This is a genomic window from Streptomyces sp. NPDC059010 (assembly GCF_042740355.1).
GTDB lineage: Bacteria > Actinomycetota > Actinomycetes > Streptomycetales > Streptomycetaceae > Streptomyces.
In genome coordinates this window covers 1-57,331 of sequence record NZ_JBHYJA010000009.1, presented here as the reverse complement: position 1 = coordinate 57,331, position 57,331 = coordinate 1, and the positions used below count along the sequence as shown (strand labels likewise).

Genomic DNA, 57,331 nt, shown 5'->3' with positions numbered 1-57,331 from the left:
CGGGACGGGGCCGCCCGCGGCCGCGAGGACGGGGACGCGTCCGGCGGTCGTCTCCACGGCGACCCGCGTGGCCCGTTCGATCTCCTCGGGCGTCAGCGCGTGGAACTCACCCGTGCCGCAGGCGACGAACACACCGCCCGCGCCCGCGGCGACACCGGACTCGATGTGCTGAGCGAGCCGTTCCTCGTCCGGCGAACCGTCCGAGCCGAACGGCGTGACCGGGAAGAACAGCACTCCTTGGAACTTCATGTTCTCTCTCGTGGGGGGGTCGGGGTCAGCCCTTGGTGGCCCCGGCGGCGATGCCGGTGACCAGCGAGCGCTGGAGGAGCAGATAGACGATCAGGCTGGGTATCAGGGCGATGACCGCACCGGCCAGCACCACCCCCGAGCCGACCTCGGGGTCGGTGCGCAGGATGGACAGGGCGACGGTGACCGTGTAGTCGGTGGGGTCCTTGGCGGCGATCAGGGGCAGCAGATACTGGTCCCAGATCATGATGAAGCCGAGCACGCCGGCCACGCCGAGCGCCGGCCTGCACAGCGGCAGCACGATCTGCCCCAGCATCCGCAGTTCGCCGACGCCGTCGAGGCGGGCGGCCTCCTCGATCTCGGCGGGGATGTCCCGCATGAACTCGGTCAGCATCATCACCGAGAAGCCCCAGGCGCCCAGCGGCAGGATCACGCCCCAGACCGTGCCCTTGAGGTCCAGATGGACCACCGGGACGTCGCCGAGGACCAGCGACAGGGGGATCGCGATGACCTCCTCGGGCAGCATCAGCGTCATCATGAACAGCATCATGACCAGCGCCTGGCCGCGGAACCGGTGCCGGGCCAGCGCATACGCGGCGAGGGTGCACACCACGAGCTGGAGCAGCAGCCCGCCGCCCGCGATGAGCAGCGAGTTGCCGAGGTAGTCCCAGATGCCGCGCTCGCCCGCCACCTTGAAGTTCAGCAGTGTGCTGTCGTGCGGCAGGAACGACAGCGAGGAGCCGCTGGGGTTGGTGGTGAAGGCGCCCGAGAAGATGGACAGGAACGGCGCCGCGAAGACGGCCAGGGCGATCAGACAGAGCAGGATGCGCAGGGTCCAGGCGAGACCCGGCCTGTCGTTCCAGCCGAGGGCGGTGTCGAAGCGGGCCGGGGTGGTCCGCTCCGCCTTGGTGCTCCGTCCGGCCGGGGTGTCAGGGGCAGCCGGCCGGACGGGGTCGATGACGGGGGCGCTCATCGCGCTTCTCCCCTCTTGCGGAGGTGGTTGACCGTGACGGTGAGCAGCAGCGTCACGCAGAGCAGCACGACCGAGGCCGCGGAGGCGCCGCCGATGTCGTTGCGGGTGAAGCCCAGGGTGTAGGCGCGGGTCATCCAGACGTCGGTGGACCCGGCGGGACCGCCGCCGGTGAGGACGTAGACCTCGGTGAACACACGCAGTCCACGGATCGTGGCGAGCGTGAGCACGATCATCAGCGCCGGACGGATCGCGGGCAGGGTGATGTGGCGCAGCCGCTGCCACAGCGACACGCCGTCCATGGCCGCCGCCTCGTACAGCGAGCGGTCCACGCCCGCGAGACCGGCGAGCAGGATCACCATGTTGTACGGGGCCCAGATCCAGATGCCCATCGCCATGGTCGAGTACAGCGCGAGGTCCGGGTTGTCGAGGAACTGGACGGGCCCGAGCCCGAGGAGGTGCAGGCCGCTGTTCAGGAGGCCGTCGGAGGTCGGGTAGTACATCAGCCGCCACAGCTCGCCTACGACCGCGGTCGCGGTGACCGCGGGCAGGAAGACCGCGGTACGCAGGATCTTCAGCGAGCGGGCCTGGCCCTCCAGGAGCAGCGCGAGGACGAAGCCGAGCAGGATCGCGCCGACCGACTGGCCGATGCCGAGGACCAGGGTGTGCCCGATGGCGTCCTGGAAGCGGTGGTCGGTGAGAACCCTGGTGTAGTTCTCGATCCCGATCCACTGGTCGCCCAGGAAGGGCCGCACGTCGAAGAAGCTGAGCCAGATGCCCTTGGCCATCGGCCAGAACTTGAAGACGAGGGCGAGCAGCAGTCCGGGAGCGAGGAACAGCCAGGGGATGACGGCCTTCTTCACGAAGGCTCTGCTGTCGAGGGCCCCGCGTGCCGGGGGCGTGGTCACATTGGCGGTCATTTCAGCAGGTCCTGGTCCTTGAGGTCACCGGCGAGGGTGTCGTCGAGCTCCGCCAGCTGGGAGCGGACGTCACCGCCGCAGTACGTGAAGATCGAGTTCAGCGCGTCGGCGGTGTCCTGCTTGATCGGCGCGAAGTCCGGCGCGTTCGGGAACTGCCGGGAGGCGTCCTCGTACGCCTTCTGTACGACACTCCAGCGGGCGTCGTCGCGGACCCCGGCCGCGTCCAGCGTGGAGTTCACGGGGATGCGGACGACGGGCTGGTGGCCGTCGACGCCGGCCATGGCGATCTTCTGGCCCTCCGGCGAGACCAGGAACGCGGCCAGCGCCAGCTCCTGCCTGTCCTTGCCGGTCCTGGCGCCGAGGTAGATGTTCTCGCCGTCGGCCAGCACATCGCCGCCGGCCGGTCCGGCGGGGGCCGGGACGACCTCGTACTTGTCCTTGCCGAGGGTGCCGTCGAAGGTGGTGATGTTGTACGGGCCGGTCATGTACATCCCGGCGTTGCCGTCCTGGAAGTTGGTGGCCGTGGAGGTGACGGCGGTGACCGCGCCGGGCTGGACGACCCCCTTCTCGCCGCAGAAGAGGTTGTCCTTCATCCAGGTCACGGCGTGCACCGCGGCGGGCGAGTCCATGGCCGGGATGTACTTGCCGTCGCCGTCCGACTTGATGATCTCGGCGCCGCCCTGCCACAGGAAGCTCGCGCCCCACCAGGCCGCGTAGCCGTTCTGGGCGCCGGCCGGCGCGACGATGCCGTAGGTGTCGGCCCTGCCGTCGCCGTCCGGGTCCTCGGTGGCGAAGGCCTTGGCGACGGAGAGCATCTCCTGCCAGGTCGTCGGTGCCTTGAGACCGAGCTTGCGCAGCCAGTCCGTGCGGATCATCAGGGTCTGGGCCTGACGGGAGTACGGGATGCCGTAGTGCTTGCCGTCGATGCCGACGGTGGACGCCCAGGACTTGTCGGTGATCCGGTCGCCGCCCGCGACCGAGGCGGGGTCGATCGGCTTGAGCAGGCCCTGACTCTGGTAACTGCCCATCAGCGCGGTGTCGTTGATCATGACGTCCGGCAGTTCCTTGGTGGACGCCCGGCTCTGCAGCTGCTGGTCGAAGTTGATGACCGGCTGGTAGTCGATCCTGATGCCGGTCTTCCTGGTGAACGCGGCGAAGACCCGGTCGTAGGTGGCGGCGGCGTCCGGATTGCTCCGGGTCCACACCTCCAGCGTGTTCGGGTCGTCGCTGCCCGCACTGCCGGAACCGGAGCCGCACGCGGCCGTTCCGAACGCGAGCGCCGTGGCGACGAGCAGGGCGGCGGCCGGGCGGCGACATCGTCGGTGATCCCGCATGGACACACTCCGTTGGATCTGGAGTTCATATGCGTGAACCCGTTTCACGCATCTAAATGATCGGCCAAGCTACGAATCGTTTCAGTCCCATGTCAAGACATGGTGGTGAGATTGACGGTGAGGCCGGCGGTGGGATTTCACCGACCCCGCAACGGGTGACCGGTGGGGGTGGGTTCTCGTCACTCGTGGAAAACCAGCCACGGCGCGGTGTGTACGACTCGGGGAGATCGCACACTCGTGCGACCAGTCGAATGGCGTGTTGGTAAGCGCTTCCATCGCGGGTCGCGGCTCCAGCGGCGCGTCGCGCGGACCCCGTGTGCAGAATCCGTGAACCAGCTGCCCGGGGCGCGCAGGTGGGATGTGCGGATGCAGAGAGGGGCCCTTCACCAAACCCCCTCCCGGGGTGGCCTGAAGGCGCCTTGCTCGGCCAACTTCGAACGCAGCAAGGTGTGTTGAGCACTTGAGCATCAGGAGTCACAAGCGCGTTGCTTGAGCCGTGCGGCCGATCGCCCACGGTGATGACGGGGGAACTGGTGCGGTGCACGTAGACGGTGTCGCCCTTGTGGGTGGCGTTTTCGTGCCCCGGTCGGGAATGCCTCCCTCTGCCATCTCTTGGTGCCTTTGTCCGGTACCCGAGACAGGGAGTAGGAGGGGGAATGCCGATGAGCGCGGTCAGCGCCGCAAAGCCGACGTATCCCGGTGTCTACGTAGAAGAGCTTCCCAGCAGCACCCGCACGATCTCGACCCTGACCACGTCCGTGACCGCCTTTGTGGGTCACACCCGACGGGGTCCGCTCAACGAGCCGGTACGCGTCACCAGCTTCGCGGAGTTCGAGCGCCGCTTCGGCGGCCTCAGCGCGCAGAGCGCCGTCGGCTACGCGGTCCATCAGTTCTTCGGCAACGGCGGCACCGTCGCGGTGATCGTCCGGGTCGCCAAGGCCGGCAGCGGCAAGGCCGCCTGTGTCACCCTCAAGTCGACCGAGGGCCACAGCGAGGGCCCGGTCCTCGAAGTGCACGCCAAGGAGCCCGGCGTCTGGGGCAACGGCCTGCGCGTCGCCGTCGACCACGACACCCCGCGCCCCGACGAGACCTTCAACCTCAGGGTCTACGACGCCAAGGGCGACGCCCGCGAGAGCTTCACCGGCCTGTCCATGGACCCCGCGAACGGCCGCTACGCGCAGACCGTGATCAACGCGGGCTCGAAGCTGATCCGCGTCGAGGTCGTCGGCGAGGGCCGCCCCGACCCGTCCGGCACCGTCTCCAAGCCGTTCGGCGACGAACTGCCGAACCTGGAAGTCGACCTGACCGTCAAGATCGGTGAGGTGGAGCGCGAGTTCAAGCTCTACGACCCCGACTGCGACGGCGAAGCCCCGTGCAGCGTCGCCGAGCTGGCGCTGCTCCTGGAGCGCAAGCTGCGCGCCCTGCCCGACGCGCCCGGCAAGCACGCCTTCGCCGGCGTCGAGGTCACCGCCTTCGGCCGCCGTATCCAGGTCGTCGCCGGCTCCACCGACCCCGAGGACGTCGTCCGCTTCCTCGGCGAGTGCGCCAACGACCTCGGTCTGGAGGCCTCCGTCAACCCGCCGGTCTTCCCGCTGGAGGGCGGCGAGGACGGCGAGGCACCCGGCCCGCGCGACCTCATCGGCTCCGAGGGCGACAAGTCCGGCATCCAGGCGCTGCGCGGCGTCGCCGACGTCAACCTGCTGGCGCTGCCCGAACTCGCGGCGTACGAGAAGACCGAGGACGCCCTCACCGTCATCTCGGCCGCCCAGCGGCTGTGCGCCGAGCGGCGGATCTTCCTGCTGGTCGACGCGCCGAGCACCTGGGTCAGCGTCGACACCGCACGCGCCGGGCTCGCCGCCTTCGACGCCGTGCGCGGCAACCACGCGGGCCTGTACTTCCCGCACCTCCAGCTCACCGACCCGCTCACGGGCAGGCTGCGCTCCTTCCCGCCGTCCGGCGCGATCGCCGGCGTCATCGCCCGGACCGACTCCGAGCGCGGCGTGTGGAAGGCCCCGGCCGGCACCGAGGCGCGGCTCGCGGGCGTGCACTCGCTCACCGTCAACCTCACCGACCGTGAGGCCGGACTGCTCAACCCGCTCGGCGTCAACTGCCTGCGCACCTTCCCGGTCACCGGCCCGGTCGTCTGGGGTGCCCGCACGCTGGAGGGCTCGGACGCGCTCGACAGCGAGTGGAAGTACGTCCCCGTACGGCGGCTCGCCCTCCATGTGGAGGAGAGCCTCCAGCGCGGCCTGCAGTGGGTCGTGTTCGAGCCCAACGACGAGAACCTGTGGCAGCAGATCCGGCTCGCCGCCTCCTCGTATCTGCACACGCTGTTCCGTCAGGGCGCCTTCAAGGGCGGCACCCCGCGCGAGGCGTACTTCGTCAAGTGCGACAGCGACACGACGACCGCCGAGGACATCGAGAACGGCATCGTCAACGTCCTCGTCGGCATCGCACCGGTCCGGCCGGCGGAGTTCGTGATCGTCAAAATCCAGCAGACGTCCGGGCAGTTCGCGCTCTAGGCGCGGGGAATCGTGGAGAACTGAAGGAATCCGATGGCTGAGTTCACGGTCAACGCGCATCGCTTCGACCCCTACAAGAACTTCAAGTTCCTGGTCCTGTGGGACGGTCGGACGGTCGCGGGCATCAGCAAGATCAGTCCACTGAAGCGGACGACGGAAGTCGTCAAGCACCGGCACGGGGGCGACCCGTCATCGCCCCGCAAGTCGCCGGGCCGCTCCGAGTTCGAGGGCATCACCCTGGAGCGCGGCGTCACCCACGACCCCGAGTTCGACCGCTGGGCCAACAAGGTCTGGCAGGTCGGCGCGGGCCTCGGTTCCGAGGTGTCCCTCGCCGACTTCCGCAAGGACATAGTGATCCAGGTCCTCAACGAGGCCGGCCAGGTCGCCGTATCCCACAAGCTGTACCGGACCTGGCCCAGCGAGTACCAGGTCCTCGGCGAGCTCGACGCCAACGCCAACGCGGTCGCCATCCAGTCCCTGAAGCTCGAATGCGAGGGCTGGGAGCGGGACTACGAGGTGCCCGAGCCCGAGGAGCCGTCGTTCCTCAACCCGGCGTGATGTAGGACCGGTTGAGGGAAGCGGGGGGAGACGATGGCGATCACCGGGGCGGCCGAACTGCTGGCCACCTGGGAGGCGGGCCTCGCCGAGGCACCGTCCGGGCGCGCGCTGCTGCTGCACCGCACGGCGCGCCCGGACGTCGACGGCGCGGCCCTGCCGGTGCTGCCGGTGGGGGAGCGCGAGTCCGACCTGTTCGCGCTGCGCCGCGCCCTGTTCGGGGAGCGGATGCAGGTGCGGCTGGGGTGCTCGGCCTGCGGGGAGGACATGGAGTTCGACCTGGACGCCGGGGAGTTCGCTCGGTCGCTGGGCGGGCGGGGCGGTTCGGTTGAACCGGTGGATCCGACGGCCGGGGGCGACTCGTCCGCCGGGTCAGTCGGGTCGGCTGGCGCCGCCAGGTCCGTCCGGTCCGCCGGGTCCGTCGTGCGGGTCCAGCAGGGCGGCTGGGACGTCGAGTTCCGGCTGCCCGGTGTCGCCGATCTGACGGCGGCCGCCCGGGCCGCCGACCCGCGTATGGCCCTGCTCGCCCGCTGCCTGGTGTCGGCGACGCGCGAGGGGGCCGCCGTCGGCGCCGGTGACCTGCCCGTGCCGGTCCAGCGCCGGATCGCCGAGGCCGTCGAGGCCGCCGACCCGGGGGCCGACGTGACGCTCAACATCGCCTGCCCCGAGTGCGGTGCGGCCACCCGGGCCGAGCTCGACATCGCCTCCTACCTGTGGACCGAACTGGACGCCTGGGCAAGGGACCTGCTGCTCGACGTCCATCTGCTCGCCACCTCGTACGGCTGGAGCGAGCCGGAGATCCTGGCGCTCAGCCCGCTGCGGCGCCGCTACTACCTGGAGCTGTGTGCGGATGTCTGACACCGACGGGGCACCGGTGCCCGACTTCCTCGACCGGCTGATCGCCCGGCACGCCCCGGCTACCGGCGGTCCTCGCCCGGACGTGGTGCGGGTACGCCCGCGGCTGCCCGGCCCGTTCGAACGGGTGGAGGCGGTACGGGCCACGGCGGCCGAACCGGACGACGGCACCGACCTGTTGTGGCCGTCCACCACGCCCTCCGACACCCGGCGGACGGTGGCACCGCGCCCTGCACAGCCCGCCGCCCGGCTGCACACGGAACGCGAGCGGACGGTCGTACACACCGAGCACACCCCGGCCGACCCGGCACCGCGGCCCGCCCCGAGGGCCCTGCCCGACGCGCCGCTGCTGCGCCCCGTCGCGCCGGTCACCACGGGCCCGCGCCCGGCGCCCGACGCCGCACAGCGTGCGGTGAGCCGGGGCCGTCCGGAGCGGGGCTCCCCCCAGAGCGCGGCGTCCGTGCCCATCCCCCCGGGTGCGGACGCCGCTACCCCCGCCGCCGTGTCATCCCCCCTGCGGCCCAGCGCCGCCGACACGGCGGCGGCCCGGGACGCCGTACGACAGGCCGCGGCCCGGCGGCCCGGGAAGGCGCCCGAGCAGGTGGTCCAGGTGCAGATCGGGCGGCTGGAGGTGACGGCGGGACCGGCGCCGTCGGGCGGCGGCAGGCAGCGCACGTCCACCACGGGCCGTTCCGGGGCGACCTTGAGCCTGGCGGAGTACCTGGCGCGAGGGCGGGAGTGACATGACGGACCGAGGAACCGAGGAACCGACTTCATGAGCAACGCACTCGCCATCGCCCATGTCACCCAGGCCCTCGCCCTGCTGCTGGAATCCAATGTGGGCCCGGAGTTCGGCGAGGCCGTCAAGGTCGAACCGCGCAAGCCGCCGGCTGAACCGCCGGACCAGCCCACCATCAACGTGTTCCTGTACCAGGTCACGCCCAACACGGCGATGCGGGGCAACGACCTGCCGACCCGTGCCTCGGACGGCACGCTGATCAAGCGCCCGGCCGCCGCGCTGGACCTGCACTACCTGATCAGCGCGTACGGCGACGAGACGGAACTGGTCGGGCAGCGGCTGGTCGGCGCCGTCGTACGCACCCTGCACGAGATCCCGATCCTGCCGAAGGACGTCATCGAACAGGCAGGTGAGAAGCCGTATCTGACGGGCAGTGACCTGGCGGAGGCGGCACAGCGCGTGCGGTTCTCGCCGACGGTGATGGACATCGACGAGACGTCGAAGCTGTGGGGGATGCTCTACCAGACGCCGTACTCGCTGTCGGTGGTCTACCAGGCGTCCCTGATCTTCATCGACGGTCGCGAGACCCCCGTACCGGCGAAACCCGTGGAGCGGCCGGAGGTACGGGTGCTGCCGTTCGGAGCGCCGGGGGCGCCGGTTCCGCCGATAGTCGGTGACGATGCGTCAACCAGCGGTGAGGGAAGCGACGTTGAGGTCGGCGGGGCCGCTCAGCAGTCTGTCGCCAGGACGCCGGTGAAGACCCCGGCCAAGACACCGGCGAAAGCGGCGGCTGCCAAGGCGCCCGCGAAATCGCCCGCGAAGCCACCTGCCAAAGCCCCGGCACGTGGCCGGAAGGCGGCCCAGGCGAGCAAGTCGACGAAGCCGGGCGGAATCAAGCCCGGCACGGAGACGGACGGCGGAGCCGAAAGCACCGAGAACTGAGGGGCGGCATGGGAACGACGGGGGCAGGTGAGGACATGGGGACGAACGAGCGGAGCACGGCGGGTACTTCCGCGGCGACCGACGCACACGGCACAGGCGTGACGCTGACCGCGGAGATCCGGCGTGTCCTGTCCCGCATCGACGCCCACGCGGCAGGCGTCGGACCGGCCGACGGCGGTGGAGGCGCCTCGCAGCCCGACGCAGCGTCCGGCGCCCCCGGCTCCGCGAGCCCGGCCCCCCTGGCCGCCCCGGGCACCGCCCCCCTCGACGCCCTCGTCGGCTGCTTCGGCCTCACCGCCTTCGAACGCGACGTCATCCTCCTCACGGCCGCCGACGAGCTGGACCCCACGACAGCGGCCCGTTGCGCCGCGGCCGGCGGTGACCCGCAGCGGGCGTACCCGACCTTCTCCCTCGCCCTGGCCGCCCTCGCCGAACCGCACTGGAGCGCGCTCACGCCCGTGGCGCCGCTGCGCCGCTGGCGGATCGTCGAGCTGGACGACGAGTCCCGGCTGACGACCTCCCGACTGCGCCTGGACGAGCGGATCCTGCACTTCCTGCTGGGCTCGCCCTACCTGGACGCCCGTCTGCACGGCCGTCTGCGCCGCACGCCGGTGCCGGAGCAGTTGCCGCCGTCGTACGACGTGGCCGCGAGCCGGGCCGCCGAGGGCTGGACGACGGGGGCGAGCCCGGACGCGCCGCTGCTCGTCGAGGTGACCGGCGGTGATCTGCGCAGCCGGGCCGACATCGCCGCCGCGGCGGCCGCGCGGTCGGGGCTGGGGCTGTATGCCATGGGCGCCGAGGACGTACCGACGGACCCCGCCGAACGTGACCGGCTCGCCCGGCTGTGGCAGCGCGAGGCGATCCTGCTGCCCGCCGCGCTGCTGGTGGAGGTCGGCGACCTGGACCGCGACCAGCGGGCGGCGACGGACGCGTTCCTGGCCGGGGCGGCCGTACCGGTCGTCGTGTCGAGCGAGGACCCGCTGCGCACCGAGCGCGCACACGGCGCACGGGTGGTGGTGCCGCGTCTCGACGACGAGGAGCAGGTCGACCTGTGGGCGCAGGCGTTCCACCCGGTCGCCGACCTGGACGACGGCGAACTGCGCTCCCTGGTCGCGCAGTTCCAGCTCCCGCCGCACGTCGTACGCTCCGCCGCCACGACGGTACGCCGCCGGCTGCCGTACGAGGACGAGCTGGACGCCGCTCAACTCGCCTGGCGGGCCGGGCTTGAGGAGGCCCGCGTCGGCATGGACGAGCTGGGCCGCCGGATCGAGCCGGAGGCCGGCTGGGACGACCTGGTGCTGCACGAGCGGCAGTTGAACGTGCTGCGCGAGATCGTCGCGCACGTACGGCAGCGGGCCACCGTCCACCAGGAGTGGGGCTTCGCCGGCACGCTGCGCCGCGGCCTCGGCGTCACCGCGATGTTCGCGGGCGGCTCCGGCACCGGCAAGACGCTGGCCGCCGAGGTCATGGCCAAGGAGCTCGGCCTCGACCTGTTCGTCATCGACCTCTCGCAGGTCGTCAGCAAGTACATCGGCGAGACCGAGAAGAATCTGCGCCGTGTCTTCGACGCCGCAGAACGCGGCGGCGCGCTGCTGCTGTTCGACGAGGCCGACGCCCTCTTCGGCAAGCGCAGCGAGGTCAAGGACAGCCACGACCGGTACGCCAACCTGGAGGTCAGCTACCTGCTGATGCGGATGGAGGCCTACCGGGGCCTCGCCATCCTCACCACCAACATGAAGAAGGCCCTCGACACCGCCTTCATGCGCCGTATCCGCTTCGTCGTCGACTTCCCCTTCCCGGCCGAGCACGAGCGTGCCGAGATCTGGCGCCGGGTGCTGCCGTCACGGGCCCCGCTCAAGGGCATCGACCCCGGCCTCCTCGCCCAGCTCACCGTCGCGGGCGGCTCGATCCGCAACATCGCGCTGTCCGGGGCCTTCCTCGCGGCCGAGGAGGGTGACCGCCTCCAGATGCGGCACATGCTCGCGGCGGCTCGCACGGAGTATCTGAAGCTGGAGCGTTCCCTGACGCCGACGGAGGTCCGCGGATGGGTGTGAACACGAACGCTCGCGATGAGGCCCCCCGCGAGATCCGCGTGGAGATCGGCGAACTGGCCCTGCAGGGCTTCCGGGTCGACCCCGAACGGGTCTCCGCCGCGTTCGAACAGGAACTGTCGCGTCTGGTCCGCGCGCACGGCGTCCCGCTGGCCGCCGACGGCGCCCTCACCGTGGACGCGCTCACGGGCCTCCCGCCGCTGCCCGCCGGACTGTCCGCCCGCCGCCTCGGCCAGGAACTGGCCCGTGTCGTGCACGAGGGGCTCAGTGGCCACGGGGAGGCGACACGATGAGCAACTCCCAGTCTCAGGACGCCCGTTCGGAGCAGTCGGCCGAACAGCGCCGTCGCAAGCGCAGGGAACGCGCCGCCCAGTCCCGCACCCCGGAACCCAAGGACATCGTCAGCGGCGCCGGCCAGCCCCTCGACCCCGGCGTGCGCCGGGAGCTGGAGGAACAGCTCGGCCACGACCTCAGCCGGGTACGCCTGCACACCGACCGCGACGCCGGACAGCTGACCGACCTCCTCGGCGCGGACGCGGTCGCGGTCGGCCAGGACATCTTCTTCCGCGCGGGCGCCTTCAAACCGGGCACCGACGAGGGCCGCCGCCTCCTCGCCCACGAGCTCCTGCACACCGTCCAGAACCCGCACGGCCTCGGCACCCTGCGCGCCGGACGCGAGCTGGGCGCGGTCAGCCTGCCGCAGCAGGCGATCGAGCGGGAGGCGGAGGCGGGGGCGCAGGACCTCGTACGCGACCCGGAGGCCGGACCGGAGACGGCGCACGTCGAGCAGGACCAGGCCACCCCCGGCTGGCTGCGCTACGCCACCGTCGACGCCGACCGCAACCGCACCGAGGCCATGGACCCGGCGACCCTGGTCGACCGGGTGGCCAACTCCGTCGTACGTTCCCTGCGCGGCGACCCCGAGGACCTCTCCCAGCGCACCCGCAAGCAACTCGCCCGACTGCCGGAGGAGTTGCTGGACGGCGTCCTCGTCCGGCTGGAGAACCGGCTGCTCGCCCCCGAGCACGACCGGGTGCTCGACCTGGTCGACGAGGTCGAGGCGTACGACGACCATGCCGAGGCCCCGGAACGCAGCGCGCACGACGCCCCGGAGATCGAGCCGGACCTGGCGGAACAGGTGCGTACCGAGCGCGAGAACGAGCGGCGGGACGCGGAGGAGCGCGAGGCGGAGGAAGAGCGCCCCGCGCTCGCGCCCGGGCCGGAGAAGGAGCGGGCCGACGAGGAGGGCGCGGCCGGCAGCACTCCGCAGAACGGTGGTACGCCGGAGCACGGGACGACTCCGCAGGGCGGCGGGGCGCCGCGCGGGACGGAGCCGGAGGCGGGGACGGGGTCGTCCGGTGCGGGATCCGCCGGGGCCGGGGCCTCCCGGGCGTCCGGGGGAGGGGCCGGAGAGGCGGCGTCGTCCGCCGCGCCTGCGGCCCAGAAGGAGCAGTCCTCGGGGTCCACGGCGTCCTCGGCTTCCGGTGGGAAGGCGGCGGGCGGGCAGCAGGGCGGCGAGAAGAAGTCCCACGACGCGGGTGGCGGCAAGGAGAAGGCCGGTAAGGAGGAAGCCGGCAAGGAGGCCGCCGAGCAGGAGCAGGCGCCCGCCGCGAGCAAGGAGGAGTCCGCGGCGAAGAACCGGCCGGGCGCGGCCGAGGCGATGGCGGCGGGCCGGCAGCTCAAGCAGCAGGACAAGCGGGGCCAGGAGAAGCCCAAGGGTTCACCGGCCGCCTCCGGCAAGGACACCCAGCTGGCGGGCAAGTTCAGCACGCTGGAGGGGAAGCGCAACCAGGACGTCGAGGGCCTGGAGGAGGAGACCGAGGACGACTCCGTCGGCTCCGGCGGCGACTCTGAGGTCGACGTCGGCGGCGAGGAGCCGAGCGCCTGGGACATCAAGCTCCAGCCCGAGGACTTCCTGCCGAAGCAGGACCTCGACGTGTCCGGCGTACCGACGGCGGACGACCTGGACCCGTCCTCGTCCGCCACCCCGGCGGTCCCGTCCTTCCCCGCTCCACCGCCCACCAGGGCCGACGAGGTACAGGCACAGCGGGACGCGGAGGACGTCGAGGACGAGGCGGCGGAGCCCGAGCCCGAAGAGGCTCTCGCGGAGGAGGCGGAGTCGTCGTCGGCACCCGAGACCGAGGGCGGGCCGCAGAGCGACGGCGGGTTCGGCGGCCTCGCCCTGGAGAAGGCCGCGGCGCCGCTCACGCCGGGCGCGGCGACCCGGGACCCGAAGGCGGGCGACGACCCGAAGGTGGGGGCGGTCGCGGCGCAGACGACCGTGCAGGAGGCGCCGGGCAAGTCGGACGGGAAGTCCGAGGACGGCGGCGCGGCCAAGGAGCCGGCGGCCAAGGAGGAGAAGGGTACGGCGGCGGCCGGTGACAAGGCCGGGGCGGCGCCGGAGAAGGAGTCCCAGCAGGCGGCGGGCGGCAGGTCCGCGCAGGCCGAAGCCGGGGGCAAGGAGAGCGCGCAGGAGTCGGGGGGCGGCGCCGGTTCGGCGGCTGCCGGTTCACAGAAGCCGGAGGGCTTGCAGGACACGGGCGCGGCGGCGGGCGGAGCGGCCGGACAGACAGGGCAGGCCGGACAGACCGGTCCGGGCGGTCCGGGTGCGTCCGGTGGGACGTCCGCCGGTGGCACGGCCGGTGGCGCGGGTGCGTCGGAGACGGCAGCGTCGGGCGGTACGGCACAGGAGAGCGCGCCCGAGTCCGGTGCACGTACGGAGGCCCCGGCGACGCGTACGGAGACCCCGGCCGCGGCACCCAAGTCGGCGCCTGCCGCTCAGGAGTCCACCCCCGCGTCCGCGCCGCAGTCCGCCCCTAAGGCGGCCCCCGAGGCGAAGGACGCGCCGGAGACGGCACCGGCACCCAAGGCGGCACCGTCCCGCGGATCGTCGGGCGGTGGCGGTGGCGGTGGCGGTGGCGGTGGTGGCGGTGGCGGTGGTGGGGCGCCCGCCCCGGCCCGCGGAAAGGGCAAGAAGGACTCCGCCCCGGCTCCGAACCTCTCGGGCGTCTCCCCGGAGGCGGGCCTGTCCACCGCCTCGAAGCTCAAGCCGCACAAGGCACTTCAGGCCATGGGCTCAGTGGGCGGCGCCGTGGACCGTACGGTCGGCGACGAACACAAGACGCTCGCCTCCGCACCGCCCTCCATGCAGCGCCCGGCGGGCGCGCCCCAGACCCTGGAGGGCAAGCCGAACACGGACGCCCCGGCCGCGTACTCGCAGGATCCGGCCGCCGAGGCGCAGTCGCCGGACCAGGAGAACGCCGAGGTCACCGGCGAGAAGGAGCCCGAGGGCCAGATCGAGGCGGAGAAGGCCGAGGAGCCCGGCGGCTGGGACACCTTCAAGATGGCCCTGGGCTTCATCGGCGGCAAGATCGTGAACGGGGTCGCGAGTCTCTTCGGCGCCGACGAACCCGTCGTCGATCCACAGGAGTTGGCCGCGAAGTTCGCCGGCCTGCCCACGAAGGACGAGGCGCTCAAGAAGGCCCAGGCGGGCAACGCGCCGGGCGTCGAGATGCAGGGCGGCGCCGAGCAGGCGTCCGGCGAACAGGGCGGCCACGTCGACGCCAAGGGCCAGGAGACCCTCGGGACGGCCCAGGACGACGCCGGTCGCGGGATGGGCGAGGACCAGGTCTACCCGAACGCTCCCAAGGAGCAGATGTCCGCGAAGGTGCCGGGCCGGGGTGGCGGCGGCGAGGGAGTCGCCGTCGAGGGCGGGGGCGCGACCGGTGCCGTACCGCCGGAGGCGGCGTCCGAAGTCGCGGAGCACGAGCGCGGGCCGCAGTTCCAGGCCGCGTTCAGCGAGGGCCAGAAGGGCGTGTCCGAGGGCCGTCAGGCCAAGGACCGTGACTTCCGCGACTCGCAGGCGAAGCACAAGCAGCAGGTCGACGCCGAGATCAAGACCAATACCGAAACCCAGACGGGCGAGCGCGAGAAGGCGATGGCCGATGTCACCGCCCAGCGCGAGGACTGGCGTTCGGAGCAGGACAAGGAGCTCAAGAGCCTCGGCGACAAGAAGACGGACCGGCAGGAGAAGGTCCGCGAGGACGTCAAGACCGAGGAGAAGAAGACAGACGACAAGGTCGACACGGAGAAGGAGGGCAGCGACAAGAAGATCAAGGAGAAGGCGGACAACGCCGAGAAGGAGGCGAACGGGAAGAAGGACGGCGCTGCCGAGGAGTCGGGCAACTGGCTCTCGAAGGCCTTCGACTGGATCAAACAGAAGGTCATCGAGATCAAGAACGCGATCGTCAAGGTCATTCGTGACGCTCGCGACGCGGTCATCACCTTCATCCGTGACTTCAAGAAGAACGTCGAGCAATGGATCAACGCCGCCCGTAAGGCCATCGTCGACGCGATCAAGAACCTGATCAAGGATCTGATCGAGTTCGCGAAGGCGATGGTGCGGGCGGTCATCGATCTGGCCAAGCGCATCCGGAACCTGATCACCTCACTGATCAATGCGGCGATCGCACTCGTCAACAGGCTCGCCGCCGCCCTGAAACAGGCCATCAGCGACCTCCTCGACGCCATCGGCAAGCTGCTCAGCAGCATCCTGGAAATCCTGAAGAAAGCCCTCCTGGACGTCGTCAAGGCCGTCGTGGACGCGGTCAAGGCGGTCCTGGACTTCGCCGCCGGACTCCTGAACGCCCTCGGCGACTTCATGCTCATCGCCGTCGACTTCCTCTCCGACCCCGGCGGTTGGCGGAGCGGCGCCAAGAACTCCGCTGTCGACGGCGCGAAGAACCACCTCTTCCGCGAGGTCAAGGCTGCCGTCAAGGAATGGTTCCAGTCCAAGATCGAGGAGATCATCGGCGTCCCGAAGGCCATCCTCGACAAACTGATCAAGGGCGGCATCACCCTCGAACAGATCGTCAAGGAGACCTGGGACGCCATCGTCCCCCAACTCCCCTTCATCATCGGCGAGATCGTCATCACCAAGGTCATCGCCAAACTGATCCCCGGCGCCGGCTGGGTCATGGCCGTCATCGACGCCATCCGCACGGCCATCGGCGCCCTCGGCGAAATCCTGCGCGCGATGGGCGCGGTACTCGACTGGCTGAAGGCGGTCCGCAGCGGCGGCGCCGGCATCCTGTTCGCGAAGGCGGTCGCCGCGGGGATCGTGGCGTTGCTGGAGCTGGCCTATGAAGCGTTGCTGAGCGGGATCGGCAAGTACGTGGCGAAGGTGGGGCGGCGCTTCAAGGGCATTGCGGAGAGGCTGGGCCGGGGCAAGGGGGAAAAGCCGGGCGGTGGCAGGGGTGCCGGAGCTGATGGCGCTGACGGCAAGGGCGGGGACAAGGAGCCCCGGACGGAACCCACGAAGATGCCGCACACGGCGCCGACGACTCACTCGGCCCCGAAGACGCACTCGGCTACGACAGCGAAGCCGGGGCAACGCAAGGACGGCGCCCCCGGAAAGCCCAAGACGCACACCGGCCCCGACAAGCCCACACCCGCAACGGCCAAGGACAAGAACGGTCAGCCGAAGGACCAGGCCGAGAAGCCGGACACCAAGCCGACCCCGGCGGTGAAGCCGAAGCCGAAGGCGGACCCCCCGGCCAGGCCGAAGTCGGCCCCGGAGCCGAAACCGACCGACGGCAAGGGCGCGGGCAAGCCGAAGGATGACAAGGACACCGCGAGCACATCCACGCCCAAGGGCACCGACAGCCGGACCCCGGACAAGCCGAAGGAGCAAGACCCGAGCAGGCCGAGGGGCGACGGGAAGGGCTCTCCGGCCAAACCCAAGGAGGACCCGGGGGCTCCCAAGCCGAAGACGGACAAGGACGCTCCGGCCAAGTCGAAACAGGACGCGGACAAGGGCGGGCCCGACCGCAAGCCGGGCAAGGATTCAGAAGCCGGTCCCGGCAGGCGCGACAAGGACGGACCGTCCCGCAAGCCGGACAAGGACGGTCCGGGGCGTGGACCCGACAAGCGCGGGCCTGGACGTCGGCCGGACAAGGACGGTCCGGGGCGGCGTCGGCCGGACAGGAGCGGACCGGGACGCAAGCCCGAGCGGACCGGACCTGCCCGTCCGAAGAGCCAGGAGGACAAGGACAAGCGGCGTCAGGAGGAGGAGAACAAGGACAAGCGCCTGGCGGAGATCGTCGCCCGGATTCGCCCGCTGCTGCGCAAGCGGCTGGGCAAGGGGATGGACCCCGACGTGCACCGCCAGTTGCTGGAGAACCTGCGGCGCCATTACCGGCTCACCCGGCTGGCTAAGACGGGTGGCCCCGACTTCTCCATCGCGGCCACCCTCAATCCCACGGCACCGGTCACGACCGGCCACACCCAGGCCGAGGACTACGACACCGACGACTACGAAGAGCACATCGACTACCTCAAGCCGCATCCGGACCCCGACCTGCCGTCACCTCGCATTCCGGAGTTCGCGAACGGTGTGCTCGCGAAGAACTTCAAGGCCGAATACCTGAACAAGGAATTCGCCCAGGCCCACGGAGAGAAGGCGAACTCCCGCCTGCTGCAGGAGCCCATCGGATTCCGGTACCTCAACAAGTACGACCTCAACACGGATCGCAGCAACTATTGGGTCCGGATGCACCTGCTCACGGAGAAGCTCGGCGGGCCCTTCCTCGGATCCAACCTGGTGCCGGCTCGTAGCGCCGTCAACAACCCCGAATTCAAGTGGAATATCGAGCAGCATCCGGAGAAGGAGATGCGGCGGCCGGACAGCAGCCGCGACGACAAACTGCGCATGGTCTGGTACAAGATCGACCTGACCTGGTGGCAGAGCACGGTCAAGGGATTCCCGCAGTCCATCACTGCGACCTGGGGCACGTACCGATACGACAAGGATGCCGACGAATGGAAGGAGAAGCAGCCGAGCAACCGTGGTCGGCTGAACTACACGGCAGGGCCGTTGGAGAGGCCGCCCGCGCCTGCCGGCCAGCGCAGCCTGGTGAACGTCAATCGTGACTCCAACCGCCGCATGGTGCGCATGCTGGGCGTCTCCCCGGCTTTCGCCGAGGCCATCAGATATGTCCGCGCTCACGACGGAGATGGATCACCGGCGACCCGTGCGCCGAACAACACCCAGGAACTCGTCGACCGTCTGAACAACCTGCCAGACAGGCGAAAGAACCGGATGTTGGACTTCCGGGCGGGAATCATCGCCCTGGCGACCGCAGAACAAGACAGCCATCTCGCGTTCTGAGGCGCATGCGGAGATGAAGACCGAGACCTGCAACAAGAGTGGAGAGCCACACATGCGCACCCCGACCGACATCGAACGAAAGCTGCTGCAGGCGCAACAGGAGATTTTGGACTGTGCCGACATCACCGTGGACCGCTCGGTCACCGGGGAACTCGGGCAGATCTTCGAGGAGACGCCCGTGCTCTTCTCCTATTTGCCGGAATGGGAGGGTGTGACGTTCAGTCGTGACCTGTGCGTGCACAGTCCGCGCATCACCGAGCTCGCCAACTGCTGGCACAGTGACCTGTCCGCCGACAGCGAAGAACTCCACGGCGAGTTCCGTGTGGCCGATCTGTTCACCGCCGTGCGCAAACACCCGCCGAACCTGGCGTGGACCGGTTCCACCGACGACGAACGGGAGTTCTTCACCCAGTTGCGCGTCGTCGACGAGACCCCGCTGGCCGCGACCGGACAACTCGCGGCCATCAGGATCCAGCAGGGCGTCGACCCTCTGGAGATGTGGTATTACGACATGGAATTGACCAGCGTCGAAGGCCGAACGAGCCAATGCGTCCGGCTCGATCTGACTTATCCCGCATACTTGGAACAACTTGCCATCACCAAGGGCACCTTGGGATGGCAACACCTCTTCACCGAGGAACCGCCCTTCGGGCACCCGGACTTCGCGGATGTCGTGCAGCGCCTGACGACCATGCTGGACGTTTTCCCGCGCCTGTTCCCGGCCTGGAACTACTCCGAGCTCGCGAGCCGCTTGGAGGCCCGCCTGTGACCCGCTACGCAGACATCCCCAAACCCATCCGCTCCGGAATAGTCGTCGTCAACCCCGACACCGGCACCCCCCAGCGGATCATCGTCCTGCAGTTCAACCCGGACACCCTGGAACGCAGTGTCGCCCCCCAGTCCGCCGGTGACAGCGGTGACGCCGGGGGTGGCGGGACCGGTAGCGGCGACCGCAACGAGGCCCTCCGGCTCAAGGGTCCTGCCCAGGAGACCTGGAAGTTCACCGCCGAGATCGACGCCACCGACCAGTTCGAGGTCGCCGCGCCCGACGGGATCCACCCGCAGCTAGCCACGCTCGAAATGCTGGTGCAACCGACCACGGCCCAGCTCCGCGCGGCGATGAAGCTCTCCCAGAAGGGCGCCATCGAGATCAGCCCGATCGAGATGCCGCTCACCCTCTTCACCTGGGGAAGTAAGCGAGTCATGCCCGTCCGGCTCACCGAGCTCTCCGTCAACGAGTCCGCCTTCGACGTGAACCTCAACCCCATCCGCGCCTCCCTCAGCATCGGCATGAAGATCCTCACCGTCAGCGATCTCCCCGCCGGTCACCGCGGCGCCGATCTGTACATGGCGCATCTCGCCCAGAAGGAACGCCTCGCCGCAGCGGCACGCGGCGGCAGCCTCGGTTCCCTCGGGCTCGGAGGCGGAATCGGAACCAACGCCGTGATCGGAAGGGGCTGAGGAGCACACCATGGCCGACATCGAGCCGTACGAGAACGCCCTGGACGCCATCCCGGGTGCGCATCCCTACCCCCGCACCAGCCGCTACCACGACGCCGAGATCGGGATCCACCGCCGTCCCGACGGCACCGAAGTCCGGTACACCAAGCGCCGCCTGCTGCCCCCGCTCGACCAGAACCCGGACACCGCCGACGACACCCAGCCCCACACCGTCGGCGCCGGCGAGCGCCCCGATCTGCTCGCGCAGCGCTACTTCGGCGACTCGGACCAGTGGTGGCAGATCGCCGACGCCAACCCGGTACTGGACCCACGGGAGTTGACCGACGAGGCCGGGCGCGTCATCGACATCCCGCTCGCCGGCGGGTTCCCGGGCGGCAGGGGGGACCGGCGTGTTTGATCTGCCCGTGGGGCAGGGCCCCGTCCACATCACGCTCCTCATGGGGCCGAAGCTCGCCCGGCCCGTCCCGGCCGAGGTGACCGAGGCCCTGCTGTCCGCGCAGATCACGGCCACCGCGGGGGAGCGGAGCGGGTTCCAGCTCGCCTTCGACCTCACCAAGAACGGGATCATCAGCCGACGGCTGCTGCCGGAAGGGTTCTTCGACCCCAAGACTCGGCTCATCGTCACCGTCTCGGTGAAGGGCACACCCGACGTCCTCTTCGACGGGCTCATCGTCCGGCACGAGGTCGGCGCCAGCAACCAGCCCGGCCACTCCACCCTCACCGTCACCGGCGAGGACCTGACGCTGCTCATGGACCTGGAGGAGCGCACCGCCCGGTACCCGAACCTGCCGCCCTCCGAGCGGGTGCTCGCCATCCTGCGCCGCTACTCCGACTACGGCATCCGGCCCGACGTCTACAACGAGAAGGTCACCCAGCCCCCGCACCAGGACCTGCGCGTGCACTACCAGACGCAGACCGACCTGCAGTACGTCACCGAGCTCGCGCGGGCGAACGGCTACACCTTCTATCTGGAGCCAGGGCCCAACCCGGGTCAGTCCTCGGCCCGTTGGGGACCGGATGTCCGGCTCGGCATCCGCCAGCACGCCCTCAGCGTCAACATGGACGCCAACTCCACCGTCGACCAGCTGACGTTCGCCTACGACGGCACCGCGCGCGAAGAGCCGCAGGCCCGTTGGCAGAACCCCGAGAACCGGCAGTCAGCGCTGCTCCCGCAGCCGTCCATCAGCCCGCTCCGCCCGCCCCTCGGCAAGCGGCCCACCCCGGCCCTCAAACGCAGGACGCTCTCCGGCACAGCCAAGCAGCAGCGCGAGCAGGCCGAGGCCGAACTCCTCGCCCGGGCCGCCGTGTCCGCCGACGTCGTCTCCGGGTCCGGCTCGCTCGACGTCATCCGGCACGGCTACATCCTCCAGCCGCGCCAGCTCGTCGGCGTACGCGGCTCGGGACGGGCGTACGACGGCGACTACTTCGTCAAGTCCGTGACGCACAACCTGCGTCCCGGCTCGTACCAGCAGAACTTCACCCTCTCCAGGGAGGGACTGGAAGCACGCAGCGACTACGTCCGGCCCTGACCGGCACAGGCATCGGCACGGCACCACCTCACGACCCACCCATGACCAGGAGCAGTTCACATGGCGGCACCCAGCAATCGCTACCTCGGAAAGTTCCGCGGCCGAGTCGTGGACAACAACGATCCGCTGCACATCGGTCGGATCACTGTCGAGGTACCCGACGTCCTGGGTGACGAGCCGTCGACCTGGGCGCTGCCCTGTCTGCCGTTCACCGGGCCGCAGGCGGGCCAGTTCGTGGTGCCGGCGCCGGGGGCCGGTGTGTGGGTCGAGTTCGAGCAGGGAGATCCCAGCTTTCCGGTGTGGACGGGATGCTGGTACGGGGATCAGGGCGAGCTGCCGCCCGATGCCCGCCGTCTCGTGCAGCCCGCGTCGCAGGCCAAGCCCGTCGTGGTGCAGACACCCGAGGCGCACAAGATCGTGATGAGCGACCCGCCGGGCCCCGATCAGGGGATTCTGCTGCAGGCCCAGGGCGGCGCGTACATCCGCATCACCAAGGAAACCATCGTGATCTCCAACGGCCTCGGCGCGGAGGTCATCCTGCGCGGAAACCAAGTGGACGTGAACGAGGGCCAGTTGACCATCGCGTCCAAGCGCTGAGAACCGGGGGAAGGAAGAACGTGTCCGGGACATCCGGGAGTCTGCTCGACGCCAACGCCGTGATCGGCTGCCCGCACGGCGGTCGCGTCACCGCCGCCAGCTCACCGTCCGGCGGCGTACGCAGCGCGGGCGCCGCCGTAGCCACGGCCGCCCACAGCTACGTCGTCACCGGCTGCCCGCACACCGTGAACGGCGTGCCCACGCCCTGCGTGACGGTCCGCTGGACCGCCGGCAGCACCGGCATCACCGTCGACGGCGCGGCCGTACTGCTCGACACCACCGCGGCCGAGTGCTTCACAGCCGCCTTCGTGCCGCAAGGACCACCCGTCGTCCAGGCCGCGCAGCGAAAGGTCACCGTCCGATGAGCCGCCGAACCAGCCAACGCCCGCGCAGCGACGTCGCCTTCCCCTTCCACCCCGACCGCCGGGGCCGCACCGCGCACGCCACCCACGGCGAGCATGTGCACGACCTCATCGAGCAGTTGCTGTTCACCAGCCCCGGCGAGCGCGTGATGCGGCCCGACTTCGGGTGCGGGCTGCTCGACCTGGTCTTCGCGCCGACCAGTCCCGAGCTGGTCAGCACCCTCGAACTCTCCGTCCAGGCCTCGCTCCAGCGCTGGCTCGGCGATCTCATCGACGTGGAGGCCCTCGACGTGATCAGCGAGGACAACGTCGTCCGTGTGTACCTGTCGTATGTCATACGCGCCGACGGTGCGCGCCGCGACGACGTCTTCGAAGGGAGGGCCACGGCATGACCGGTACGACCACCACCTCCCGCCGGGCCAAGGTCCGCGCCGCCCAGCTGAACGGAGTCGACTCCGTCGAGGTCGGCGACGACGGTCTGCTGCTCACCGTCACCTTCCTCGGCAAGGCCCCGCACGGCCTGGTCCCCGAGAACGTCCGCATCGACGGCGGCCGCCGCATCACCGGCATCACCGCCGTGGACGTCAGCGTGGAGCGCGAGGAGGACGCCGAGCTCGACGACCGGCTCTACGTCACCCTCGACAAGGCCGGCGACACCTCCCGCTACCGGCTCTCGCTCGTGGAGACCGATCCGTACGGCCGCCCGGGCACCGAGCCCTTCCGCGGCTTCGACCAGCGCTACCACAGCGCCACCTTCGTCTTCCGGCCCGACTGCCCGACTCCCTTCGACTGCAAGGAAGACGGACGGCCCGGCGCCGACTTCCCGTCCGCGCCCGTCATCGACTACACCGCCCGCGACTACGACACCATCCGCAAGCTGCTCCTGGACCGGCTCGCGCTCACCACCCCGGACTGGGTCGAGCGCAACCCCGCCGACCTGGGCATGACCCTGGTCGAGCTGCTCGCCCACACCGGCGACCAGATCAGCTACCAGCAGGACGCGGTCGCCACCGAGGCCTATCTCGACACCGCCCGGCGTCGGGTCTCCGTACGGCGGCACGTGCGGCTCATCGACTACGCGATGCACGACGGGTGCACGGCGCGCGCCTACGTCGCCGTCGAGACCGCCGGCGACCACACGCTCGCCCCGGGAACCTTCCGTTTCGCCTCCGTCGACGTCCGCACCCTCGACCCGCACGACCGCCCCGAGCCCGGCACGGTCGTCGACGAGGCCGACCTCGGCGACCTCGACGAGCGCGGCTCGGTGGAGGTCTTCGAACCCGTCGTCACCGTCGACCCGCTGGAGCTGCGCGTCGCGCACAACGCGATCCGCCTGTGGACGTGGGGCGGCGAGGTCTGCACCCTGCCGAAGGGCGCCACCGCGGCCACACTGCGCGACGAGTGGGTCGACCAGGAGACCTGCCGGGAGCGCCGACTCGACCTCAGGCCCGGTGACCTGCTCGTCCTGGAGGAGGTCAGGGGCCCGCGCACCGGCACCCCCGGCGACGCCGACCCCGGCCACCGGCAGGCCGTACGCATCACCTCCGTCACCCCGGCCGTGGACCGCATCGAGGACCAGCCGGTCCTGGAGGTCACCTGGGACGCCGGGGACGCCCTGCGTTTCCCGCTCTGCCTCACCACGCGCGGCGGCCGGGACTGTCTGCCCGTCGAGGACGTGAGCCTCGCCCGCGGCAACGTGGTCCTCGTGGACCACGGCCGTACGCTGCACGGTCTGCCCGAGACGTTCACCGTCCCGCAGGTGCCCGCCGAGGTCGCCCCCTGCGACCCTCCCGCCTTCGGCTGCCACGACCGCGAGGAGGGCAACGCGCCCGCCCGGCTCATCAACTCCCTCACGGACAAGGCCGAGTCCGGCGAGGCGCTGGCTCCGGACGACGTCCGTGAGCTGTTCCAGGTGGTCGGCGAAGCGGCGGCCAACCGCGCCGGAATCGGTCTGGAACGCGCCGGTCAGCGGCATGAGCGTGTCGTGCCCGGCACCGCGTACGCCCAGGCCGCCGCCCTGCGCACACTGCTCGCCCAGTCGGTCTACCCGGGCATCCAGCCCCGGTTCCGTCCCGTTCTCGACCGCGCGCCCGTGGTGCAGGCGGTCCCGTTCCCGGACCTCGGCACCGTCGCCGCCGGACAGGCCGAGCGGATCGGCGCGATTCCGGGGCGGGTACGGCAGCGGCTCGTCGAGCTGTGGCGCAGCGCCCGGGACCGGGACGGCCTCGCGGACGCCGAGATCGCCGAATTGACCGTGATCTACGGGCTGCGGATCCTGGAGCGCATCGAGCTGCGCCGCCATCCCGTCCGTGCCCTGCGTGAACTCCTGTTCCGCAGCGACCAGTTGCTCGACGCCAAGCTGCGCCGGATCGAGGTCCTGACGGCGCGCGCCCGCGCCGGCACCGTCCTGGACGGGCACATCGCCTGGGAGATCGCCCACAGCTGGGGGCCGTCGTACGCCGCCGGACTGCACCCCGAGGAACTGGTGCTGCGCGGCTCCGCGACCGCCGCGCTCGACCAGGACCCGCGTCGCGCCCTGCCCGCCGTACGCCTCCACACCGGTGAGGACGAGGTCTGGGAGGCGCGCCGCGACCTGCTCGACGGCGGACCGCGCGACCGGCACTTCGTCGGTGAGCTGGAGGACGACGGCCGTCTCGCCCTGCGCTTCGGCGACGGACGGCACGGTGCCAGGCCCACGCCCGGGTCCCGGCTCGTCGCGCACTACCGGCTCGGCGGCGGAACGGCCGGCAACGTCGGCGCCGAGGCCATCAACCACCTCGTCGTCCAGTCGGACTGCGATCAGCCGCCCGCCGCCGTGGTCCGCAACCCGCTGCCCGCCGTCGGCGGCACAGAACCCGAACCTGTCGAGCAGGTACGCCAGTTGGCCCCGCTCGACCTGCGCCGCACCCGGCTGCGCGCGGTCACCGCCGAGGACTACGCGGCCTTCGCCGCCGCCCTGCCCGGCGTCCAGCGCGCGGCGGCGGAGCTGCGCTGGACCGGCAGCGTGCAGGAGGCGCACGTCTCGGTCGACGCGTACGGCACCGCCGCCCCGTCGGCCGAGCTGCTCGCCTCGGTCGCGCAGGCGCTGGAGCCGTACCGGCGCATCGGCCACGACCTCGTGGTCGGAGCCGCGCGTCTCGTCCCGCTGGACATCGCCCTGACCGTCTGTGCCAAGCCGGGCCACCAGCACGGGCAGATCCTGGCCGAGCTGTACCGCGTCCTGGGCAACGGCCGCCTCGCCGACGGGCGCCTGGGCTTGTTCCACCCCGACGCGCTGACCTTCGGCGAACCGGTGCGGCTCAGCCGGCTGGTCGCCGTCGCGGCTGCCGTGTCCGGCGTGGAGAGCGTCGAAGTGACCCGGCTGCGGAGGCTGTTCGAGCCGGACCGAGGAGAGAGGGAGGACGGCGTGCTGCGGCTCGGCCCGCTGGAGATCGCCACCTGCGACAACGACCCCGACCGGCCGGAGAACGGCCGGCTGGCGATTTCCCTGGGAGGTGCCCGATGACGGAGATCCCCATGACCGAGGGCACGATCACCGACGACTGCGGCTGCGGCGGCGCCTGCCGCGGCGGCCACGACGAGCGCCTCGCCCCGGCCCCCGTGCACAACCCGCCCGGCCGCTCGGCGCTCGACTACCGCGTCGGCGAGTACGGCTCCTTCCGGGCCGCCCTGCTCGACCGCCTCGCCTCACCGGCGTACCCCGCTCTCAACGGCCTGACCGTGCGCACCCCGGACGACCCGGCGATCGGCCTGCTCGACGCCACCGCCGTCCTCGGTGACCTGCTCACCTTCCACTCCGAGCGCATCGCCGACGAGGCCTACATCCGCACGGCCAACGAGCACCGCTCCCTGGTCCTGCTCGGCCGTCTCGTCGGCCACCGCCCGCGCCCCGGCGTCGCCGCCGCCACGCATCTGGCGTACACGCTGGAACGCGACCCACGCGCCGAGGCCCTGTCCGTGCTGATCCCCCGCGGCGCCCGCAGCCACAGCGTGCCCGCCTCGGCCGACGAGCAGTCCCTCACCTTCGAGACGAGCCGCGACCTGACGGCCCGCTGGGACTGGAACGAGCTGAAGGTACGCCGTCGGCGCCCCTCCCTCGTCACACCCGAGGACCTGGAGCGCCGCTCGGAGCTCTTCGTCGAGGGCACCGCGAACTCCCTCCAGACCGGCGACCAGCTGCTCTTCGTCTTCGGTGAACAGGCGGGCGGTGAGCGCAAGTTGCTGCCGGTCGCGAAGGCGCGGGTCGACCGGGAGGACGAGATCACGGCGATCTCCCTGCCGAAGTCCGCGCCGCCGACGCTGAAGGAGCTCGTCGACGAGGTGCGGCGCTGGACCGCCGACCCCGCGGTGCCGGGCGAGCCGGGCGATGAGCCGCCGACGCCGGAGGTGCCGAACCCTCGGCCCGTCAGTCGGCTGATCGAGGACTTCGAGGATCAGGTTCTCGCGCCGCTGCGAGAGGATCTGGACGAGATCAAGAGTCCTGAGCGGCTGGCGGCGCGGCTTGTGGAGCCGGTTGCGCGTCTTGGTGAGGCTCAGGTGTTGGCCGAGCCGTACGAGGATGTCGCCGCTTGGTTCGAGCAGTTGGAGGCGGTGCTGGCCGAACTTGGCGAGCGCGCGTTGGAGTTGGCACCGGCGCAGTCGGAAGAGGCAGGTAGTCGGTCGTCTGCTGCGCCGTTGGGGCTGGTCGCGCCCCGCGGCGGAGCCGCAGATCGATACAGCCCCGCGCCCCTTGAGAACAACGGCGATGCGCGTGCCGCTGCTCTTCAAGCCCTGGGTGCTGTACTTCCCGCCCTGCACGCCTCCGCCCCCGCCCCGCGCGGCGGCAGCGGCTCCCAGCGACCCGGTACCGACACCGCCCGGCTGCTCTCCGCGCTCAACCCCTCCCTCGGCACCCTGTACCCGGCGTGGCGCACTGCCGCCGCCCCCGGTACTCCGCAGCTTCTGCGGGAACTGCTCGCCCTGCGGGTCACCGCCGCTCCCTTCGGTGCCACGGCCCCGCTCAAGCCGGTTCAGGACGACCGCGGGCGGGTCATCCGTACCGCCGACTGGCCGCTCACCGGCGCCGTCCTGGTCAGCATGCGCGTCGTGTACGACCCGGCGGGCCGGACGCAGGTGCGGGCCGAGTTCCAGTACGTCGAGGGCAGCAACTCCGACCAGCGGGCGGAGAACCTGCCCGTCGCCCAGCCGGTCCGGTTCGACCTCGGCACCGGCAAGGTCGACCTGTCCGGGGTCGGCGCGCAGGACCGCGAAGTGCACTGGCTGGGCCGCCGTGCCGCGGACGCCCAGGAGGTGGGGGTGCGGGCCCGGCTGCATTCGGGCCTGCCCGAGCAGACCCTGTTCGTGTCCGGGCCGGACGACGACGGACTCGTCCATGTGAAGGTCGGTGACGCCGCGCCGGTCGCCCTGCGCCCGGGCGACAACAAGCCCCTCCACCTGGGCGAGTACGAGATCAGCCTCCGGTACACCGCGGGCAGCACCGAACCCAACGTCGAGATCGTGATCGCCAGCAAGCCGGAGCCGCTCAACCGCCGCGTCCTCCAGCTGGACACGGTCCACACCGGCATCACCGTCGGCAGCTGGGTCGCGATCCAGCGCCCCGCCAAGGGCGCCGAGAACGGCATCCCCGGCGACAAGAAGCTCGCGTTCGTCACCACCCAGGTCGTCGCGGCGCGTACGGCGGCGTACACCAACTACGGCATCACCGGCCGCGGCACCGAACTCACCCTCGCCGACCCGTGGCTGGACGAGTTCGACGTCCTGCTCTCGCACATCCGCGACACCACCGTCCACGCGGCCGGAGAGCCGCTGCGCCTGGCCGACGAACCGCTCGGCGAGGACGTGCACGGCAACGAGATCGAACTCGCCGGCCTGTACGACGGGTTGCGGCCCGGACGCACGCTCATCGTGGGCGGTGAGCGCAGCGACATCCCGGGAACGGCGGGCGTCCGGGCCACCGAGGTCGTCACGATCGCCGCCGCCGACCCGGCCGTCGACCCCCGGCTGCCCGGCGACCACGTCCACACCCGGCTGACCCTGACCGCCGACCTCGCCCACCGCTACCGCCGCGAGACGGTCAGGATCCTGGGCAACGTCGTCGAGGCCACCCACGGCGAGAGCCGCGAGGAGGCCATCGGCAGCGGCGACTCGGACCGCGTGAACCAGACGTTCGCGCTGTGGCAGTCCCCGCTGACCTGGCTCGCCGACGACAACCCCCTCGGTGCCACCCCGGTCCTGGAGATCCGGGTCGACGGCGTCCAGTGGCACGAGGTCGACAGCCTCGCCGGACGCGGCCCGGTCGAGCGGGTCTACATCACCGGTTCCACCGCCGACGGCCGTACCACGGTGACCTTCGGCGACGGCGTCAACGGCGCCCGGCTGCCGTCCGGTCACGAGAACATCCGCGCCCGCTACCGCTTCGGCACCGGCAAGGCCGCCAACGTCGCAGCCGACCGCGTCACCCAGCCCCTGACCCGGCCGCTCGGCGTCACCCAGGTGACCAACCCGCGCCCGGCGAAGGGCGGCGCGGACGCGGACGGCCCCGGCCTGACCCGCCGGACGATCCCGCTCGCCGTGTCGGCACTGGACCGGCTGGTGTCCGAGTCCGACTACGAGGACTTCGCCCGCTCCCGCGCCGGCATCGGCCGGGCCGCCGCGCGCGAACTCTTCGACGGACGACGCCGGGTGCTGCACGTGACGGTCGCAGGTACCGACGATGTGCCGATCGACGGTGACTCGGACACCCTCAGGGCTCTGCGCGGTGCGCTCACCGAGTACGGGGACCTGAACCTCACCGTCCGGGTGGACGTGCGCGAGCTGGTCCTGCTGCTGATCGCCGCCAAGGTGAAGGTCGCTCCCGACCACGCCTGGGAGATCGTGGAGCCGCGCCTGCGTCAGGCGCTGCTGCGCCGACTCGGCTATGAGGGAAGGGAGTTGGGCCGCCCGGCCCGGCTCTCGGACGTCCTCGCCACCGCTCACTCCGTGCCCGGCGTCGACTACGTGGACGTCGACGTCTTCACCGGCGTCCCCGCCTCCGCCACCCCCGAGGAGCTCACCGGCATCCTCACCGACCCCGGCCCGCCCAGGGCCTCGGTCCCGGCGCACCCGGCGACGTACGACGAGAAGGTCCACACGGTCCGCGCCGCGAACGGTGAGACGCTCTCCGAGATCTGCGCCAAGTACGGCGTCCCGCTCGCCGAACTCCTGCGCCTCAACCCCGACATCACCGACACCCGGCGCCTGGCCAAGGGCCGTTCGGTGTTCGTCTTCCGCGGTATCCGCCCGGCCCAGCTCGCGATGCTGTCGCCGAAGGCCGCGGACACCCTGATTCTGACGGAGGTCAAGTGATGTCCCCGGACGTCCAGTTGGAGACCGCTACCCCGGCGACGGCCTCCAGGGAGCCCGACGGTCTCGCCGCGCTGCTGCCCCGCTGGCATCTGCTGCGCGACGCCGAGGAGGGCGAACCGCTGCGTGCGCTGCTCGCGGTGATCGCCGAGCAGCTCGACCGGGTCCGCGACGGCGTCCAGCAGGGCTACGAGGACCAGTTCGTGGAGACGGCCGCGCCCTGGGTGCTGCCGTACCTCGGCGACCTGGTCGGCTATCGCACCCTGCCCGGCTACGAGCGGGTCCTGACCACCGGTCTGCACGAGGGTGGCCGTGCCGCCCTCGCCGAGGCCGTCGCCCCGCGCGCCGATGTGGCCGCCACCGTGGCCAACCGCCGCCGCAAGGGCACCCTGCACCTCCTGGAGGAACTCTCCGACCAGGTCACCGGCTGGCCCGCCCGCGCCGTCGAGCTGTCCCGGCAGGTCTCCCACACCCAGCCCGTGAAGCTGTACGGCGACACGGGCGTCCACCGCGGCACGCGCGGGCGGCTCGTCGACCTGCGCGACAACTCCGCGCTCGACCTGGCGGGCGGCCCCTTCGGCGCGACGGCGCGTACGGTCGACGTACGGCGGGCCAACTCCCGGCACCGGCAGGGTGGTTGGACTCCGGCCGGGGTCGCGCTGTTCGTCTGGCGGCTCAAGGCGCACTCCCTCACGCAGTCCCCGGCGTACTGCATCGACCGCGCCCGCAACCTCTACACCTTCTCGATCCTGGGCAACGACACCCCGCTGGTCACCAAGCCGTTCCCGGAGCCGTCGCCCACGCACATCGCGACCATCGACAACGTCCCGGCGTTCATCACCCGCCGCCAGCTCCACGACCGGCTCACCGACTACTACGGCCCCGGCAAGAGCCTCGTCATCCGGCGCGACGGCGAGGACCAGCCCGTACCGCCGCAGGACATCGTGGTCGCCGACCTGTCCGACTGGCGCTATCGGCCGGGGCGCGGGCAGGTCGCCGTCGACCCGGAGCTCGGGCGGATCGCGTTCGGGGCGCGGTCGGCGCCGCGGCAGGGCGTGTGGGTGGACTACCACTACGCGTTCGGCGCGGACATGGGCGGCGGCGAGTACGACCGCCCCGACCGCGAGCCGCGTCCCGAGGCGGACGTCTACCGGGTCGGGCCCGGCCAGCAGTACCGGCAGATCATGGACGCCTACCGGGCCTGGCAGCACGACCGGCGCGCCGACCGGACCGGCCCCGACGGCATCATCGAGATCACCCACAGCGGCGCCTACCAGGAGCAGCTGGACTTCGACCTCGACCCCGGCGACCGCCTGGAAGTCCGGGCCGCCGAGGGCACCCGGCCGGTGATACGGCTGCTCGACTGGTACAGCAACCGGCCCGACGCCCTCAACATCCGCGCGGTGTCCGAGGACTGCGCCCCGCACGAGCGGCCCCGCCTCGTCCTCGACGGGCTGCTGGTCGCCGGTCGCGGCATCAACGTCACCGGCCCCATGGGCGCCGTCGTCGTACGGCACTCCACGCTCGTGCCCGGCTGGTCGCTGGAGCCCGAGTGCGATCCGCACTCGCCGGAGGAGCCCAGCATCGTCCTGGAACGCACCACCGCGTGCCTCCAGATCGAGCACAGCATCCTCGGCACCATCGAGGTCATCGGCGACGAGGTGAGCGAGGAACCCCTCGACATCCACCTGCGCGACAGCATCCTCGACGCCACCGGTCCCGGCCGAGAGGCCCTGTCCGCGCCGGACTGCCGCCACGCCCACGCGGTGCTGCATCTGCACCGCACCACCGTGATCGGCGAGATCTTCACCCACGCCGTGGAGATCGCCGAGAACTCCGTCCTCACCGGCCGCCTCCATGTGGCCCGGCGCGGCATCGGCTGCATCAGGTACTCGTACGTGCCGCCCGGCTCGCGCACCCCGCGCCGGTACCGCTGCCAGCCCGACCTGGCCGGGCCCGGACAGGCCGGACGCGTAAGGCCGTTGTTCACCTCCGAGCGCTACGGGACGCCCTGGTACGGGCTGCTCGCCGACCGGTGTGCCGAGGAGATCCGGCGCGGCTCCGACGACGGCGCCGAGATGGGCGCCTTCCACGACCTGTACCGGCCGCAGCGCGAGGACGGCCTCAGGGCACGGCTCGCGGAGTACACCCCGGCGGGCACCGACGCCGGGATCTTCTTCGTGACGTGAGGCGGGACATGAGCCAAGACATGCGCGCCGCCGTAAGCCCCACCCGCACTTTCCTGAACCAGGGGGACCCCCTTCATGCACGCTGATCTCTCCCGCCTCACGTTCCGCCCGCAGCGGCGCTACTCGGCGGTCATCGCCCAGCAGGGGCGCGTCCAGCTCGACGCCGACCTCAACGAGCAGACCGCGATCCAGCTGCACCAGGCCCGCACCCTCGCCGCCGACCTGATCGGCCGGCACGGCGGGCCGCGCGACGCCGCGGGCTTCAAGATCCAGTACGTCGGCGGCAAGCACGACATCGACACGCTGCACATCCACGGTGGCCGCTACTACGTCGACGGCATCCTGCTCGACGCGACCCGCCCCGCGCCCGGCGTGCCGGTCCCGGACGAGGACGCCGAGGACTCCGCGGAGCAGGACACCGCCGCCCCGCCCGCGTACTGGACCTACTGGGACCAGCCCGACGGCTTCCGCGACCCGGAGAAGCCCGGCGACCGGCTGCCCTCGCCCGCCACCTCGCCGTTCGTGGTCTACCTGAGCGTGTGGGAGCGTGCCGTCTCCGCCGCCGAGGACCCGGCGCTGCGCGAGGTCGCGCTCGGCGCCGCGATGCCGGACACCGCAGCCCGCGTGAAGGTCGTCTGGCAGGTGCTGCCGCTGTCGCTGGCCGCGCTGGAGATCGAGGACGGCAACCCGTCCAAGGAGGTCGTCCGGGCCGCCTTCGACAAGTGGGCGCAGAAGCAGGCCACACCCACCGCGCGCCTCGCCGCCCGCAGCGAGCGGCCCGACCACGCCGACGAGGACCCCTGCCTGGTCAAGCCGGACGCCCGGTACCGCGGCCAGGAGAACCAGCTGTACCGCGTCGAGGTGCACGCGGGCGGTGAGGCGAAGGACGCCACCTTCAAGTGGTCCCGCGAGAACGGCTCGGTGGTCTTCCCGGTCGACGAACTCGACGGCACCTGGGTGCAGTTGGCGTCCCTCGGCCACGACGACAAGCTGGACTTGGACGTCGGCGACCACGTGGAACTCGTCGACACCGCGTACGCCTCCCGCCTGGAGCCCCTGCCGCTGCTGCGGGTCGAGGAGCTGGACCTGCCGGGCCGCCGGGTCCGCCTGAACGCCGAGCCCGACCAGTCCGTCGGCCGGCTGCCCCACCTCAACCCCTTCCTCCGGCGCTGGGACCACCACGAGGGACCGAGGCGCAAGGGCCGTACGACCGCCCTGAAGGGCGGCGCCGTGCCCGTCACGGAGGGGGAGTGGCTGCCGCTGGAGGACGGCGTCGAGGTGTACTTCGCCAAGGGCGCCTCCTACCGCACCGGCGACCACTGGATCATCCCCGCCCGCACCGCCACCGGCGGCGTCGAGTGGCCCGCCGACCCGGCCCGGCGCCCGCTGCTCCAGGCCCCGGCCGGCATCGTCCGTGGCTTCGCGCCGCTGGCCCTGGTCAAGGGCGAGGACGGCACCGTCGACCTGCGCCTCGCCTTCAGCCCGCTGGCCAGCAGCATCCCGGCCGCCGACGAGGCGACGCTCGCCGCGGAGGAGCACGCGCGCCGTGAGGAGCAGCTGGCGGAGGACCCGTCGGGCGGGAGGTCGCAGACCACGGCCGATGCCGAGGCGGCGGCGGAGGGAGACGAGTAATGGCCAAGCCCCTGAGCGCGTCCAAGTTGGTGGAGATACTCCGCGCGGAGGGCCTCACGGTCCACGAGGTCCGCAGCTGGCGCACCCACAACCGCAACAGCAAGGGCCCCTGGGGCCCGGTGAACGGCGTGATGATCCACCACACCGTCACCAAGGGCACCGAGAACTCGGTGAACATCTGCTACAACGGCTACTCCGGCCTGCCCGGCCCCCTCTGCCACGGCGTCATCGACAAAGAGGGCCACATCCACCTCGTCGGCAACGGCCGCGCCAACCACGCCGGCCTCGGCGACAGCGACGTCCTGCGTGCCGTGATCAACGAGTCCGGACTGCCGCACGACAACGAGGCCGACACCGACGGCAACGCGCACTTCTACGGCTTCGAGTGCATCAACCTCGGCGACGGCAAGGACCCCTGGCCCGAGGTGCAGAAGGAGGCCATCGAGAAGGTCTCCGCCGCGATCTGCCGGCACCACGGCTGGAGCGAGCGCTCGGTCATCGGGCACAAGGAGTGGCAGCCGGGCAAGCAGGACCCGCGCGGCTTCACCATGGACGGGATGCGCAAGCGCATCGCGCAGCGGCTGAAGGGCGGCGGGGGAGGCGCCCCCGAGCCGGATCCGAAGCCCGCGCCCAAGCCGAGGCTGGAGCCCTTCCCGGGCAGCGGCTTCTTCCACCTCGGCCGGAAGTCCCCGATCATCACCGCCATGGGCCGCCGTCTGGTCGCCGAGGGGTGCGGCCGCTACGAGGAGGGCCCGAGCCCCGAGTGGACCGAGGCCGACCGCCGCTCCTACGCCGCCTGGCAGCACAAGCTCGGCTTCAAGGGCAAGGACGCGGACGGCATCCCCGGCAAGGTCAGCTGGGACAAGCTGAAGGTGCCCAACGTGTGACGGTTTCTCCCCGCCACCGCGCGGCCCAGGTACCCCTCGGGGGTGTCCTGGGCCGTCTTTGTGCACGTCAAGGGTCTTGCCCGGCCATCGGAAACAGGTCACACTGGTACCGAACGAATGGTCGGTTGGGAAGCGGTCGGTTGGGAAGCTGGTTATCGATGACGGAGCAGCTGCAGGAGCACTTCGAGGCGACGATCTCGCGCGACCAGCGGATCGAACCGCGTGACTGGATGCCGGACGGCTACCGCAGGACGCTGATCCGGCAGATCGCACAGCACGCCCACTCGGAGATCATCGGCATGCAGCCGGAGGGGGAGTGGATCACCAAGGCGCCGTCCCTGCGCCGCAAGGCGGTCCTCTTCGCCAAGGTGCAGGACGAGGCCGGACACGGGCTGTACCTGTACTCGGCGGCGGAGACCCTCGGCACGGACCGCGCCGACCTCACCGACCGGCTGATCGAGGGCCGCCAGAAGTACTCGTCGATCTTCAACTACCCGACCGTGAGCTTCGCCGACGTCGGGGTGATCGGCTGGTTCGTGGACGGCGCCGCGATCTGCAACCAGGTCCCGCTGTGCCGCAGCTCGTACGGGCCGTACGCGCGCGCGATGGTGCGGATCTGCAAGGAGGAGTCGTTCCACCAGCGGCAGGGCTATGAGCTGCTGATGACGATGATGCGCGGCACCGAGGCCCAGCGCGAGATGGTGCAGGACGCCGTGGACCGCTGGTGGTGGCCCTCGCTGATGATGTTCGGCCCGCCCGACGACGCCTCGCCCAACTCCGCGCAGTCGATGGCCTGGAAGATCAAGCGGCACAGCAACGACGAACTGCGCCAGCGCTTCGTCGACATGACCGTCCCGCAGGCCGAGAAGCTCGGCGTCACCCTGCCCGACCCGGAGCTGCGCTGGAACGCCGAGCGCGGCCACCACGACTTCGGCACCCCCGACTGGGACGAGCTGATGCGGGTCATCAAGGGCGCCGGGCCGTGCAACGCGGCGCGGATGGAACGGCGCAGAAGCGCCCACGAAGAGGGCGCCTGGGTGCGGGAGGCGGCCACCGCCCACGCGGCCAAGCAGGCCGCCCGCGCGGAGAAGGGAGCGGTGGCATGAGCACCGAGAAGTCGTCCGATAAGCAGGGATGGCCGCTGTACGAGGTGTTCGTGCGCGGCAAGCGCGGGCTGAACCACGTCCATGTGGGCTCGCTGCACGCCGCCGACGACCGGATGGCGCTCACCCACGCCCGGGACCTGTACACGCGGCGCAACGAGGGCGTGTCGATCTGGGTGGTGCGCTCCGAGCACATCACCGCCTCCACACGCGACGAGAAGGACCCCTTCTTCGAGCCGAGCGCCGACAAGGTCTACCGCCACCCGACCTTCTACGACATCCCCGACGACGTCCCGCACATCTGAAGGAGAGGGCATGAGTGACGACCACGTCTATCTGACCCTCGCCGAGGGACACGAGGACGACTCCCGCTGGGCCTACGGCACCGGCTTCGAGGACCCGCTGCACGGAGTGGACACCACCGTCCCCGAGGGCGTCGACGGCGGTCGACTGGCCGCCCTCTGCGTCGCGTTGGCCGACGACGCCCTGGTCTCGGCCCAGCGTCTGGGCGAGTGGGTCACCCGCGCCCCCGAGCTGGAGGAGGAGGTGGCGCTGGCCAACATCGGCCTCGACCTGCTCGGCCAGGCCCGCCTGCTCTACTCCCGGGCCGGCCAGGCCGACGGCACCGGCCGCGACGAGGACGCCTACGCCTACTTCCGGGACGCCGCCGACTTCCGCAACGTACGCCTGGCCGAACTGCCGAACGGCGACTTCGCGTTCTCGACCGTGCGGCTGCTGGTGCTGTCCAGCTGGCGCCTCGCGCACTTCGAGCGGCTGGCGTCGCACCCGGACCCGGTGCTCGCGGCGATCGCGACGAAGGGCGTCAAGGAGCTGGCCTACCACCGGCAGTACGCGGCGGAGTGGGCGGTGCGCCTGGGTGACGGCACACCGGAGTCGCACCGCCGGATGCGCCGGGCGCAGGAGCAAGTGTCCCCGTATCTGGGCGAGTTGTTCACCGCGTTCGACGTACGCGACGAGGTCGTCGCCGTCCTGCGCCAGGTGACCGAGGCGGCCGGGCTGCCCATGCCGGTGTACCGGCCGATCCCCGGCTCCGGCCGCGACGGCGAGCACACCGAGCATCTCGCCCCGCTGCTGGCCGAGTTGCAGGGCGTGGCCCGCGCCCACCCGGAGGCGACATGGTGACCACCCTGCTCGACGCCCGGCGCGCCCGGCACATCGCCGCGACCGTGCCGGACCCCGAGCTGCCCATGCTCACCCTGGCCGACCTGGGTGTCCTGCGAGGCGTCGAACTCACCGAGGACGGCACGGTGGTCGCGAGCCTGACACCGACGTACTCGGGCTGTCCGGCGATGGCGGAGATGCGGGCGGACGTGGCGGCGCGGCTGAGTGACGCCGGGTACGCGCAGGTGGAGATCCGTACCGTCCTCGATCCGCCCTGGACCAGCGACTGGATCACCCCGGTCGGCCGCCGCAAGCTCGCCGAGCACGGCATCGCCCCGCCGGGCCCCGCACCGCGCGGCGGCCCCGTCGCCCTCGTGCTGTCCCCCACCCGGCGCACGGTGACCTGCCCGCGCTGCGGCTCGGCGGACACCGAGGAGACCTCACGCTTCGCCGCCACCTCCTGCAAGGCGCTGTGGCGCTGCCGCGCCTGCCGTGAGCCGTTCGAGTACGTCAAGGAGATCTGAATGGAAGGCCTCACCGAAGCACAGACGGCCGCCGCGGTACGCCCGCGCACCCGCCGCCGTCCGGCCTTCCACACCCTGCGTGTCGCCGCCGTACAGCCGCTGTGCTCGGACGCGGCCGCCGTGAGTTTCGACATCCCGGCCGAACTGGCCGAGGAGTTCGCCTTCGAGCCGGGGCAGTCGCTGACGGTGCGGCGCGAGCTGGGCGGGCGGGACGAGCGGCGCTCGTACTCGATCTGTTCGCCGGTCGGGACGAGCCCGCGGATCGGCGTACGGGTCGTGCCCGGCGGTCTGTTCTCGTCGTGGCTGGTGCATGACGTACGCCCCGGCGACACCGTCGAGGTGATGGCCCCCACCGGCGCCTTCACCCCCGACCTCACCACGCCCGGCCACCATGTGCTGATCGCCGCGGGCTCCGGCATCACCCCGATGATGTCCATCGCCGAGTCCGTCCTGGCCGCCGACTCCCGCTCGACGGTCACTCTCTTCTACGGCAACCGCCGCTCCGACACGGTGATGTTCGCCGACGAGCTCGCGGACCTGAAGGACCTCTACCCGGCCCGGTTCCAGCTCGCCCACGTGCTCTCCCGGGAACCCCGCGAGGCCGAGGTGCTCTCCGGCCGGATCGACGCCGAACGGCTCGCGACGCTCATCGAGGCGCTGGTCGACGTCCGCGGTGCCGACCACTGGTGGCTGTGCGGGCCGCACGGCATGGTCCGGGACGCGCAGGGAGTGCTGGCGGGGCTCGGGGTCCCGGACGAGCGGGTCCATCAGGAGCTGTTCTACGCCGACGACGAGCCCGTGCGCGAGGTGCACCACGAGGAGGGCGGCCCGCAGGGGCCCGTCAGCCAGGTCACCATCACCCTCGACGGACGTTCCACGGCCGCGGCCCTGCCGAGGGAGCGGACCATCCTCGACGGCGCCCAACGCACCCGCCCCGACCTGCCGTTCGCCTGCAAGGGCGGCGTCTGCGGCACCTGCCGGGCCCTGGTCACCGACGGCAAGGCGGACATGCGGCGCAACTTCGCGCTGGAGCCGGCCGAGGTGGCCGCGGGTTACGTCCTGACCTGCCAGTCGTACCCGGTGTCGGAGACGCTGACGGTGGACTACGACAGCTGAGCCGCCGGTACCTCTGGTAAGAGTTGAGTGGCGAGGAAAGCGAAAGGGCTAATTCAGGGAGTTTGAGAAGGAAGCCCCTTCATGGCCTCGCCACGGCGAACGCTACCAGTCACTCCGGGATCAGGTCGCGCATATTTTCGGGGGTCACGATCCGTGAGTCCGGGTGCAGCCCGTCGGGTCGCTGAAGACCGATGAAGGTCACGGGACCCTCGGGGACCGTCCTGCCGTCCCACAGGGTCGTCGTCGTGGCGTCCAGCAGACCGGTGAGGTACCGGATCGTCAGCTGCTCGCGCTCCATGATCCCGCGCAGCAGCGTCGCCACCGACACCTGGTTCCCCTCGACCTGGTTGGCCGTCGGGCTGCCCTTCAGGTACAGGTGCAGCCACTTGGCACGCCAGAGCCCGTCCTCCCCGCGCAGGAACGCCAGCGGCAGCGCGACCCGGCCGGGACCGCGCAGCTCGGACTTCATGCGCACGGTACGCGCCTCGAACGGACGCCCCCGCTGCTCGCCCTCGCGCAGCATGAACCCGAAGAACGACTCCGCGACCTCCTCGAAGCCCTCACCGGAGTACAGGTTCACCTGCGGTACCACGAAGGTGCCGCGCACGGCGCCCAGCCGCAGGTTGATGAACTCCGAGGCCCCGTCGGGCGCTTCGGTGATGTCGCCGGAGTGTTCGCCCTCCAGCTCACCGAGGTTGGTGTACGACAGCCAGCGGACGGTCTGGTAGTCGGCGTCCAGCATCAGCGCCGACAGGTCGTAGTCGGTGTCCCGGCTCTTCTGCTTCCAGTACACGAAGAAGCGCAGCAGCTCGCCGTCGACCGGTGAGAGCGAGCCACGCGGCAGCACACCGAGGCCGGAGGAGACCGCCTTGCCGCTGAGCGGCAGCGCGACGTCGAGTACGTCCGGGTCGATCAGCAGGGGCCCCGGAGCCGGCAGCCGGCGCCGCAACTCCGCGTCGAGCGCGGCGATCAGGCGTTCCCGCTCGGCCGGCAGCACCGGCGGGCGGTCGTCCTCGGTGACCCAGGCGCGGCCGAGGCGGTTGACGAAGACACGGCGCTCGCCGGTGTCCCCGGCCCGGTTGTGCAGATGCTCGCGCACCGACAGCACGACCCGTCCGGCGACCTGCGGGGCGACCTCCTCGGCGGCGGCCACCACCGCGTCCCGCTCCTCCTGCGTGAGCGCCATGCGCAGCAGCCGGTCCAGTGCGCGGAACAGCTTGCCCGGTGCGGACTTCAGCAGCTTCACCGCGCCCGTGACGTCCTGCATGCCGAGCAGTTCCTCGACCATGCTGTCGAAGGAACGCGCCCGCTTCTCGCCCCGGGCGACCGCGAACACGTCGGCGGCGTGCGGCCACTGCGGGTGCTCGTGCGGGTGCAGCCGCTCGCCGAGCCGCTTCCACGCCTCGCGGTGCGCGGCGACGTCCGCGAGCTTGGCCGGAGCGGCGGCGACCACCGCGTCCAGGCCCGCCAGCAGAGCACGGCGCACCGGACGGGACAGCCCCCGCAAGCGCGTCGGCTCCAGCAGCGTCACGTCACCGCCCGACAACGCGCAGGCCAGCCGCAGCACATCGGTGACCGTGTCCAGCAGCGGCTCCGAACCGGCCATCAGCCGGGCCCGGTTGATCACCGCACGGTTCTCCCGGACCGGGATCTCCTCGGGCTGCGGCCCGCCGGCACACGCCTCGGCGAGCACCTCCAGATCCCGCAGGGTGTCCTCGCCGAGCGGGGTGGCGCTGCCCGCCAACGCCAGGTACAGGGCGGTCACTTCGGCATCGGCGTCGGCACCTTCGTGCAGCACCGTCAGCCGGTCGCCCGCCGCCGCGATCAGTTCCTCGTGGTGGCCGAGCATCTCGGCGTACGTGTGCTGGTAGCGGCCGTACGACGGCAGGGTCAGCAGATCGACGACGCCCTCGCTCAGCTGCTCCAGAACGCCCGGGCGCGCCGCGTCGTCGGCGAGCGCCTCGGCGACGCAGCGCATCCAGAAGTCGTACGTGTCCGGCACATTGGCCGGGAAGTCGATGAAGTAGACGTTGTGCCGCACATGGTCGCCGGTCGTCTCGCGGACCGTGTCCAGGGTGCGCACGGCGGTGTCGACGACCGTGCGCTCGGACAGCCCCGACAGCCGGGTCAGCAGCTCCGCCGAGAGCTTGAAGCCCACGGACATCAACGCGGCGTCGAACTGCCGTGCCGCGACGGCGCCTTCCCCGGCGTGGCCCACGGGGGAAGGGAGACGGTGGACGTGCCGGATGACCAGGGGTTCGAGACGGTGGACCATTCCGGGATGGTCCCAGACCCACACGTGCGTTCGCATGCGGGTTTTCGCCGGTGCACAGCCACAGCCGGTGCTCAGCCCGCGGGCGCCCGTAGCCGTCTTCCTGGTGGTCACGATCAGGGCCGGGCGGGAACCGGAGGTTCGCGAACTGCTCGCCGTGCTCGCCAGCCCCGTCCGGGCCGTCGGGTTCCCGAGTCCCGACGGCGGCCTGTGATCTGCTCCCGGAGACCATGCTGCGCAAGATGTTCCTGGGCCGGTCAGGGCGGCCCGGGCGGGGTCAGGACTCCTGTGCCGAGCGCTCGGCGTCCCGCTGCTTGATCCGGGCCGCCTCCTTGCGGACCTCGGCCTGGGTGGCGCGCTCCTTGAGCAGCCACTCGGGCTCCTCCTGCTTCAGCGCCTCGATCTGCTCGGTGGTGAGCGGCTCGGTGACACCGCCGCGGGCGAGCCCCGCGATGGAGATGCCCAGCTTCTGCGCGACGACGGGGCGCGGGTGCGGGCCGTCCAGTCGCAGTGCGCGCAGCCACTCGGGCGGGTCGGCCTGCAGCGCGTTCAGCTCCGCGCGCGTGACGACACCCTCCTGGAACTCGGCTGGGGTGGCTTCGAGGTACACACCCAGCTTCTTCGCCGCGGTCGCGGGCTTCATGGTCTGGGTGTTTTGGTGCGACGTCATGCTCCCCAGGGTATCGACTGGGTGAACGACCGCCGACCACGCCCGCCGACCCGTGCCGTCGGCCGCGGCCGGTAACCTGGCCAGGTGACAGGCTCGGAAGTACCCCCGCCCTCCCCGGAGGCCTCGCCGTCGTTCCGGCTCGCGTACGTCCCCGGAGTGACCCCCTCGAAGTGGGTGCGGATCTGGCAGGAGCGCTTCCCCGACATCCCCCTGACCCTGCACGCCGCCACCGCGGCCGAGGCGCCCGAGCTGCTCCGGGACGGCGTCGCCGACGCCGGTTTCGTACGGCTCCCGGTCGACCGTACGTTCTTCAGCGCGATCCCCCTCTACACCGAGACCACGGTCGTCGTCGCCCCCAAGGACCACGTGGTCGCCGCGGTCGACGAGGTGACCGCCGAGGAACTGGCCGACGAGGTCGTCTTCCACCCCCTCGACGACGTCCTGGACTGGGAGCGGCCCCCGGGACAGCCGGCCTTCGAGCGCCCCGCGACCACCGCGGACGCCGTCGAGCTCGTCGCTGCGGGCGTCGGCCTGCTCGTCGTACCCCAGTCGCTGGCGCGCCTGCACCACCGCAAGGACCTCACCTACCGGCCGCTCGTGGACGCCCCCCAGTCGAGCATCGCCCTGTCCTGGCCGGAGGAGGCGACGACCGACCTGGTGGAGGACTTCATCGGCGTCGTCCGCGGCCGCACGATCAACAGCACCAGGGGCCGTACGACGTCCCAGACGCCGCCCGCCACGGAGCAGCCGAAGCGCAAGCGCCCGGCCGCCAAGAACACCAAGGGAGCTCAGGGATCCAAGGCAACCCAGGGATCCAAGCGAGCCCAGGGATCCAAGGGCGCCCGGCGCGGCAAGCCCCGTCGCCGGTCGTAAGGGACTCACTTCGGCGGCAGGCCCGCCGCGAAGGCACATCCCTCGTCGATCCACGCGCCGAGCACCGCGTCGTCCGCGAGCGAGTCCCCGGCGACCAGGATCCAGCCCTTCATCGGCCGCCCCGTCATGTCGAAGATCCGCGTGCCAGGCCTGGCCAGCGCCGCGTCGGTGCCGTCCGGGCCGACGCGGACCATGAGGTCCTCGCCGCTCACGCCGACGGCCATGTTGCCGTGCATCAGGAACGCGATGCCGCCGAACATCTTCTTCTCGCTGACGCCCGTCTCCGCGCCGAGCCGCTCACGGATGCGCTGGGCGAGCCCTTCGTCGTACGCCATGAGACCCCCTCACTGATCGTGACCGTGTTCCGTCAGCCTGCGTTCCAGGTCGCGCAGGTCCTTGCCGATGTTGGTGCGGACCTGGCGGGCCATGAGTGGTGCCATCAGCCGTGCCAGGCCGCCGGGGCCGCCGCGGACGCGGATACGGGCGAGGGTGTCGCCGTCCGGGTACGGGTCGAAGGCGTAGGTGACGTGCATCGGCATCGGACCGGCCACGGACACCATGTCGAGCAGCCGGGGGAAGTCGTACGACGCCACGCGCAGCACATAGTCGATGCGCCGGCCGAGGAAGTACGCGGTCCGGGTGACCTCGGCGCCGACCCCGAAACCGCCCCCGTCGGCCTCGCGGGTCAGCTCGGCGGTCCGGATGCCCTGCGTCCACTCGGCGTCATGGCGCCAGTCCATGGCGTACTCGGCCACCTGCTCGGGAGGGAGCGGGATCACCCGCTCCGCCGACACGTCGATCGTCATGGCCCCAACTCGTGGTCGAAGGCGCCCGCTGCTGACTCCAGGATCCCCGCGTCGGGCGGCGGGCGCGCGGCGCGGGGATCAGGGTCGGCGGATCAGGGGGCGTATGTCGCCCCTTCGGCCGTACGCACGACCGTCTGCCCGTCGGCCTGGCTGAGCAGACCGGCGCCCACCCAGGCGTTCACGGTGGACCGGACGCGGGCGACCAGCGCGTTCTTGGTGCCGAACGGGGCCCCGGCCCAGATCTCGTCCAGCAGTGTGGTGCCGTCGGACTTGGCGGGGTTGGCGATGCCGGAGTCGGTGTTGCCGAAGACCACCCGGGGTTCGGAGCGCCGGAAGTAGGCGTGGGTCGGGTTCTCGGCGCCCTCGAAGAACGGGGCGAACTCGGTGCCGCCCAGCGTGAAGTGCAGCGGCTTGCCGCTCACCGGGGTGAGCGAGGGCAGCAGGTCGCCGGAGAGACCGGCGTTGCGGTAGAGGCCCAACTGCAGGTGGGTGGTGGAGGAGTTGCGGCCGACGAGGTTGATCGGCCCGTACTGGAGCGTCTGCAGCGAGGGGTCGTCTATCGCCTTCTCCACCCGCAGCCGGAAGGGCATCGAGATACGCACGGTGTCCCCGCTCCGCCACGTCCGCGACACGCTGAAGTAGCTGCCCGGCGTCGGAGTACCGCTGACCGCGCTCCCGTTGACCGTCACCCGGAACCCGGCGGTCGCCCACGACGGCACCCGCAGCCGCAGTGCGAAGGCCGCGCCGGCGCCGCCGATGGTGAGGGTGGTGCCCTGCTCCCGGGGGAATGAGGTGGTCTGAGTGACCGTCACGCCCTTGTCGGCCCAGGTCAGCTGGGACGGGCTGTACAGGTTGACGTACAGCGATGTGCCGTCGGCGGCCTTGAAGTACACCGAGTCCTGGTACTTGGTGGCGCTCTCCATGCCGGTGCCCTCGCAGCAGGTCGTGCCCTGCTTGGGCGTGAAGTCCCGCACATGCCCGGGCGTCAGCCCGATGAAGTACGTGACCAGCGGCTTCTCGGCGTCCGACTTGTCCTGCTTGGAGCCGAGGACCTGGTTGTAGAGGGCCCGCTCGTAGTAGTCCATGTACTTCGGCTGCTGCTCGTGGAAGAACAGGGTGCGGCTCAGCTTCAGCATGTTGTACGCACAGCACGTCTCGGCGTCGGTGTCGCTGATCGTGCCCGCGATCACGTCCCGCGCCTTCCAGAACTCACCGGTGCTGGTGCCGCCGATGCCGTACATGCGGTGCGGTACGACCATGCCCCAGAAGTTCCGGGCGGCGTCCAGATAGCGCTGCTCGCCGGTCGCGTCGTACAGCCGCAGGTACCCGGTGAAGATCGGTATGTGCTGGTTGGCGTGCAGTCCGTCGAGGATGTCGGTGTTCGCCGCGCAGTTGTCGATGAGCCGGTCCAGGTCGAACAGCTTGGCCAGCGCGAGGTGTTCCGCCTTGCCGGTGATCGTGTGCAGCTCGCAGATCGCCTCGACGATGCCGCCGAACTCGCCGCTGGAGAACAGCCCCCACATCCGCTGGAGGGTGGCCTCGGGCAGCTTGGACAGCCGTGCGTACATCCAGTCGCACATGCCGGACGCGAGATCGAGGGCCCGGGCGTCGTCGGTGGCGAGGTAGGCGTCCAGGACGCCCTTGAGGATCTTGTGCGCGGTGTAGTACGGCGCCCACACCTTGGTGTAGTCGCTGGTGGTCCGGGACTCCAGGTCGATGAACTGGGTCTCCGGGTACGCCGCCAGGAACCCGGGGTGGCTGGGCCCGCCCCAGGTGCGGCGCAGGGTGGCGGTGAGACCGCGGCCGGAGGCGTCGGCGAGCGTGCCGCCGGAGGTCTCGTCGAAGGCGTACGACGCCAGGTTGCCGCGACCGGCCGCGCTGTCGGCGGCCCGCCTGCTCTGCAGCTCGGTGATCTCGGCGGCGGTCAGGGCGCGCGACCAGACGTTGAACTCGTCGAAGGCGCCCGGGAAGACGGGGTCGGTGTCGAAGTTGGAGCGGCCCAGCCAGTTGTTGGCGAGGGTGCCGAGCGCGGCCGGGGTCAGCGACATCGCGGTGTTCCGGGCCACCGCGGTGCCGTTGACGTACAGCGTCCCGGTGCCGCCCGCGATGGTGACGGCGAGGTGGCTCCACTGGTTGAGGGGCAGCGCGGTGGTGCCGTTGATGCCCTGCTCGCCGCCGGGCCCGCTCGTGGTGATGGCGAAGCGCGGCACACCGCCGGCGTTGCGGCCGGCCAGGTACATGTACCGGGTGTTGTTGTTGCCGAAGTCGAAGACCCGCGCCCAGTTGCCGTCGTGCGTGGGCTTCACCCAGGCCGACAGGGTGACCGCGGAGGCGCCACCGAGGACGGCGGCGGGCAGGTCGACGTACTGGTAGGAACCGCGGACGTTCTCCACGGCGGTCCCGAACTTCCCCGCCACGCTGAGCACGGCCGGAGCCTTGCGCAGCGCCGCGCGCACATCGGTCAGTGCGCCGACCATCGTGCGGATCCTGTCGATGAACACCTGCTCACCGGTGCCGGCATAGGCCTGCGACAGCATGGTCAGGAAGTGCCCGGTGTAGTGACCGCGCAGATTGCCGTTCGCCTCACCGTCCAGCCCCTCCCAGCCACCGGGCGCCACCGCGCCGCCGGTGGCGAGCCCGGCGTTGGCACGGAAGACCTGGAGCAGCCGGTTGACGTCGTAGCCACGGGCGTGGTCCAGCATCAACTGCCGCTTGTCGGCGAAGAGTCCGGGGCGGAGAGCCACGTCGTCGAGGGCGAAGGGCTGGACGGACCAGGCGCCGGGAGCGGCGGCCGCGGCCGCCGCCGCGGTCTGCGGGGCCTCAACTGCGGCCGTGGCCCGGCCGGTTGCCGGGTAGCTGAGCGCGGGGGTGGCTGCGGCGAGGGCGGCGGCCTGGAAAAGGGATCGTCTGGAGAGGGGCGGTGCCATGTGTGCTCCTCCAAGTGGGGGGCGGGGTCGCCGGTTTCGCATGTTCGGTATTGCGAACGATGTGCGAACAGTCGACCAGACGATAGGGAGGAGACAGGTGAGGGTCAACGGGTCTGGAGCGTTTTGGTTCGAGTTGAGCCCTGTTTCGCGGCTACTTCACCGCTGCCTCGTCCCGCACAGCCAGTCGTACGCCGCCCGCGCCGTGAACTCCCGCTGCCCGCCGGGCAGTAGGAGACCGGCCGTCGCGAACTCCGGGGCGTCGGCCTGTGCGGTCACGTACGGGATCGCGATGCACCGCATTCCGGCGGCGTGCGCCGCGGCGGCGCCGGGGGCCGCGTCCTCCACGACGACGCAGTCGCCCGGTGCGACGCCCAGCCTGCGGGCCGCTTCGAGGAAGACGTCCGGGGCCGGCTTGCCGTGCTCGACCTCGTCGGCGGAGACGACGGTGCGCAGATGGGTGTCCAGGCCGGTGCCGGAGAGGATCGCGGTGATGGCCTCGGGGGACGAGCCCGAGGCCACGGCCATCGGTACCCCCTCGGCCGCCAGCAGCTCCACGAACTTGTCCATCTCGGGGTACGCGCGTGTGGAGGTGCGGGCGAGTTCCAGATAGCGGCGGTTCTTGGCGGCGAGCAGTTCCTCGACGGAGGCGCGAAGGCCGTACTCCCGCTTCCAGAGCGTGACCGTCTCCAGCGTGCTGATGCCGACGTACCGCTCATGGTCGGCCCAGGTGAAGCCGGGGACCCCGTGCGCGGCCAGGACCTGGCGTCCGGCCTCGTAGTAGTGGGGCTCGCTGTCCACGAGCGTTCCGTCGAGATCGAAGATGACCGAAGTGCCGCTGAGACCGCTCATGGCCCCAGGATGCCAAAGGTCATTTCCGGGCCGCCGCCCGCCCGATCGACTCCACCAGCGGCAGCAGCCGGTGCGGGACACGCTCGCGCAGGGCCACCTCGGTGCGGGTGCGGACGACGCCGGGGAGGCTGATCAGCTTCTGGATCACGTCCTCCAGGTGGGCGTTGTCGCGGGCCACGACGCGGGTCAGCAGATCCCCGCCACCGGTGATCGAGAAGGCCTCCACGATCTCCGGTACGGCGGCGAGCGCGTCGCCCACGTCGTCGAGATGGCCCTGGGTGACCTCGATGTGCACGAACGCCAGCACCGGGTGGCCGAGGGCGGCGGGGGAGAGCGTCGGCTCCGTGCCGGTGACCACGCCGTCCCGCTCCAGCCGGTCGAGCCGGGCCTGCAGCGTGCCGCGGGCGACACCGAGGACGCGGGCGTACTCGCGCACGCTCGTGCGGGGCTGCTCCAGGAGCAGTCGCAGGATGCGGGTGTCGAGCTCGTCGACGGGCATGGTGGTCTGCCTTCCTCCGCATGTGGCCCGTTGGCCGCCGATGGACTGGTGAGGGCCGGTATGTCTGTGCCAATGGCTCAGCATACGAAGCATATGAAGTAGTGGCGGCGCCAGCTCGCACGGCCCGTGGACACCGCCACCGACACCCCGACCTCACTCACATTCGGCAAGAGCAGGGCGTCACGCCGGCGGCCCGGTGAGTTTGGCGGCCACGGCGTCGAGGACCCAGTCCAGGCCGGTCGCGAAGGATGTCTCGGCGTCCACGTCCGTGCCGTCGTACACGGCCTTGGCCAGCGCCGGGAAGCGGCCCGTGGCCAGCATCCTCGTCACATGCGGGCCGGAGGCACGTTGCCAGTCCCGCTTGGACAGGCCCGTGGCTCGCTCGGCCCGCAGGTTGGCGATCTCGCGCCTGATCGCTCCCGTGGAGTAGGCGCTGACGGTCTCCACGGCACGCATGACGGTGTCGATGTCGGCGAGGCCGTCGAGGGCGGCCAGCGTGGCCTCGGTCACGGCGAGGCCGTTCGGGCCCAGGGCCGGGCGGCCGCCGAGCAGGTCGGCCAGCCATTCGTGACGGAGGGCGGCCTGCCTGGTGCGCTGGGCGAGGCCGCGCAGCGCCTCCCGCCAGTCACCGGCCTGCTCCCCGGGGAGCATCTCTGCCTGGACCTCGTCCACCATGAGGTCGAACAGCTCCTGCTTGGTGGAGATGTATCCGTACAGCCGCATCGGGCCGGCGTTCAGCCGGGCGGCGACCTTGCGCAGCGACACCGCCTCCAGCCCGCCCTCGTCGGCCAGCGCGATGGCGGCGGCCACGATCCGCTCCCGGTCGAGCGGCGCAGGCCGAGTCGGCGGCTCCGGCCGGTCCCACACAGTCATGGTCACACCGTACCCTTGCGATACACCGCATCGGGAAAATACAGTGTATCGGCATGAGACATCGCATCGCCGTGGTCGGGAGCGGCCCCGGCGGCCTCACCTTCGCCCGTGTCCTGCACCGCCATGGCCACCCCGTCACCGTCCTCGAACGCGATCCCGCCCCCGACGCCCGCCCCCCGGGCGGCACGCTGGACCTGCACGAAGGGATGGGCCAGCTCGCACTGGACAAGGCGGGGCTGCTCGCGGAGTTCCAGGCGCTGTCCCGTCCCGAGGGGCAGGCCATGCGCATCCTGGACACCGACGGGACCGTCCTGCGCGACTGGCGGCCCCGCCCGGATGACCGGGCCAATCCCGAGATCGACCGCGGGCAACTCCGTGACCTGCTGCTCGGCCCTCTCGACGTCCAGTGGGGCCGCGACGTGACGCAGGTGGTGCCGGGGACCCGGGACGGCGCACTGGTCCACTTCGCGGACGGGCGACAGGAGACGTACGACCTCGTGGTCGGCGCGGACGGCGCCTGGTCCCGGATCCGCCCGGCACTCTCACCGGTGACGCCGCACTACACAGGCGTCACCTCGGTCGAGACCTCCCTCGACGACGTCGACACCCGCCACCCCGACCTCGCCCGGTTGATCGGCGACGGCTCCCTGGCCGTGTACGGCGTGAACCGCGCGCTCGTCGCCCAGCGCAACAGCGGCGGCCACGTCAAGGTGCACGCCCAGTTCCGCGCGCCGCTGGACTGGCACACGAACCTGGACCTGGCCGACGCCGAGGCCGTGCGATCAGGCCTGCTGACTCTGTTCGACGGCTGGGCCGCTCCCGTCCTCGACCTCCTCCGCCACGGCACCGCGTTCGTCCACCGCCCCCTCCACGTCCTGCCCGTGTCACACACCTGGACCCACGTCGCCGGGGTGACGCTGCTGGGCGACGCCGCCCACCTGATGCCCCCACTGGGGGCGGGCGCGAACCTCGCGATGCTGGAAGGCGCCGAACTCGCCGAGTCCATCGCCACCGGCCCGGGAGATCTGGACGAGGCCGTCCGCGCCTTCGAGGAACAGATGTGGGTACGGGCCGGCCGGTGGGCGAAGATCACGACGGCAGGCCTGGATCGCCTCGTGAGCCCGGACCCCGCCGAAGCCCTCGCCCTCTTCGACCAAGTCCAGCCGTCCTGACCGCCCGATCCGGCCGGCCCACGGCGCTGCGGCAACACGGCGTCGCGCCGGCCCGGACACTGCCGCGTCCGATCACTGGAGGATGCGGATCACTTCACGGATGTGCCCCAGCATGGAGTAGCGGTACTCCGATTCGCGGCAGACCTGGAGCATGGATCGATCGACGAGGTCGGAGACGATGTCGACCAGATGCGGGAAGTCGTCGACGACGGCCTCCCGATCCGGACGGCCGAGGAGATCCTTGATCGTGAAGGCCTCGGGGAACGCCGACAGCCAGTGCAGAAGGCGGCGCTGCTCCTCCCCGAGCATCCCGTAGCTCCAGGTGACGCTCTTGACGAGGGTGCGCTGATGAGGAAGGCCGGCAATGCTCGGTTGGGCGACGATCTGACGAACCGGCGCCTCAAGCAATGTGTCGATCGACAACGAGCGCAGCCGCAGCGCCGCCACCTCCAGCGCGGACGGCAGTCCGTCCAGCTTGCGGCAGATCTCCGTGACAGCGGACCCGCGGTCGGTCAGGTCCAGGTCCGAGCATGCGGCCTGCACGCGGTAGAGGAACAGCCGCTCGGCATCGACCGCGGACAGCGGACGGACCTCCACCGTCTTGACCCCGGCTGCGGCCACAGCATGTCGAGAAGTGATCAGGATCCATAAGTCAGGAAACTCCGACAGCAGCCGCTGGCACGCCCGGACCGTGGGCGTCTGCAGGTGCTCGATGTTGTCGATGACCACCAGCCGTCGCATCGCTGCGGAACCGTCGCCCGGCGATCCCTCGGTCAGCAAAGCCTTGCAGACCGTGTGCCAGATAGCCGTCTCGTCGTGGTCGTCGGACGTCTCTCCGAGGTGGACGACCGAGACGCCTCCTGCGAACTGACTTCGCAGACGGTCCGCGACGGCGAACGCCAACTTCGTCTTGCCGACGCCTCCAGGTCCGACCAAGGTGGTCCACCGGTCCCGGTGCAGACTGTCGCACATGCGGGAGATGTCGTTCTTCCGCCCCACCAGCCAGTCGTGTTCGTCTCCGGCACGCACGCCGTTCGCCGTCGACACCCCTGCCGACCGACCGGAAAGGGCTACAGAGCTTTCTATCCCGTTTCTATCGGTGAAATCCCGAAGCACATACTCCGCCTCGAAGAGACCCGCCGCCTGGAAAGCCGCCACCACGAGCGACAGCGACGAGTTCCGGGGCGACTGGACCGCACCGGTCTCGATGTTCCTGACAGTTCGTACACTCACTCCCGAGCGATCAGCGAGTTCCTCCTGGGACCAACCCGCATCCAGGCGTTGCCGGGCAAGTAATCCCCCGAGGGTATTGCCATGTCTCATCATGCACACCCTCGGCCCCAGGTCCTGAGATCGAGCAGGCACCAACTAGCGCAGTAATCCATCCAGCATCGAGAATCAGAAGTACTCACGGGCCCCCGGTACGTCATTTCGCAATGAACTGATCACGAACAACCGCACTGCCAAGGCTTCCCGCCTGCACCTCGGGCGTCAACCCTCGATGAGGCCTTGATCACCGGGCGTTAGTAAAGATTGGCGTCAACTCGCCTGCCCTTCGATGCCCTCCAGGCAGGGATGACTTCATTCGGTAATCAACAACCGGATGGCAATGAGGATCCCTGTATGACGTAGATCACAGGAGGTCACGGTCAGAGGATTCGTGGCGATTCCCGGTCGTATCGGCGCCGCACATAGGTGAGTGCGGTCATGAGTTCCGTGGAATGCATGGGGCGAGCACCGTTGATGTCGGTGATATCGCTGATCGGAAGTGCGCCCAGAGCGGTCCATTGCAGGCGACCGTCGGAGTCGATGGCCGCGCGTGTGCGTCCGGCGTTGTCAGGATGCAGGCAGAACGGAATGTCCAGGTATCCGCAACGGAATGCGGTGAGCAGCGCTCGGCCGACATCAGGCTCAAGCCCCAGCACCGCGTCCACCAAGGCCCGTGCCTCTCGCTCGACGGTGCTCTCGACGGGCACGACGGCGCCGTGGCTCGCCGCGTCGCGCCGCAGGTCCTCGGCAAAGGCCGCGGCGTATTCGAGTGCGTCGACGTTCTCGGCGACCGTGGGGATCCGCGACGCTTCCGAAGCCGTCTTGACGATGAGCCGCGCCGATCCGGTCCGCACCGCCAGCCGGACCGCCTCGCGCAGCAACAGGCGCGCGCCGGTTGCCGTCTGCGGGTGGACGCCCATGTACGCGTACACCACGATGTGCCAATCGATGTCGCCCAGGCGCTCCTCGGCGATGCGCGCCAGAGCGCTGACGGCCTCCAGGTCCTGATCCGGGCTCGTCTGCTGGGCGTAGCTCAACGAGACGTCGGTGATGCCGTGGTGGCGGAAGAAGCACGCCTCCAGGACGCTGAGCGCCACCAGCATGCTCGGCGGACACAGCTGGCCGAGCATGCAGCCGCCGAAGGTCTCCAGATGCGGCCTTCGACCGGTCTCAGCCAGTGCCGCGAGCTCCCGGCAGGCCGCTGACCAGGCCGTGACCGAGGCGTCGAGCGGCGTTCTGCCGTACGGCAGACAGTAGGAGACCGGACCGCCCTCGGTCGCGTCGAGCCCGGCGGCGATCAGTGCGGACACGATCGCACGCGGGTCGGGCGCGCCGTGGCGGACCTGGACCGGGAAATCCGGGTCCATGACGCCTCGCAGGACAGACTCCGTCGTCGCCGGTCCGCGCAGCACGATCGGATATCCGTTGAGCCGGGCACCGTGCGCCAGCGCCCTCCGTGCGGCTTCGTGCTGGCCCAGCCGGGTGTAACTGTCGACGGTGATCGTGCCCGCCATGGTCGCCGCCGCAGACTTCGTGGCCATCAGCCCGGCCCGCATCTCGACCGGATCGCTGAATCCCATCCTCGGCTGGACCACGAGCCGGCCGGCGGCCTGTGCGGCCGCGACGTACGCGCCGAACGAAGGCGGCGCGGACGGCCGGCCGGCGCGGGCCATCACGACTTCCCGGCGGCCAACGCGCAGACGAAGGAAGCGAATTCGCCGATCACACTCGGGTCGTCGGAAGTCGGGTCGTCGTAACTCGGGTCGTCGGAGTACACCGCGTCGAACCCGGCGGACAGCAGGCGCTCGGCATCCTGCCGTCCTCGGCCGGAGGTGCTCAGTTTGCCGCCGATCACGACAGGCATCCCGGCCGGCGCGCCCGGTGCCCGCAGATGCTCGATGGCTGTCAACGCGTCCTCGGCCCCGTGACCGTTGACGGTCCCGAGGACGAGCAGGTCGGGACGGAGCCGTGAGCACTCCGCCGCGAGGACCGTCGCGGGAACGCACGGACCGAGATTGTGGACGTGATGCCCCGACTCCTCAAGCAGCAGTTGGAGGAAGACCAGGTTCCAGGTGTGCGCATCGGACTCGGTCCCCGACACGACCACATTCAGTTGCTTCTGCCCGGTCGGTTCCTGTACGGGCCCCGACGGTGCCGACGGTCTGGCGAGAAGTCGCGTCAGCGGCGATCCGTTACCCATGGCGCCCGATGATGCCCGGTGCCGGATCGTGCGGACCAGGCATGAATACGGCAACTCGCAGGCATGTTCGACGCGGTGTGGACGGGAATTCGGCCTTGCGGCCGGCTGAGTTTGCCGCCCGAGTTTCCTGGTGCCGCCCGGCCAGGGCGAGCACGATCGTGAGTCGTCTTCACGGAGGACGCCGGATGACGCCGAATGCCGAATGATGCCGGATCAGGATTCCTGGCGATGAATCACTGATCTCGACAGCCCTCATCGGGGCTGCTCGGCGTTCTCGAAGTCGGTCCACAGCACGGGGGAGTGGTAAGGATGACTTCTGATCATGCTTCTGACCTGCCCGGAAACCACTGGTCTCCGCGTGGAATCACCACGCTGATCCACGAGCGGGTGGCTGCCCACCCGGACGCCCCGGCGGTCTGTGACACCGCGGGCGAGGCGCTCAGCTATGCCGAACTCTGGGAGCGGTCCGGGTGGCTCGCCGCCGACCTGGCCGGCCGCGGGATCGGTACCGGAGACCGCGTCGCGCTGGCCCTGGGGCGCTCGGTCGACTTCGTGGTCGCGGTGCTCGGCGTGATCCGTGCCGGGGCCGCCTACATCCCACTGGACCCGATGGCCCCGCCGGAGCGGGTGGACGGCATCCTCGCCGATGCCGAACCCGCCGTGATCCTGGCCGCACCGAATCCGCGTCCAGCGCTGCCGCCGACACGGACACCGGTGGTCACCGGTCTGCCCGACCGCGACCCGGGCACCCCGGTCCCGGATCCCGCCCCCGACCCGGAATCCGTCTTCTACATCGGCTTCACCTCGGGCTCGACGGGCCGCCCGAAGGGCGTCATGATTCCGCACCGTGCCGTCGAGCGGTTCGCCACCGCACCGAACTACGTCCGCTTCGAACCGGGCCTGCGGGTCGCGTGCCTGGGGAACCCGGCGTTCGACATCATCCTGTTCGAGGTCTGGACCACCCTGGCCGGCGGCGGGACCGCGGTGGTCCTGCCGGATGCCGTCGACATCCCGATCGCGGACTGGGCCGCCGTGCTGGCCGGGGAACGGATCGACACCCTGTTCCTGACCACGGCGCTGCTGGAGATGATCGTCCTGGAGAATCCCAGGGCCTTCGCCTCGGCGCGGTCGGTGATTTTCGGCGGCGACGTCGTGGACCCGGGCGCACTGCGTGCGATCTGCGCGACGGAGCCGCCGCGCGAGCTCGTGCACGTCTACGGCCCGACGGAGACGGCCACCTTCGCCAGTTCGCACGTGTGCCGAGGCGAGGAGCTGCGCGACGCTCGTCGGGTCCCGATCGGCAAGGCGGTCCAGTCGACGACACTGTCGCTGCGTGACGCGGACCTGCGACCGGTGCCGTCCGGCGAGATCGGCGAGATCTGCATCGGCGGTCCCCAGGTCGCGCTGGGCTACCTCGGCCTGCCCGAGCTGACGGCGGAGCGCTTCGTCGTCCTGCCGGACGGCGAGCGGCTGTACCGGACCGGTGACCTGGGTCGGCTCCTCCCGGACGGCACCTACGCCTTCCAGGGCCGCGTGGACCGCCAGGTCAAGGTGCGCGGCTTCCGGGTGGAACTGGGCGAGGTCGAGGCCGCCGCACTGCGCACCGGTCTGGTCGCAGCCGTGGTGGTGGAGCGGGTGGGCGAGGGACCGGAGGCGCACCTGGTGGGCTTCGCGGCCCCCACCGCCGAGGCCGATCCCACCGATCTGGTCGCCGGTCTCACCAAGGCTTTGCGCCAGACCCTGCCCGAGTACATGGTCCCCCACCGGTGGCGGCTGCTCCCCACGCTTCCGATCAACTCCAACGGGAAGGTGGACCGGACCGGGCTGCTGGCCGGCCTGGCGGAGTCCGCAATCGCGACCGCAGCCGACGTCGCGGACGGCGCAAGCAGCGGCGCCGCCCCGGGCGACGCGGTTGCCGACGTCGCGACAGACCTCGCCGAGCCGGAATCAGAACTCTGCGCCCTCCTGTGCGAGGTCGTGGCAGGCGTGCTTCACCTTCCACAGGTCAAGCCCGAGGACAACTTCCTCGACCTCGGCGGCACCTCCATCCTGGCGCTGCAGGCGGCGAGCCGGCTGCGCAAGGCACTGACGTCCGACGTCCTGCTGAACCCCGCGGAGATCTTGTTCGCGGACAGTCTCAGAGACCTGAGCCGAAGCCTCCTCGACCCGACCGACGCCGCACGGTGAAGGGCGAGTTCGGGCCGGTGCCGACGCGTCGCGCGGCCAGGACGGCCCCGCTGTCGTCGGCCCAGGAGTCGCTGTGGTTCCTGCGGGCCGCCGATCCGGAGGCGACGACCTATCACATACCCACGCTGATACAGCGACCGCAGGGGATCGACGTCGGCATCCTCCGTGCCGCCCTGACCGCGGTCGCGGCGCGTCACGAGATGCTCCGCACCACCTTCCCCGTGCGGGACGGCGGGCCGGTACAGCGGATCGCGGATCCCGGCCCGGTCGACGTCGAGGTGGTCGATGTGCGCGACCGCCCTGATGCCGCGAGCCTTGATGACGAGAGCTTCGTGCTGCGCGACGCCCGGGCCCGGTCCGCCGCGGCCTTCGATCTGGAGGACGCACCGCCGCTGCGTTGCGTCGTGTGGCAGGGACTGGCCTCCGGCGACGCGCTCCTGCTCTGTGTCCACCACATCGCCATCGACCAGTGGTCCCTGGCGATTCTGGTCGAGGACCTGGCCACGGCCTACGACGCCGTCGAGGCCGGGACCGACGTCCGGCTTCCCGAAGTCCCCCTCCAGTTCGCGGACTTCGCGGCCTGGGAGAGGGAAGCGCTCGACACCGATCAGGCCCGCCGGACGGAGTCGGAGCGCATCGCGGACCTGCGCGGCTACCCGACCCAGCTGCGGCTCGGCGCGCCGCCGCCCGGCGACGCCGCGCGGACCGGACCGGACAGCGAGCGCGGGCTGCTCGACCTGGTGTTCCCGGAGAGCGTCGGCGAACTGCTGCCGCGACGGGCCAGGGAGCTGCGGGTGACGCCGTTCCTTCTGGCGCTCGCGGCCTTCCAGGAGACCGTGCGGCGCTGGTCCGGTCAGGAGCGGTTCCTGATCGGCACCACGCTGACCCAGCGCTCCGGCGCCGAACTGGACCGGACCGTCGGCTACTTCCTGAACACGGTGCCGCTGCGCTGCCGGGTCCGGGCGTCCGCGAGTTTCGCAGAGCTCTGCGCCGTGGTCCGCCAGGAGTTCACCGAGGGCATGCGGTGCGAGGCGACGCCGTTCGACCGCCTGGTCCGGGGCCTTTCGGTGAGCCGTGCCGGCCGGCCGCTGACGCAGCTCGCGTTCAGCGTGCTGCCGACCGGGCCGGCCGAATCCGTGGGCCAGTGGCGCGAGTTGCCCGTCCCTCCGCTCGGCAGGGCGGCGTTCGACCTCACCGTGCTGGTCGCCGCGGGCAGCGGCCGGCCGACCGGGGTGATCGAGTTCGACCCGGCCGTCCATCCGCGGCAGACGGTCGCGGCGCTGCATGACGACTTCACCACTCTGTTGGCCGCCGCCCTGGCCGACCCGGGGGTCCCGGTGTCCCGGCTGCCGCTGTCCCCCCGCCCCGGCGGCGGAACACAGGGAACGCTGATCGGGCCGCAGATGGATCTCGTGACCATGGTCCGTAGCCGCGTGGCGGCCACGGGGAAGGAAGGACGCGGATGACCGAGCAGACCGTCGACCAGAGTGCCGAGACAGCCCCCGAGGCGAGTGCCGAGCCCTGGAAGGCCAGCGTGGGCCTGGTCGTCGACCAGGCGTACCTGGGCTCGCCGTACACCGGCATCGACGCGTGGCGCGCGGCGGCGGAGGCCGGCGCGGAGTGGATCAGCGTCGTCGTGGAGGCGTATGACCTCCCCGAGGAGAGGATCCACCAGCTGCGCGACGACGCCTACAAGGCCGACATCCCGATCAACCTGGTCGCCTGTCCCGCCTTCGGGCTGGGCGACCCGCGCGACGCGGTCCGCGACTTCAACCTGGTGTGGGCCAAGGCCCAGGTGGACTTCGCCCGGGGCGTCGGCGCGCGCCGGGTGAAGGTCCTGCTGGGCGAGTGGGTCTGGAAGGGCAACTGGTCGAACGAGCTGCAGTGGCAGCTGGTCGTCGAGAACCTGCGCCGTCTGTGCGACTACGCGGAGCAGCACTCGATCACGGTGAGCCTGGAACCGGAGGCGCTGGAGACCGCGTACATCAACGACACGTACTCCCTGCTGCAGATGCTGGACGATGTGGCCTCACCGGTACTGTCGGCGAACGTCGACACCTCCCACCTCGTGGTCCGCGCGATCCACCCGAGTGGTATCAGGATCCTGAAGGGCCGACTGGACACCGTCAACTTCTCCGACTCCAACGGGCGTTGGCACGAGCACCTGCCGCCCGGCACCGGGGTGAGCGACATGGCGGCCTTCGCCGCCGAGGTGAGCAACGCCCGGCAGTCCGACGACGCGCTGGTCGCGGTAGTGGTCGGCCCGTTCGCCGACCCGGAGAACGCCTACGAGAAGGTGGCCGCGTCGGTGGGCGCCACCCGGCGGCTGTTCGGTGTGCCCCTGGATCGGGCCGGCGGCGGGACGGGTCTGTGACGCCGGGCGCACCGGTTTCCCGCACGGAACTGCTCGACCTGGTCGTCGCGCAGCTGGCGACCGCCCCGGCGACCGCGGGCGTCACCTGCGGCGGCCGGTTCACGCCCTACAGCCGGATCGACGCCTGGGCCCGGGAGGTCGCCGGCGCCCGGCGGGGGGGGGGCGGGGCGCGCGGACGGTCTGGGCGTGGACGCC

General features: G+C 71.0%; 47 protein-coding genes (1 of these 47 cut by a window edge). 32 read left to right on the top strand and 15 right to left on the bottom strand.

The window, feature by feature from the left end; translation table 11 throughout:
* The 4 genes in view from ACFWYS_RS11400 to ACFWYS_RS11385 are tightly spaced (at most 25 nt apart) and all read right to left on the bottom strand, a layout consistent with a single transcriptional unit that may run on beyond the window.
* Positions 1-249: the 5' end (the start) of a 5-dehydro-4-deoxyglucarate dehydratase gene (locus ACFWYS_RS11400; protein ID WP_384765953.1), read on the bottom strand. Its footprint begins 660 nt before the window's first position; the window shows 249 of its 909 coding nt (coding positions 1-249); its start codon is at positions 247-249; its stop codon lies beyond the left edge, outside the window.
* 25 nt (positions 250-274) lie between these two features.
* Complete coding sequence (locus tag ACFWYS_RS11395) at positions 275-1,219, bottom strand: carbohydrate ABC transporter permease (protein ID WP_384765952.1); 945 nt, start codon at positions 1,217-1,219, stop codon at positions 275-277.
* Entirely contained in the window at positions 1,216-2,136 is a 921-nt protein-coding gene (locus ACFWYS_RS11390; protein WP_384765950.1) for a carbohydrate ABC transporter permease, read from the bottom strand. Before ACFWYS_RS11390 ends, ACFWYS_RS11395 begins: the two co-directional genes overlap by 4 nt.
* Positions 2,133-3,470: an ABC transporter substrate-binding protein gene (locus ACFWYS_RS11385; RefSeq protein WP_384765948.1), complete on the bottom strand. Its 1,338-nt coding sequence runs from the start codon at positions 3,468-3,470 to the stop codon at positions 2,133-2,135. The genes ACFWYS_RS11390 and ACFWYS_RS11385 overlap by 4 nt, the downstream gene beginning before the upstream one ends.
* Positions 3,471-4,126: 656 nt before the next feature.
* Between ACFWYS_RS11385 and ACFWYS_RS11380 the strand changes: the two genes are divergently transcribed.
* The 25 genes from ACFWYS_RS11380 (at position 4,127) to paaE (ending at position 38,165) form a co-directional block, all read left to right on the top strand.
* Positions 4,127-5,992 (top strand): phage tail sheath family protein, encoded by a 1,866-nt coding sequence (locus ACFWYS_RS11380; protein WP_384765946.1) that lies wholly within the window; start codon positions 4,127-4,129, stop codon positions 5,990-5,992.
* A gap of 33 nt (positions 5,993-6,025) precedes the next feature.
* Entirely contained in the window at positions 6,026-6,550 is a 525-nt protein-coding gene (locus ACFWYS_RS11375) for a phage tail protein (protein WP_004003113.1), read from the top strand.
* A 33-nt stretch (positions 6,551-6,583) separates the two neighbouring features.
* Positions 6,584-7,405, top strand: coding sequence for a hypothetical protein (locus ACFWYS_RS11370; protein WP_384765944.1), 822 nt, complete (start codon positions 6,584-6,586; stop codon positions 7,403-7,405).
* Entirely contained in the window at positions 7,398-8,144 is a 747-nt protein-coding gene (locus ACFWYS_RS11365; RefSeq protein WP_384765943.1) for a hypothetical protein, read from the top strand. The genes ACFWYS_RS11370 and ACFWYS_RS11365 overlap by 8 nt, the downstream gene beginning before the upstream one ends.
* Positions 8,145-8,177: 33 nt before the next feature.
* A complete protein-coding gene (locus ACFWYS_RS11360) occupies positions 8,178-9,083 on the top strand; it encodes a DUF4255 domain-containing protein (RefSeq protein WP_384765941.1) in 906 nt (301 codons plus the stop codon).
* Between the two features lie 35 nt (positions 9,084-9,118).
* Positions 9,119-11,137, top strand: coding sequence for an ATP-binding protein (locus ACFWYS_RS11355; RefSeq protein WP_384765940.1), 2,019 nt, complete (start codon positions 9,119-9,121; stop codon positions 11,135-11,137).
* Positions 11,128-11,427, top strand: coding sequence for a hypothetical protein (locus ACFWYS_RS11350; protein WP_384765939.1), 300 nt, complete (start codon positions 11,128-11,130; stop codon positions 11,425-11,427). The genes ACFWYS_RS11355 and ACFWYS_RS11350 overlap by 10 nt, the downstream gene beginning before the upstream one ends.
* Entirely contained in the window at positions 11,424-18,302 is a 6,879-nt protein-coding gene (locus tag ACFWYS_RS11345) for a DUF4157 domain-containing protein (protein WP_384765937.1), read from the top strand. The genes ACFWYS_RS11350 and ACFWYS_RS11345 overlap by 4 nt, the downstream gene beginning before the upstream one ends.
* Before the next feature lie 52 nt (positions 18,303-18,354).
* Positions 18,355-19,071, top strand: coding sequence for a hypothetical protein (locus ACFWYS_RS11340; RefSeq protein WP_384765936.1), 717 nt, complete (start codon positions 18,355-18,357; stop codon positions 19,069-19,071).
* Complete coding sequence (locus tag ACFWYS_RS11335; protein ID WP_384765934.1) at positions 19,068-19,763, top strand: hypothetical protein; 696 nt, start codon at positions 19,068-19,070, stop codon at positions 19,761-19,763. Before ACFWYS_RS11340 ends, ACFWYS_RS11335 begins: the two co-directional genes overlap by 4 nt.
* A gap of 10 nt (positions 19,764-19,773) precedes the next feature.
* Entirely contained in the window at positions 19,774-20,160 is a 387-nt protein-coding gene (locus ACFWYS_RS11330) for a hypothetical protein (protein WP_384765933.1), read from the top strand.
* The gene (locus tag ACFWYS_RS11325) at positions 20,153-21,292 is read left to right on the top strand and encodes a hypothetical protein (RefSeq protein WP_384765931.1); all 1,140 of its coding nucleotides are present in this window, start codon (positions 20,153-20,155) and stop codon (positions 21,290-21,292) included. Before ACFWYS_RS11330 ends, ACFWYS_RS11325 begins: the two co-directional genes overlap by 8 nt.
* Before the next feature lie 60 nt (positions 21,293-21,352).
* Positions 21,353-21,889 (top strand): phage baseplate assembly protein V, encoded by a 537-nt coding sequence (locus tag ACFWYS_RS11320; protein ID WP_093903755.1) that lies wholly within the window; start codon positions 21,353-21,355, stop codon positions 21,887-21,889.
* 20 nt (positions 21,890-21,909) lie between these two features.
* The gene (locus tag ACFWYS_RS11315) at positions 21,910-22,254 is read left to right on the top strand and encodes a hypothetical protein (protein WP_384765929.1); all 345 of its coding nucleotides are present in this window, start codon (positions 21,910-21,912) and stop codon (positions 22,252-22,254) included.
* The gene (locus ACFWYS_RS11310; protein ID WP_384765927.1) at positions 22,251-22,643 is read left to right on the top strand and encodes a GPW/gp25 family protein; all 393 of its coding nucleotides are present in this window, start codon (positions 22,251-22,253) and stop codon (positions 22,641-22,643) included. Before ACFWYS_RS11315 ends, ACFWYS_RS11310 begins: the two co-directional genes overlap by 4 nt.
* On the top strand, positions 22,640-25,756 hold the full coding sequence (locus tag ACFWYS_RS11305) for a putative baseplate assembly protein (protein WP_384765926.1): 3,117 nt from the start codon (positions 22,640-22,642) through the stop codon (positions 25,754-25,756). Before ACFWYS_RS11310 ends, ACFWYS_RS11305 begins: the two co-directional genes overlap by 4 nt.
* Positions 25,753-29,595 carry a putative baseplate assembly protein gene (locus tag ACFWYS_RS11300; protein ID WP_384765925.1) on the top strand — a complete coding sequence of 1,281 codons (3,843 nt, stop codon included), beginning with the start codon at positions 25,753-25,755 and terminating at the stop codon, positions 29,593-29,595. The genes ACFWYS_RS11305 and ACFWYS_RS11300 overlap by 4 nt, the downstream gene beginning before the upstream one ends.
* Complete coding sequence (locus ACFWYS_RS11295; protein ID WP_384765923.1) at positions 29,595-31,781, top strand: hypothetical protein; 2,187 nt, start codon at positions 29,595-29,597, stop codon at positions 31,779-31,781. Before ACFWYS_RS11300 ends, ACFWYS_RS11295 begins: the two co-directional genes overlap by 1 nt.
* Before the next feature lie 75 nt (positions 31,782-31,856).
* On the top strand, positions 31,857-33,413 hold the full coding sequence (locus ACFWYS_RS11290; protein WP_384765922.1) for a DUF6519 domain-containing protein: 1,557 nt from the start codon (positions 31,857-31,859) through the stop codon (positions 33,411-33,413).
* Entirely contained in the window at positions 33,413-34,300 is an 888-nt protein-coding gene (locus ACFWYS_RS11285) for a peptidoglycan-binding protein (RefSeq protein ID WP_384765921.1), read from the top strand. The genes ACFWYS_RS11290 and ACFWYS_RS11285 overlap by 1 nt, the downstream gene beginning before the upstream one ends.
* 158 nt (positions 34,301-34,458) lie before the next feature.
* Positions 34,459-35,406: a 1,2-phenylacetyl-CoA epoxidase subunit PaaA gene (paaA, locus tag ACFWYS_RS11280; RefSeq protein ID WP_384765920.1), complete on the top strand. Its 948-nt coding sequence runs from the start codon at positions 34,459-34,461 to the stop codon at positions 35,404-35,406.
* Positions 35,403-35,708: a 1,2-phenylacetyl-CoA epoxidase subunit PaaB gene (paaB, locus tag ACFWYS_RS11275; protein WP_384765918.1), complete on the top strand. Its 306-nt coding sequence runs from the start codon at positions 35,403-35,405 to the stop codon at positions 35,706-35,708. Before paaA ends, paaB begins: the two co-directional genes overlap by 4 nt.
* A 10-nt stretch (positions 35,709-35,718) precedes the next feature.
* Positions 35,719-36,546: a 1,2-phenylacetyl-CoA epoxidase subunit PaaC gene (gene paaC / locus ACFWYS_RS11270; protein WP_384765916.1), complete on the top strand. Its 828-nt coding sequence runs from the start codon at positions 35,719-35,721 to the stop codon at positions 36,544-36,546.
* On the top strand, positions 36,540-37,049 hold the full coding sequence (paaD, locus tag ACFWYS_RS11265) for a 1,2-phenylacetyl-CoA epoxidase subunit PaaD (protein WP_384765915.1): 510 nt from the start codon (positions 36,540-36,542) through the stop codon (positions 37,047-37,049). Before paaC ends, paaD begins: the two co-directional genes overlap by 7 nt.
* The gene (paaE, locus tag ACFWYS_RS11260; protein ID WP_384765913.1) at positions 37,050-38,165 is read left to right on the top strand and encodes a 1,2-phenylacetyl-CoA epoxidase subunit PaaE; all 1,116 of its coding nucleotides are present in this window, start codon (positions 37,050-37,052) and stop codon (positions 38,163-38,165) included.
* A gap of 109 nt (positions 38,166-38,274) precedes the next feature.
* Here the strand turns inward: paaE and ACFWYS_RS11255 are convergent, their stop codons facing one another.
* Positions 38,275-40,440 (bottom strand): hypothetical protein, encoded by a 2,166-nt coding sequence (locus ACFWYS_RS11255; protein ID WP_384765911.1) that lies wholly within the window; start codon positions 40,438-40,440, stop codon positions 38,275-38,277.
* A gap of 34 nt (positions 40,441-40,474) precedes the next feature.
* Between ACFWYS_RS11255 and ACFWYS_RS11250 the strand changes: the two genes are divergently transcribed.
* Positions 40,475-40,651: a hypothetical protein gene (locus tag ACFWYS_RS11250; protein ID WP_384765910.1), complete on the top strand. Its 177-nt coding sequence runs from the start codon at positions 40,475-40,477 to the stop codon at positions 40,649-40,651.
* Positions 40,652-40,714: 63 nt separating this feature from the next.
* Here the strand turns inward: ACFWYS_RS11250 and ACFWYS_RS11245 are convergent, their stop codons facing one another.
* Positions 40,715-41,107: a DUF5997 family protein gene (locus ACFWYS_RS11245; RefSeq protein WP_384765908.1), complete on the bottom strand. Its 393-nt coding sequence runs from the start codon at positions 41,105-41,107 to the stop codon at positions 40,715-40,717.
* Positions 41,108-41,191: 84 nt separating this feature from the next.
* Between ACFWYS_RS11245 and ACFWYS_RS11240 the strand changes: the two genes are divergently transcribed.
* The gene (locus tag ACFWYS_RS11240) at positions 41,192-41,980 is read left to right on the top strand and encodes a LysR family transcriptional regulator substrate-binding protein (protein ID WP_384765907.1); all 789 of its coding nucleotides are present in this window, start codon (positions 41,192-41,194) and stop codon (positions 41,978-41,980) included.
* Positions 41,981-41,985: 5 nt separating this feature from the next.
* Here ACFWYS_RS11240 and ACFWYS_RS11235 read toward each other — a convergent pair whose 3' ends face one another.
* The 6 genes from ACFWYS_RS11235 to ACFWYS_RS11210 form a co-directional block, all read right to left on the bottom strand.
* On the bottom strand, positions 41,986-42,315 hold the full coding sequence (locus ACFWYS_RS11235; protein WP_384765905.1) for a TfoX/Sxy family protein: 330 nt from the start codon (positions 42,313-42,315) through the stop codon (positions 41,986-41,988).
* A gap of 9 nt (positions 42,316-42,324) precedes the next feature.
* The gene (locus ACFWYS_RS11230; RefSeq protein ID WP_384765903.1) at positions 42,325-42,786 is read right to left on the bottom strand and encodes an SRPBCC family protein; all 462 of its coding nucleotides are present in this window, start codon (positions 42,784-42,786) and stop codon (positions 42,325-42,327) included.
* A 92-nt stretch (positions 42,787-42,878) separates the two neighbouring features.
* Positions 42,879-45,713 (bottom strand): beta-L-arabinofuranosidase domain-containing protein, encoded by a 2,835-nt coding sequence (locus ACFWYS_RS11225; RefSeq protein WP_384765901.1) that lies wholly within the window; start codon positions 45,711-45,713, stop codon positions 42,879-42,881.
* A 156-nt stretch (positions 45,714-45,869) separates the two neighbouring features.
* On the bottom strand, positions 45,870-46,562 hold the full coding sequence (locus ACFWYS_RS11220) for an HAD family hydrolase (RefSeq protein WP_384765899.1): 693 nt from the start codon (positions 46,560-46,562) through the stop codon (positions 45,870-45,872).
* Between the two features lie 19 nt (positions 46,563-46,581).
* A complete protein-coding gene (locus ACFWYS_RS11215; RefSeq protein WP_384765897.1) occupies positions 46,582-47,061 on the bottom strand; it encodes an Lrp/AsnC family transcriptional regulator in 480 nt (159 codons plus the stop codon).
* A gap of 180 nt (positions 47,062-47,241) precedes the next feature.
* Positions 47,242-47,934, bottom strand: a complete 693-nt coding sequence (locus ACFWYS_RS11210) for a TetR/AcrR family transcriptional regulator (RefSeq protein WP_384765895.1) — start codon at positions 47,932-47,934, stop codon at positions 47,242-47,244.
* Positions 47,935-47,987: 53 nt separating this feature from the next.
* On the opposite strand from ACFWYS_RS11210, the gene ACFWYS_RS11205 reads away from it, so the two are divergent.
* Positions 47,988-49,106: an FAD-dependent oxidoreductase gene (locus tag ACFWYS_RS11205; protein WP_384765893.1), complete on the top strand. Its 1,119-nt coding sequence runs from the start codon at positions 47,988-47,990 to the stop codon at positions 49,104-49,106.
* Between the two features lie 72 nt (positions 49,107-49,178).
* On the opposite strand, the gene ACFWYS_RS11200 is transcribed toward ACFWYS_RS11205, so the two are convergent.
* The 3 genes from ACFWYS_RS11200 to ACFWYS_RS11190 form a co-directional block, all read right to left on the bottom strand.
* Positions 49,179-50,429: a helix-turn-helix domain-containing protein gene (locus ACFWYS_RS11200; RefSeq protein ID WP_384765891.1), complete on the bottom strand. Its 1,251-nt coding sequence runs from the start codon at positions 50,427-50,429 to the stop codon at positions 49,179-49,181.
* Positions 50,430-50,755: 326 nt separating this feature from the next.
* Entirely contained in the window at positions 50,756-52,048 is a 1,293-nt protein-coding gene (locus tag ACFWYS_RS11195; protein WP_384765889.1) for a methylaspartate mutase, read from the bottom strand.
* Positions 52,048-52,476 carry a cobalamin B12-binding domain-containing protein gene (locus ACFWYS_RS11190; protein WP_384765888.1) on the bottom strand — a complete coding sequence of 143 codons (429 nt, stop codon included), beginning with the start codon at positions 52,474-52,476 and terminating at the stop codon, positions 52,048-52,050. The genes ACFWYS_RS11195 and ACFWYS_RS11190 overlap by 1 nt, the downstream gene beginning before the upstream one ends.
* A gap of 408 nt (positions 52,477-52,884) precedes the next feature.
* On the opposite strand from ACFWYS_RS11190, the gene ACFWYS_RS11185 reads away from it, so the two are divergent.
* The 4 genes from ACFWYS_RS11185 to ACFWYS_RS11170 form a co-directional block, all read left to right on the top strand.
* Positions 52,885-54,762 carry a non-ribosomal peptide synthetase gene (locus tag ACFWYS_RS11185; RefSeq protein ID WP_384765886.1) on the top strand — a complete coding sequence of 626 codons (1,878 nt, stop codon included), beginning with the start codon at positions 52,885-52,887 and terminating at the stop codon, positions 54,760-54,762.
* Positions 54,763-54,779: 17 nt separating this feature from the next.
* Complete coding sequence (locus ACFWYS_RS11180; RefSeq protein WP_384765884.1) at positions 54,780-56,228, top strand: condensation domain-containing protein; 1,449 nt, start codon at positions 54,780-54,782, stop codon at positions 56,226-56,228.
* A complete protein-coding gene (locus tag ACFWYS_RS11175) occupies positions 56,225-57,136 on the top strand; it encodes a sugar phosphate isomerase/epimerase family protein (RefSeq protein ID WP_384765882.1) in 912 nt (303 codons plus the stop codon). The genes ACFWYS_RS11180 and ACFWYS_RS11175 overlap by 4 nt, the downstream gene beginning before the upstream one ends.
* Positions 57,133-57,331 (top strand): hypothetical protein (locus tag ACFWYS_RS11170; RefSeq protein WP_384765880.1); only part of this gene is annotated, 199 nt, incomplete at its 3' end. The genes ACFWYS_RS11175 and ACFWYS_RS11170, both read left to right, overlap by 4 nt.

What these genes read in the sequence shown, in the direction of transcription:
- ACFWYS_RS11395 (WP_384765952.1), bottom strand. Translation starts at nt 1,219, where the DNA reads ATGAGCGCCCCCGTCATCGACCCCGTCCGGCCGGCTGCCCCTGACACC.
- ACFWYS_RS11390 (WP_384765950.1), bottom strand. Translation starts at nt 2,136, where the DNA reads ATGACCGCCAATGTGACCACGCCCCCGGCACGCGGGGCCCTCGACAGC.
- ACFWYS_RS11385 (WP_384765948.1), bottom strand. Translation starts at nt 3,470, where the DNA reads ATGCGGGATCACCGACGATGTCGCCGCCCGGCCGCCGCCCTGCTCGTC.
- ACFWYS_RS11380 (WP_384765946.1), top strand. Translation starts at nt 4,127, where the DNA reads ATGCCGATGAGCGCGGTCAGCGCCGCAAAGCCGACGTATCCCGGTGTC.
- ACFWYS_RS11375 (WP_004003113.1), top strand. Translation starts at nt 6,026, where the DNA reads ATGGCTGAGTTCACGGTCAACGCGCATCGCTTCGACCCCTACAAGAAC.
- ACFWYS_RS11370 (WP_384765944.1), top strand. Translation starts at nt 6,584, where the DNA reads ATGGCGATCACCGGGGCGGCCGAACTGCTGGCCACCTGGGAGGCGGGC.
- ACFWYS_RS11365 (WP_384765943.1), top strand. Translation starts at nt 7,398, where the DNA reads ATGTCTGACACCGACGGGGCACCGGTGCCCGACTTCCTCGACCGGCTG.
- ACFWYS_RS11360 (WP_384765941.1), top strand. Translation starts at nt 8,178, where the DNA reads ATGAGCAACGCACTCGCCATCGCCCATGTCACCCAGGCCCTCGCCCTG.
- ACFWYS_RS11355 (WP_384765940.1), top strand. Translation starts at nt 9,119, where the DNA reads ATGGGGACGAACGAGCGGAGCACGGCGGGTACTTCCGCGGCGACCGAC.
- ACFWYS_RS11350 (WP_384765939.1), top strand. Translation starts at nt 11,128, where the DNA reads ATGGGTGTGAACACGAACGCTCGCGATGAGGCCCCCCGCGAGATCCGC.
- ACFWYS_RS11345 (WP_384765937.1), top strand. Translation starts at nt 11,424, where the DNA reads ATGAGCAACTCCCAGTCTCAGGACGCCCGTTCGGAGCAGTCGGCCGAA.
- ACFWYS_RS11340 (WP_384765936.1), top strand. Translation starts at nt 18,355, where the DNA reads ATGCGCACCCCGACCGACATCGAACGAAAGCTGCTGCAGGCGCAACAG.
- ACFWYS_RS11330 (WP_384765933.1), top strand. Translation starts at nt 19,774, where the DNA reads ATGGCCGACATCGAGCCGTACGAGAACGCCCTGGACGCCATCCCGGGT.
- ACFWYS_RS11320 (WP_093903755.1), top strand. Translation starts at nt 21,353, where the DNA reads ATGGCGGCACCCAGCAATCGCTACCTCGGAAAGTTCCGCGGCCGAGTC.
- ACFWYS_RS11310 (WP_384765927.1), top strand. Translation starts at nt 22,251, where the DNA reads ATGAGCCGCCGAACCAGCCAACGCCCGCGCAGCGACGTCGCCTTCCCC.
- ACFWYS_RS11305 (WP_384765926.1), top strand. Translation starts at nt 22,640, where the DNA reads ATGACCGGTACGACCACCACCTCCCGCCGGGCCAAGGTCCGCGCCGCC.
- ACFWYS_RS11300 (WP_384765925.1), top strand. Translation starts at nt 25,753, where the DNA reads ATGACGGAGATCCCCATGACCGAGGGCACGATCACCGACGACTGCGGC.
- ACFWYS_RS11295 (WP_384765923.1), top strand. Translation starts at nt 29,595, where the DNA reads ATGTCCCCGGACGTCCAGTTGGAGACCGCTACCCCGGCGACGGCCTCC.
- ACFWYS_RS11290 (WP_384765922.1), top strand. Translation starts at nt 31,857, where the DNA reads ATGCACGCTGATCTCTCCCGCCTCACGTTCCGCCCGCAGCGGCGCTAC.
- ACFWYS_RS11285 (WP_384765921.1), top strand. Translation starts at nt 33,413, where the DNA reads ATGGCCAAGCCCCTGAGCGCGTCCAAGTTGGTGGAGATACTCCGCGCG.
- paaA (WP_384765920.1), top strand. Translation starts at nt 34,459, where the DNA reads ATGACGGAGCAGCTGCAGGAGCACTTCGAGGCGACGATCTCGCGCGAC.
- paaB (WP_384765918.1), top strand. Translation starts at nt 35,403, where the DNA reads ATGAGCACCGAGAAGTCGTCCGATAAGCAGGGATGGCCGCTGTACGAG.
- paaC (WP_384765916.1), top strand. Translation starts at nt 35,719, where the DNA reads ATGAGTGACGACCACGTCTATCTGACCCTCGCCGAGGGACACGAGGAC.
- paaD (WP_384765915.1), top strand. Translation starts at nt 36,540, where the DNA reads ATGGTGACCACCCTGCTCGACGCCCGGCGCGCCCGGCACATCGCCGCG.
- paaE (WP_384765913.1), top strand. Translation starts at nt 37,050, where the DNA reads ATGGAAGGCCTCACCGAAGCACAGACGGCCGCCGCGGTACGCCCGCGC.
- ACFWYS_RS11255 (WP_384765911.1), bottom strand. Translation starts at nt 40,440, where the DNA reads ATGGTCCACCGTCTCGAACCCCTGGTCATCCGGCACGTCCACCGTCTC.
- ACFWYS_RS11250 (WP_384765910.1), top strand. Translation starts at nt 40,475, where the DNA reads ATGCGGGTTTTCGCCGGTGCACAGCCACAGCCGGTGCTCAGCCCGCGG.
- ACFWYS_RS11245 (WP_384765908.1), bottom strand. Translation starts at nt 41,107, where the DNA reads ATGACGTCGCACCAAAACACCCAGACCATGAAGCCCGCGACCGCGGCG.
- ACFWYS_RS11235 (WP_384765905.1), bottom strand. Translation starts at nt 42,315, where the DNA reads ATGGCGTACGACGAAGGGCTCGCCCAGCGCATCCGTGAGCGGCTCGGC.
- ACFWYS_RS11230 (WP_384765903.1), bottom strand. Translation starts at nt 42,786, where the DNA reads ATGACGATCGACGTGTCGGCGGAGCGGGTGATCCCGCTCCCTCCCGAG.
- ACFWYS_RS11225 (WP_384765901.1), bottom strand. Translation starts at nt 45,713, where the DNA reads ATGGCACCGCCCCTCTCCAGACGATCCCTTTTCCAGGCCGCCGCCCTC.
- ACFWYS_RS11220 (WP_384765899.1), bottom strand. Translation starts at nt 46,562, where the DNA reads ATGAGCGGTCTCAGCGGCACTTCGGTCATCTTCGATCTCGACGGAACG.
- ACFWYS_RS11215 (WP_384765897.1), bottom strand. Translation starts at nt 47,061, where the DNA reads ATGCCCGTCGACGAGCTCGACACCCGCATCCTGCGACTGCTCCTGGAG.
- ACFWYS_RS11210 (WP_384765895.1), bottom strand. Translation starts at nt 47,934, where the DNA reads ATGACTGTGTGGGACCGGCCGGAGCCGCCGACTCGGCCTGCGCCGCTC.
- ACFWYS_RS11205 (WP_384765893.1), top strand. Translation starts at nt 47,988, where the DNA reads ATGAGACATCGCATCGCCGTGGTCGGGAGCGGCCCCGGCGGCCTCACC.
- ACFWYS_RS11200 (WP_384765891.1), bottom strand. Translation starts at nt 50,429, where the DNA reads ATGAGACATGGCAATACCCTCGGGGGATTACTTGCCCGGCAACGCCTG.
- ACFWYS_RS11195 (WP_384765889.1), bottom strand. Translation starts at nt 52,048, where the DNA reads ATGGCCCGCGCCGGCCGGCCGTCCGCGCCGCCTTCGTTCGGCGCGTAC.
- ACFWYS_RS11185 (WP_384765886.1), top strand. Translation starts at nt 52,885, where the DNA reads ATGACTTCTGATCATGCTTCTGACCTGCCCGGAAACCACTGGTCTCCG.
- ACFWYS_RS11175 (WP_384765882.1), top strand. Translation starts at nt 56,225, where the DNA reads ATGACCGAGCAGACCGTCGACCAGAGTGCCGAGACAGCCCCCGAGGCG.